The sequence below is a fragment of the Paenibacillus sp. 01T442 genome, from assembly GCF_056398345.1.
Genome location: NZ_JBFTPF010000025.1, coordinates 1 through 57,671, shown reverse-complemented (window position 1 = coordinate 57,671; position 57,671 = coordinate 1). Strand labels below are relative to the sequence as shown.

Below are 57,671 nucleotides of genomic sequence, written 5' to 3'. Positions count from 1 at the left end.
ATGTCGTGAAGTTGCCTAAAGCTGTCGACGGCAAGCGCTACGTACCGATGGTAACGAACTCCTGGTTGGTGTCTTCCAAGGCATCGCAGGACGTGAAGGATGCAGCATGGACGTTCCTGAAATACTACTTGAGCGATGAATCGCAAAATATCTTGGCGTCAAGCGGCTCGTCGATCCCAGTCAAGAAGTCGGCGTTTGAAGTTATTGAGAAGTCGACCACCAAGCCGCTTAACAAGAAGGCGTTCACCGAAGGCATCGCCGAGGGCGGCGTTACGCTGGATGAGAACCCGAGCTGGACCGAATGGCGCACAGCGGCACAGCCGATCATCACGGACATCGTGAAGGGTAATATTCCTGCTGAGGAAGGTCTCAAGCAAGTTCACGAGAAAGTGCAAGCTGTGTTGGATAAAAACAAATAAGAATTCGCGACGAGCACAGTGAAAACTGGTCTCAAAGCGAAGTTAAAGCTGTAGGGCAGCCGGCAATTGGAGACGGATCGCGCGCGAAGAGTTGGCGATTCGTCTTCGTCTGGTTGTTACTTTTGAAATTAAAGTGAGTGTTCAAAAAGTCGGGTTTTCAGCACCGAGAAGATTGAGAGAAGCTGAAGAAGGAGGAACGGAGTGTAGGGAAAACCTACATGAGTACCGCACTTCGAAGGTGAACGCAAGATTCGATGTCGAGTCCGCTTCCTGGATTACTTCGTGATCAAAAGACGACTTTTTGAACTTCCTCTTAAAAGGTGGTGTCCGGATGCATAAACATAACTATTGGGGCTATATTTTCACGCTTCCTTTTACGATTGGCCTTCTCGTCTTCACGGTGTTTCCCGTCGTCTTCTCGGGGTATATCTCGTTCGCCGAATGGGATTTGTTTAATCCGCCTAAGTGGGTCGGGCTTGCTAACTGGAAGGATGTATTCGGGGAGAAAGTATATTGGATCGCGCTCCGAAACGTGTTGTACTTCGCACTTATTTTTGTCCCGTTGCAGACGTTGCTGGCGCTTGTGATCGCCCACCTGCTGAACCAGGGGCTCCGAGGTCAAGCGCTGCTCAGGCTGTTTTATTTTCTCCCTGTCGTAACGCCTTGGATGGCTGCAGGGGTGATATGGGCATGGATCTTCAATACGCAATATGGGGTGCTGAACTGGACGCTCTCGCTTGTTCATATTCCGGCTGTCAAATGGATCTCTAGCATGGACTGGTGGGTCGTCATCGGAAGCATCGCGCTCGTCAACGTGTGGAAGGGCGTCGGTTCCTCGATGATTTTATTGTTGGCTGGTTTACAAACTGTTTCCAAGGATATGAAAGAAGCGGCACAAATCGACGGAGCGAGCAATTGGAATTATTTTATCCGAATTGTGTTTCCTCTCGTCTCGCCGATGATCTATATGGTGTTGATCTTGTCCACGATTTCGGCTTTCCAGGCATTCGACGTGTTCCTTAGTATGTTTGGATCGCTGCTCGCTAACGTACCGGAACGTGCTTTGGTTCCTAATATGCTGATTTTTGGGCAAGCGATGCAGCAGTTCAAGATGGGGACGGCTTCTGCGGGCGCATGGGCTTTGTTTGCGATTATTTTGACCATTACGTTATTCCAGCGCTACTTCGAGAAAAGGTGGGTGCACTATGACTGATAACCGCGCAATCGGCAAAATCGTATCCTATATCCTCCTGTTTCTTGGGGCGCTGGTGATGCTGTTTCCGTTCCTCTGGATGGTGTCCACTTCGCTGAAGACAGTAGGAGCACTTAGCGCAATGCCGCCCCAGCTCATTCCTAAACCGCTCACTTTCGAGGCGTATAAAGAAGTTTGGGACAAAGTCAATTTCGGTCGCTATACCGTGAACAGTGTGTTGCTTGTCATTGTCGATATGTTGGGTACCCTGCTCTCCTGTTCGTTCGTTGCGTTCGGTCTGGCGATGTACGAGTTCAAGCTGCGCAAGCCGTTGTATATCGCGATGTTGGCGACGCTAATGATTCCGACGCAAGTTACGCTTGTCCCAAGTTATTTTATTTGGAAATCATTCCATGCGCTTGATACGTATTATCCCTTGATTATTCCTAGCTTTCTCGGCGGGGCATTCGGTATTTTCCTGATGCATCAATATTTTAAATCGCTCCCTAAGGAGTTGTATGAAGCCGCTGTCGTCGATGGGTACAGTCCGCCAAGAATTTTTACAAAAATATATTTACCCTTGAGCAAGCCAGCGTTGTCCGCACTCGGCGTGTTTACGTTTATGGGTGTGTGGAATAACGCGATGGGACCGCTCATCTATTTGCAAAATAAAGCGCTGTACACGCTCCCGATCGGCCTGCTTTATTTGAGAAACGACTCGAATATTAGTCAGACGGTCATTATGGCGGGAGCTGTGATTGTGACGATTCCGGTTATTATCGTGTACTTAGCCGCGCAGAAACAATTCATTCAGGGCATCGCGTCGACGGGGTTGAAAGGATGAAAATCACCGATTTGGAGACGTGGCGCTTGCGGGATTTCGATGTGAAAGATCAGCTTCGGCAGTATGTGTACAGCCGATCGTTGGCCGCTTTCGCCGCAGGCGATCGCGACCGGGACGCCATTGTGACGCAGGAGCAATTGGAGACGCGCAGGAAGACGATGCGAGCGAAGCTGCTGGAGCAGCTTGGCGGGTTGCCGTCATCCGACGCAGCGCTCGAACCTTGTGTGACCGAGACGGTTGCTTTTGCAGAATACCGGGTAGAAAAAATCGTCTTTCAAGCTCGCCCGCAAACGTATGTGACGGCTAATCTTTACGTTCCTGATGACGTTCGCTCCCCGCGAGGCGCAGTTGTGTTTGCTTGTGGGCATGACATGTTAGCGAAGCATAGCATTGAATATCAGAACGCGTGCCAATATCTTGTCGGGGCCGGGCTGATCGTTATGGCGATCGATCCGATCGGCCAAGGGGAACGGCTAAGTTACTACGATCCCGAGACGAAGCAAACAACAGTCGGCTGGGGGACGGGTGAGCATGAGCATGCCGGTGAGCAATGCTGGCCGCTTGGAGACKGGATTGCGCGATATTTTCTTCACGACATGATGCGGGCGATCGATTATTTGGTTACCCGACCCGAGGTCGATTCTGGCAAAATCGGCATCACCGGTAATTCCGGCGGCGGCATGCAAACGTGCATGGCGATGCTGGTCGACGACCTGATCGCGGCGGCAGCGCCGGGCACGTTCCTGTCGAGCCKGGAAGCGATTATGCTGTCCGGTAAGCCCCAGGATGCGGAACAAATTTGGCCGGGCATGACCGCCATCGGCTTCGATCACGAGGATAGCTTGCTGGCGATGGCGCCGCGTCCGGTGCTGGTACTCGCTTCGACGGACGATTTTTTTCCGATCGAAGGGACGCGAAGGACTGTGGAGCGGGCTCGGCGGTTTTGGGCAATGTGTGGCCACGCTGACGGGCTTGAGTTGTTCGAGGACGAGGCGGTGCACAAGTACACCGAGCATCATGCGCAAGCAGCGGCGATGTTCTTCGCGAAGCATTTGAACGGCGAAGCTCGCTCTGTTCGTCATGTGCGGCCAGCCTTGGCGGAGCCTTCCCTGCTATGGTGTACGGCGAGCGGTCAGGTGAAGAGTGACTACGCGGATACGCGGACTATATGGGAGGAAAATCGTGATCGCGCCGCTGAACTGGCAGTGATGCGGAGCAGGCTGTCCGAACAGGAACGCGAGCTCCAGGCCAGAAGCTGGCTGAAACAGAAAGTATTCGATGGTAGGTATGCGGTGTCGCTGAACGACAACGTAATGGGCGGCAGGCGTACGGTGCCGCTAAACCCCCGCTATCTCGCGTTACCGCTGGCGGATGAGCAATTGCGTGTGCGCAGCGTCTTCTGGCGAAGCCAGGAGCTGTTGTTCAGTCATGCGCTCGTATTCCGCAATGTGCAGCAGGGCGATGCGAGCCTCCCAGTTACAATCGCCGTCTGGAACGGCGGAACTTCACGGCTGCAGCCGCATATGCCGTGGATTCGCGAGCAATGTGCTGGCGGACGCATCGTTATGGTGCTTGATGTGGCGGGAGCCGGGGCGCTGGCGCCGAACCCGGTTAACACGTTCCCGGTAGACGCACCGTTCGGCACGATTCACAAGCTGGCGATGGACTTGTTCTGGCTCGATGACAGCTTGGCGGCGCTGCGGACATTCGATGTTTTGAGGGCGCTCGATATGGCTGAGTGTCTAAGAGGATGCGTACACGCGGACGATGATATTCACGTGTATACGCATGGGACGTTCAGTGTGTACGCCCAATTGGCGGCGGGCTTGGATCGCCGTGTGGCGAAGCTCGAGGTAGTCGGGGGCTGCCACAGCGTGAGTGAATGGGTGCAGGAGCGCCATTATGACATACAGGACCGTGTCGCGACGATCATGCCGGGCATGCTGCGTTATTTGGACTTGCCGGATTTGCACGACTGGAGAGACAGTGAGTTGGATTAGATTTAGATTTAGAGAAAAGGGAGAAACCGCCATGAAAAAATACGTCATCATAGGGGCCGGCGGTCGAGCGCTCAGCATGTTCGCAAGACCGCTTGTCACGGAACTGAAACCTTTTGCCGATCTGGTTGGGGTATGCGACATTAATCCGGTTCGGGCGAGCGTTTTGAGCGAGCAAGCCGGGAACGTGCCGGTGTTTGACGATTTCGACGTGATGCTTGCGGCAACGAAGCCGGACGCGGTGATCGTTACGACGCCTGACAGCTTGCATCACGAATACATTATTCGGACGCTGGAGGCGGGCTGCAACGCGATCTCCGAGAAGCCGATGACGACGGACGCGGAGAAGTGCCGCGCGATCATTGAGGCGGAGCAACGGACGGGTCGCAAAGTCATCGTCACGTTCAACTGCCGGTTTATGCCGTATGTTGTCCGGATCAAGGAGTTGCTGAAGGAAGGCGCGATCGGCGACATCCTGCACGTAACCTTGAACTGGTCGCTTGATACGGATCATGGTGCGGATTATTTTCGGCGCTGGCATCGGCAGATGAGCAATAGCGGCGGTCTGCTTATCCACAAGTCGACGCATCATTTCGACATGGTCAATTGGTGGTTGGACGACGAGCCGGACACAGTTTATGCCAACGGGGCGCGGCTGTTCTACGGTCCGACCCGCGAACAGCGCGGCCATACGTGCTCGACTTGTGCGCATACGAGCACATGCGATTTTTACTACGATGTCACAGCCGATCCGTTTACGAAATCGTTCTATAAGGATGCAGAAGCGCATGACGGGTATTTCCGGGATCAGTGCGTGTTCGGAGAGGACATTGATATTTATGACACGATGTCGCTAAATGTCAAGTATAAGAAGGGGACGCAACTATCGTATTCGCTCAACGCCTATAGCCCTTATGAGGGTTGGAGGGCAACGTTCGTCGGCACGAAAGGCCGAATCGAGGCGGAGGATTATCATAGCGGCCTTGGCTTGCAAGAACCGAACAATGTGATCCGTATTTTCAATCGCGCGGGAGAATTGCTGACCATGCAAGCCGCTAAAGCAACCGGCGCTCATGGCGGCGGCGACCAGCGTTTGCGGCGGATGATTTTTGCTGGCGACTTGGCAGACCCACTTGGTCAAATGGCTGGCTCGCATGCGGGAGCGATGTCTATGTTGATCGGCGCGGCGGCCAACGTCTCGATTGCGAGCGGAGAGCAAGTCGCGATCGGGGATTTGCGGCAGAGTTCTCTTCGCCCGATATCGTCTCGGATCAGAAGCTGACTCCAAACATCCTGATTTACAGGGATGCCTTCCTGACATCGAAAATGGGCTACGCTTCCGCCATGTCCTGGGCGTTGTTCGCGTTGATCATCTCGGTTACGCTCGTGCAGAAATGGTTTGAGAAGAGGTGGGTTCATTATGAGTAAACGGATTTCATGGAAGAACGGAATCATTCATATTCTGTTGATCATTGGCGGGCTCGTGATGCTGATGCCGTTCTATTGGATGGTCGTCACCTCGCTCAAGTCAAGTGGAAACGTGATGAAGCTACCTCCGCAGTGGATTCCGAATCCGATCGATTGGAGCTTTTATTCGACGGTATGGATCAAGGTGGACTTTGCGCGCTATATGCTCAACAGCTTTTTCATCGTCACGCTTGATATTATCGGCACCCTGCTGTCTTGCGCGATGGTTGCTTTCGGTTTGGCGATGTTCAACTTCAGGCTGAAAAAACCGCTCTATCTCGCGATGCTTTCCACGCTCATGCTGCCGGCGCAGGTGACGATGATACCGGGCTATTTCATTTGGAAATCGCTTGGCGGGCTTGACACGTATATGCCGCTTATCGTTCCGAGCTTCCTGGCCGGCGCGTTCGGCATTTTCCTGTTACATCAGTTTTACAAAAACGTGCCGAGAGAACTGTTCGAAGCGATGACGATCGACGGCTGCGGACCTTGGTGGGTGCTGTGGCGTATCTATTTTCCATTGTCGCGTTCGGCCTTGTCGGCGCTCGGGGTATTTACGTTCATGGGCGTTTGGAGCAATACGATGGGGCCGCTCTTATACCTGCATGACAAAAAAGATGTTTACGCTGCCGCTCGGCCTGCTCTTCCTGAGTAACGACGTCGGMGTTGAGCCCCAGCTGCTAATGGCCGGCGCGGTGATCGTCACGATTCCGGTCATTATTATTTTCATCATCGCGCAAAAGCTGTTCGTAGAGGGGATCGCTTCTACCGGGCTGAAAGGGTAAACGTGCGATGCAAACAAGCTCCGCTTCGTGCTGTGATTGGAAGCGTAATAGGGAGTGCGGTTCTTCATGCAAGAACGCAGGCTTCATGTAATCCCGAATATAGGGATGCCTTGATTCGAATGGTCTTCCAAGAAGACTGAGGTTCCATTCAGGACAAAGACATGGAAGTTACTGGCTGTTTCCGGAATGGGATGGTTGGTTTCCCCGTGTCTAAATCATAAATGAAAGGAGATCATTCCGCATCCTGAGCGGAACAAACGACGAATCATCGGTGAATCGCCCCCTGAATCCACATTTGAAAAATCGCCTTTAACAAAATCACTTTCATTCATATTCATAGGAGGGATAAAACATGCCGAGCGATACGTTCGAATCTGATTCGGGTATGCAACAGGCGGGAATTGAAAATAGAATTAGCCGGAGGAAACTAATTGCTTCCATCGGTATTGTAGGTGCAGCGACTGTGGCTTCAACCATGTTCGGACAAAAAAGCGTGTTCGGAAATGGTAATGGTAATGGAAATACGGTGACGCAATCAGTTTACGGTTCGGGCGTTGGTTGGGCTGGTACCTGTTGCATCCCTATTAAATTGGCCGATTTGAGAGCCAGTTCAGAACCGCTGTCCGACGATTTGTATTACATAACGGATGCCGGACAAGAAGGACATTTTATTGGCGATGCGTCCGATACGGTTTCGACTGATAATACGGGAACTGTTGTCGTCTCGGCATCCGGCGTCCGATACAAGCGCATCATTACTACGGATTTTGTGAATGTGAAATGGTTCGGCGCCAAGGGAGACGGGCTGACGGATGATACCGTGTTGGTTCAGAACGCCGATAATACGGCCGCAGCATTGTCCAAACGTTTATATTTTCCATCAGGAACTTACATGACTTACGGATTATTGCTCCATACCTCGTGGTTCAGCTACGAAGGAGCAACCGTAAAAAATAATTCGCCGGGATCCAATAGATACAACTTTTTGAGAATAACCGGACAAAACGGCATCGAAATCGCGGGATTGACGTTCGATGGAGCGGTAAGCCCGGATCCGGTGGCTTGGAGCAGTTCCAACTACGATTCTTTTACCGGTGCCCTTGCTTTTGTTGTATACAGCAGCAGTAACATTCACCTGCAGCAGTGTGTATTCCAAAATAGCGTGATGTCGACGTTGAGGGTTGAAAGTTGTAATTCGGTTACGGTCGTCGATTGTACGATGAGAAAAGCCAGAGGAAATTTCGGTGACGCTGTTTACGTGGTCGGTAGCCGCAATGTCAAATTTGACCGCTGTTTGGCCGAAGACTATACGCGCATCGGGTTCGTCTCTGAAAGTAAGAGTACCAATCTGTCTTACTCGCAATGTTACGCTCGTTTCGGACATGATCAGTCCAAGCTTTACGGAGGAGGCGAATATAATACTGGATTTTGGGCCGAAAATTCGGAGAACGTAACGTATTCCCAATGCGTGGCCGAAAATAACACCCAAAGCGGCTTTACGGTAGCGCCGGGGGCCAACCGACTCCATGAATCGGCAGCGGCGGCTTTCGTGCTTGACTCTTGTATCGCTATCGATAATTTGTATGGGGTTATCGCAGACGATAGTCTGGCCAATTGTTTTTCAGTCACATGCTCCGGTTGTTACGTAACGGGCTCCAGATATGGAGTTGCGGTAAATGCGTGCCATCCGAACGATGTGGTGAGGCTGAATGAATGTTCGATCCAATTGCGCGTAAGCGCGCCCGGACAGCTGGCCGTGGGAATTATATGTAGCGGCAACGAATCTCAATCAACGATTCAAATCAGTAATTGCACGTTCGATCATAACGGAATGGATATGAATGCATTCGCATCAAGTGCGTCATCCTCCGGAGATATCGTTGTGTACAATCAAGCCAAGTTTCATATGCATATCGACCGATGCACCTGCGTCGCCACTTCCGAACCGCTTTATTTGAAAGCGCTTAATGGTACTCCATTATTGAAAGCAGCGAATAGTTTCTTGGCGATTCCGATGCTCTTTAATTTTCTGGGGGCCTATTTTGACAATTGTAAGTTTTTGGGAAATAATCATGTATTTGGAGGTTTCTCTGCGACAGCTGAGATCCAATTTCACAAATGTTCCGTCTTCGGAGGAATGCATCTCACGACAACCGGACGGATCCTTTTTGATGATGTAAGGTTTGCTTTATCAGGCACACAAATGATATTCATTGCGAGAACAGCTGAAAATAAAAATATACTTCTTGAATTTGTTAATTGCCGCTTTGAAAAGGATATCGATACTTCCGATTATATTGTCCGTATTCAAGAAGAAGGAACAATAAAGCCGACTACGTTGTTCAAGGGTTGCGTTTTTTATAATGTAAATGATGTCATAACCTCGACTAATACGTTTGTTTGGATTGTCCGGGCAGGAACAAATTATTATTACTCGGAGTGCTTTTCAGACGATACCGTGCAAAAACCTTTGAAAGTGAACACGTCGCTTACAATACCTTCCGGGAATGTGATGCTGGATCTCCATTAAATCATTCGATTTGGTTTGGTCCGTTTCGCTTGAAACAGTACTTTGAGGAGGAGGTGTATATGGAAGAAAGGGAAATTCGTTTTAATTGGCTTAATTTATAGGTTTTGCGGAATAAGGGAAATCGATTACTTAGAAACGGGAGGTTCAAGATGCAACGAATTCGGTTTATCGGAACGAAGTTTATTCTATTGCTTATTTTGAGTCTGATGCTTCCTTCATTTGAATCCGTATTGAATCTGGGGTCTGTAGCGCATGGCGCGGAAAATTCGGATTCTGGCAATTTGACTGACATTAAAGGACATTGGGCGGAAAAGCAACTGTTGGATTGGTCTGCCCGGGGATATATTCAAGGGTATGCGGATGGTGCGTTCCAGCCGGACAACATCGTAACCCGTTTGGAGTTTATGGCATTTGTCAACCGATCATTCGGATTTACCGAGAAGGTACCCATCCATTTTCGGGATCTGGCAGCTTCTAATTGGGCCTATGATGAAGTAGCCAAGGCGGTTGCCGCCGGATATATCGAAGGATATGAAGACGGAACGATCGGTGCGGATCGTCCGATTAGCCGTCAGGAGACGGCTATCATGATTGCCAGGCTGATCCGGTTGGACGGTACGGTCTATCGCGCCGCTACCGGTCGATTTAGCGATACAAGCGCCATTGCCGAATGGAGCAGGGAGGCCGTAGGGGCGGCGGCCAATGCCGGCTTATTGGAAGGATATGAAGACGGCAAATTTAAACCGGAAGCGCCGATTACCCGTGCAGAGGCTGTCGTTATCCTAGACCGCACAGTTGCAGTAAGATATACGGCGACCTACGATCAAGAGGGAACATACGGACCGTCCGAAGGAGTCGAAACCGTCAGACGGGACGTTGTGGTAAATGCTGCCGGCATTTCCTTGCGGAATATGCGAATAACCGGCAACCTGATTCTGGCTGAAGGAATCGGCGCAGGTGAAGTATTCCTGGAAAATGTGACGATTGAAGGAACGACGACAGCGAAAAGCAAGGGAGTCCAGTTGAATGTCGGCGAGGGATCGACGATTGTGTCTCTTTTGTTGGAGGCAGTGGCCAAAGTTACAGGAAAAGGCCAGATCCAAAAAGCTGTCATAAGCGAACAGGCGAAAGCTTCAACATTCGAGAAGAAACCGGATAAGGTGGAGGGAGCAGGTTCGACATCGCCGTCGCCAACGCCAACGACCAATGGCGGTGATAATGGCAACGATACCCCATCTGCACCGACACCATCGACTGCGCCTACTGCGAAACCTTTGGCCATCGTCTCGCAAGGGCAAGCCCATGCTGTCATTGTCAAGCCGGTGCAGAGCGATAGGGAAATAAACGAAGCGACAGCGGCAATTGCTGACTATATCGGTCGTGCGACTGGCGTAACACTATCGGTATATACGGTCGATCAACTGGAAGGGATGATGTTGGATCCCTCTACGGTTACGATACGGATTGGAGCCGGCTCCTACACCGAAGATCGGGAACTTGCAGATGAAGTGGGAGCTTTGCATCCTGACGGATTTATAATCGTTCCTGATAACAACCAGTTGATCATCGCAAGTCCGACGCTGATTGGAACACGTAATGGCGCATACGCCTTTTTGGAGAAATATGTAGGTGTTACGTGGCTATTTCCGGGGGAAGAGTGGGTTGATGTTCCGCATCTGGACGAACTGCTTCTGCCAAACGAACGTTGGAAAGATGAGCCAACAGCGTTCTCGTTAAAGCGCACGATGAATATGGGCAGCGAGTCGGTTTATGGCACGCTTCGTACAGATTGGCAACGCCAGAACCGGACGATTTCGGCATCTGACATCGCACTTGGCCATAACCTTTTCAATGTTTTCCCGGTTCAGAAATATGGAGATACGACAAAGTATCCGAATTTTTATCCGAATAATAAGCCGCCTGCTCCTGGTGCAGACGTGGGATGGCAGCCGTGTTACAGCAATCCGGCTACTGTTACAGAAGCGGTATACAATATAAAAGAGTTCTTCCGAAATAATCCGAAAGCAAATTCTTTCTCTCTTGCTGTTAACGATATAGGGGGCTATTGCGAAGGAAGTCCTGCTCATCCTTTATATCCGAACAAGGTCAATTCAGTCGGCAGGCAGGACATGTCGGACATTTATTACAAATGGGTGAATGAGGTTGCCGAAGGTGTACTGGCGGACTATCCGGACAAATGGTTTGGTGTTTATGCGTATGAGGAAGTTGCGGATGTTCCTTCGTTCAAGTTGAACCCGCGTGTCATTCCTGTGATAACGAAGGATCGGTTAGCCTGGGTTGACCCGGAAGTGGAAGCGCGAGGCAAAGCGCATATGGAAGCTTGGAGTGAAAAGGCGACACAATTGGGCTGGTATGATTACATGCTGAGTTATGTATATCCGCTTCCGCGTGTTTATCCGCATCTGCTAGAAGAGTTGTACACGTATGCACAGGAGAAAAATGTGCTCGTACACCACTGGGATATGCATCCTGTGCTCGGGGACGGCCCTCAGCCCTGGCTCATCGCCAAGCTCGGCTGGAGTATGGAGCAGAGTGCGGATACATTACTCGATCATTGGTATCAAGCAGCGGTAGGTCTGGAAGCGGCTCCGTACTTGAGAAAGTATTTTGATCTGTGGGAACAATTCTGGAGAACGAAGGCAACACAGTCATCCTGGTTCCAAGCTTCCAAGGATGACACCTACTTATCGATGAGAAATGACTCGTATTTAGCGCTTGCAAGAGACGAGCTCATTCAAAGTCGCTCCTTGCTTGAATCGGTACTCACTAAGGCTCAGACGGCGCAACAAAAAACAAGAGCGGGGCAGTTATTGCGCCAATTGGAATATTACGAAGCTTCTGGGCTCTCTTATCCGCGTCAGATCCAAAAGCCGACTAGCGATAACGACGTGTTGGCACTGTTGAACGATATGGAACAAACATTAGAAGATCGATTAAAGTTGGTGAAGCGCCGGCCGGAACTCATTGCCGAATATAACCAAAGCCCGACGCTAAGATACCCTGCCGATCMGATTTCATACGGGGAAACTTGGTCCGGTTGGAATGCAGATGAACTATGGCATGTCAAACATTACCTAGAGGATCACGGTCCTTTGGATGAGAATAACGCGATTATGCAACGCATTCACGCTTTCCAGAAAGACGCTTCCAAGCCGAAGCTTCGCGAATTCGCGAATTTGCTAGATCGCACCAATATCGGGCAGTCTTTAGCTGTCGATGCTTCATTCGAGGAGTCTGGTATTCCTACTTGGAATAAATGGCGGCCGGATAATAAGGCGAATATCGAAGTTACGGATGAACAGTCGTTTAGCGGAACACACAGTTTGCGTTTCACAAACGCCAAGCAAGCTGGTGTGTGGAAGTTTGTGGATGTTAATCCGGGATTATTGGCTTCTTCCGTCAAATTTTTCACGCCGGCAGGGATAACCAGCAAAGGGATCGTTCAAATCGTCATTGAGCTCCATACCGGGAAGGATAAATTGGTGTATTTCTCCAAATCGATAATATTAGCCGATCATGCCGGGCAATGGACGGAGATCAACTTCTTGGAAGAAATGCCAGCGCAAATTAACGGTCGCGATATTCAAAATATTCTAATCAACACGCAAGTTAGTAATGCAGAAGATGCCACCGTCTATTTGGATGACCTTGGGGTTTATCAAGCTCGAAACGGCGGCGCAGCAAATTTGATTGACGTTGTAAATGGCTATATCCTTGCAGAGAAGTTGACCGGCGCCCAAGCTCAGCCGATGCTTGGATTACTCGAATCGGCCGATCAAAAATATCAGCGGAATGAGATTGAACCCTATGTAGATCTTCTTGCTGATTTCATCGCAGAAGCGGAGCGGCTTCGGTCTACTGACGTATTAGGCGAAGCCGACAGTCAGGCTATCGTTGACGGAGCGTATGCGCTGATCAGAAAACAGATTAATCTTCAGCTCTCAAGTGAAGAGATCAAGGTTACGCGTGCAGGGACGTATAAGGTTCCAGTAACGATCAAAAATAATGGTTCCGTCCCTCTGAATGTTGAGCTTTCCGGCACGGGGGCGAATGGGATTCAACTCCAGTTTGCCAGCCCGGTTACGATTCCTGCCAACCAGTCGTTGATGGTAGAAGGAACATTAACCGTCCCTGTGGGATTGGGAGAAGGCGACTACTTCGTGGAAATTCGTTTGGGAATGGGCGGCAAGGATGCGCTGCATACAAGACTCAAGGTAGCGTATTACGCAAACTTGTTGAATAATCCCAGCTTTGAAAAGGTGAGTACGACGAATCCCTTACTTCCAAGCGATTGGTCCTCGACAAAAATGGAGCGATCGAATGAGCAGGCGCATAGCGGAAGCTATGCTGTCAAAGCGACGCCTGATCCGGGGAATCCGGGACTAGCGATAGAAGGCCGTTCACACAATGTTGCGATTACTCCCGGAGCTAAATATCGTTTGAGCGGGTGGGTGTACAGCGAAAATAGCAAAGCAAGATTTGGCTTACGCCAAACGAATCAGACGAGTGCATCCTTGAGTTATAGCTATACGCCGATCAGCACCTCTGGTCCGGGATGGCAGTACCTTGAATTAGAACTTGTCCCCCGAGCAGATGCAACGATTCTCCAGGTTTATTTGAGATTAGAGCCAAACGTTGGAGCGCCTGCATGGTTCGACGACGTGAAGCTTGAAATCATTCCAACGCCGTAGTGAAAAACGCGTATATCCTTTTGCTGAGGATATGCGCGTTTTGCCTAGGTTCATCATACGTACAATGCAATGCTTCCATGCTGATGGCCGCTTGTTCCCGGAGCCAAATATAAGCTGACGGGCTGGGTGAAGACAGAAGCGACTGCAGGCTCGGTTGCACTTGGCGTGCGCCAAATCGACGCCGGCGGTGCGTCTATGACCTACACGTGGACGGAAGCGGCGAAAACCGGCGATTGGACGAAGGTCGAGGTCGTCTTTACGGCCCAGGCAAATACGAAGCGCGGAGCGGTATTCTTTAAACTCGATCAGGCCGCGAACGGTTGTGGTGCAAGAATATAAAATGGATAGAAAATACCTATAAATTGTAATTTAACTATGCCACTATACCAAATATTTTATTGAGCCATTCTACGGAAGATAGGACAGACGAATTATTTTCCGCCTGCCCTTTACTAATCATATGCATAGCCTCGATTCCCCTCAACGTCTGCTCTGCAGTGTGAAACGTTTTGAAACCAAGCATTGGTTTTGTGATTTTCTTTATGAATCGATGATCTTGCTCCACAATGTTGTTTAAATACTTTGTCTGTCTAACCAAAGTTCCTTTAGGCATGGCTTTTTCATTTATTAATTCTTGTATGGCTGGTGGATATGTCGGGTTTTTATCCAAAGTGATCACACGTGGTAATTGATTATGTGGTGAGGTGAATGCTTTTGTGAAGAAACGCTTAGCTGCTGGCATATCTCGATTTTCGGATAACATAAAATCAATCGTTTTCCTCATAGAATCAACCGCTCTATATAAATACTTCCATTGACTTTGATGTACGTTTCGTCCGTTCTGTACGAATCATTTGTGGGTTTTAAATAGGGGCGGATTCGTTTGTCTATTTCGGGCCCAAACTCATGGACCCATCTCATGATCGTCGTATGGGAAATCTCTAATCCCCGCTCACTCATTATTTCTACGATGTCTCGATAACTTAAACTATATTTTAAATACCATCGCACGGTTAGTAAAATGATTGCTGACTCATATTGCTTCCATTTAAATAAATCCAATTTGGTTTCCATAAGTTGCTCCATCCCATGTCTTCATTATCAGTTACGTTATCATGTATTAGAGCTTTGCACCACTACCCGTCGGGTTCTGTGGGGGTTCGGCCACAAGTTGGGAGACTCTTCTACCCAGAGACTTTCTTTTCTGCTCGATTCTTATTACTCCTTTTTTTAAAATTAACGGGCTTTGGTTATCTGAGAGGAGTTAAAAATTAGGTCGTGAGCCACTCGTACAACAGGGATTGGCATGGCATCGAAAAGTGATTTACAAGATAATTCCGTTATGTTATGTTTTAAATGAAACATTGGTTTCGTTTGATGAAACAAAGCGAGGGATGTTATGAAATTACTTACTTTTTTCAAGGGAATGGAGCTGCATTTTGGGGTCCATACCAGAAAAGGCGTGCTTGATGTGACGAGCGCGATCTCGACGGCTTCCCAGGATAACCTTGTCCCGCTGACGATGATGGATGCGATTGCAGGCGGGGCGGAAGCGCTGAACAATCTCGATCAGTTTGTTGAGCGGATTCTTGCTGATGCAGACAGTTCCTCGTTGCTGCTGGATGAAGCCAATTTGACGATGGGACCGTGTGTGACGCATCCGGGCAAAATCATCTGCGTAGGTCTCAATTACCGGAAGCATGCGGAAGAATCGCAAATGGCGGTTCCCCAGTACCCGATCCTGTTCAACAAGTTCAACAACACCCTTACCGGTCATGGGGCCGATGTCGCCTTGCCCAAAGTATCTGCGAAAGTGGATTACGAAGCGGAGCTCGCGATTGTCATCGGTAAAACGGCGAAATATGTACCGAAGGAAGCTGCGCTCGAGCATGTTTTTGGCTACTGTTGCGTCAACGACTTGTCTGCGCGCGACCTGCAAATGCGTACAAACCAGTGGCTGCTGGGGAAATCCTGCGACGGATTCAGCCCTCTCGGGCCGTACCTTGTTACTACCGATGAAGTTGGAAACCCGAACGACCTGTCGATCCGAAGCACTGTCAACGGTGAGCTGCGGCAAAACTCCAACACGTCCGACATGATCTTTTATTGTGACGAGATCGTTAGTTACATCTCACAGCATATGACACTTCTGCCTGGTGATATCATCCTCACCGGCACTCCGGAAGGCGTCGTACTAGGCTATCCGGAAGAGAAACAAGTGTGGCTGAAAGACGGCGATATGGTAACCATTGAAATCGAGAAACTGGGATCGCTGACGAACAGGATGATTGCGGAAGCTTGAAGATGAGCGGGGGAGGAGATGGAAGGTGGATAATCGCCTGGAATTGATTGCAGCCGGAAGAGCGAAGCTCGGGGAAGGGCCTTGTTGGGATGCCGACAACCGAGTGCTGTATTGGGTCGATGTCACAGGTAAAAAGCTTTTTACGTATCAGCCGGTTACGGGTGTTCATCAGGAAGCCGAATTTGACCGCTTGATCGGGGCAGCCGTCCCGAGAAGCAGCGGCGGGCTGATGCTGGTCATGCAGGACGGCTTCCATTTCTTCGATCCGAAAAGCGGTGCCCTGACGAAACTGTGCGACCCTGAAGGCCACTTGCCGGACAATCGCTTCAATGACGGCAAGTGCGATGCCCTCGGACGGCTGTGGGCTGGAACGATGAGTATGAAGGGCGACAAGGCAGCGGGAACTTTATATTGCCTGGACACGGATTTGAGCGTTCGAGCGGTCGTTGAACAAGTCGGAATTTCCAACGGGCTAGACTGGAGCCCTGATAATACCATCATGTATTATATCGATTCGGTAACGAAACGGGTTTCGGCCTTCGATTTTGATTTGTCCGCAGGAACGGTAGGCAATCGGCGGACGATTGTGACGATACCAGAGGACGATGGACTCCCTGACGGTATGACCGTTGATAGGGAGGGGATGATTTGGGTCGCGCAGTGGGGAGGCAGCAAAGTTTCCAGGTGGAATCCTTATACAGGCGAGCTGATGGAGATCGTCCCTGTACCGGCATCACTCGTCACCTCGTGCGCATTTGGCGGCGAAAAACTGGATGAATTGTTTATCACGACGGCAAGAGAAGGGCTGGATGATCAGACTTTGCGTGGGCAACCGCATGCAGGAGGTCTGTTCAGGCTTAGAACACGAGTCGCAGGATTGCCTGCCAACCGTTTCGGAGGGTAATCGCTGCTGATCGATCGAGGACTTATTGACATTTCTATTGTGAGTGGAGGGGCTATATGTCATCGTTTCTAAAGGATCTCGAGACCCCGGCCGTTGTGATCGACTTGGACCGGTTGGAGGACAACCTCCGTCGAACGGCGGAAATTGCGGCGCAAGCCGGCGTGAAGTTGAGACCCCATATCAAGACCCATAAAAGCGTCTGGATTGCCAAACGGCAACTGGAACTCGGCGCCTGCGGCATTACCGTTGCCAAGCTTGGCGAGGCAGAAGTGATGGCAGATGCGGGGATTCGCGATATTTTGGTCGCGTATCCGATTATCGGCAAGAGCAAGCTCGCGAGGCTGGCCTCGCTCATGGAGAAGGCGAAGGTGATCGTCAGCGTGGATAGTATCGAGGCGGCTGCAGGATTGGCCGAGCTCGGGAAATCGCTGGGCGTGCGGATTCCGCTTTATCTCGATGTCAATTCCGGACTGAACCGCTGCGGAAGGGAGCCCGGCGCCGAGTCCGCTGAACTTGGGCTGCGCATCGGTGAACTGCCCGGGCTTGACCTTATCGGGCTGATGACTCATGCCGGACATGTGTACGGCATGCCGGCGGCGGAAGGCTGCCGGGAGGTCGCGCACGCGGAAGCACATGCGCTGCTGCTGACGCAGGAGCAGCTTCGGCTGCAAGGGATGGACGTGAAGGAGATCAGCGTTGGCTCCACCCCGACCAGCAAATTTGCCGCAGAGCTTCCAGGCATAACGGAAATTCGCCCGGGCGCTTATGTGTTCGGCGACGGATCGCAGCTTTATCCCGGCACGATTATGGAAGCGGAATGCGCAATGCGCATCTATGCGACCGTTGTCAGCACACCGCGTCCCGGAACGGTCATCATCGACGCAGGCTCCAAGACGCTGACGACAGATGTCAGCGTGCATCGTCCCGGGTACGGCTATATGCCGGAGTATCCGTCCGCCGTCATTGAACGGCTGAGCGAGGAACACGGCATCGTTCGGACAGAGGCCGATTGCCCGCTGCGGATCGGTGATGTTGTCTCGATCATCCCGAATCATTGTTGTACGGTCACTAATTTGCACGACCAATTGCTCGGTGTGCGAGGCGAAGGCGTTGAACGCCCTATATCCGTTGATGCACGCGGCAAAATCAAATAAGCGAAGGAGTAAACCTCTATGTCTCAATGGATTCATACCGATCAAGCCCCTAACTTTCCACTCCCATTCTCACAAGCCTTGCGTGCTGGCGATTTCGTCTATGTTTCGGGTCAAGTAGGTGTCGATCCGGAAACGCGCCAAGTGGTTGGCTCTACAATCGAAACGCAGACTCTGCAGTCTCTGCGCAACATCGAGATCATCTTGGCTGCGGCGGGCTTGACCCTCGATCATGTCGTCAAAGTGAACGCGTATCTTTCGCGACTGGAGGATTTCCCGGGCTATAACAAGGTGTATGAAAGCGTGATGAAGCGCCCGTTTCCGGCGCGCACCTCGGTGCAAAGCGGCATTGGCGACTATCTGGTGGAAATCGATGTCGTTGCGTACGTTCATACCGTGCGCGGTGAAACGAAAGGGTGAATTGCGTGGAGCTTGAAACGTTATCCCGACGTATCGGCCAGTGGGTTCAAACGAATCGCGAAGAAGCGGTTGAACTTGCGCAATGCTTGGTCAGGATTGAAAGCGTGAATCATCCACCTCATGGAAACGAACGGGCCTTCCAGCACATGGTGGCCGAATGGCTGAGGTCGGAAGGTGCAGAAGTGGAAGTTTACGACATCCGTTCGGTGCCGGGGCTCGAGGCTCATCCTGGCTATATGCAGGGCCGGGATTATGCCGACAGACCTAACGTCGTCGGACGATTCCGGGGCGAGGGGGGAGGCAGGTCGCTGATGTTTTCAAGCCACGCAGATACGGTGCACGAAGGTAGAAAACCATGGCGGTTTCCTCCATTCAGCGGCGTGATTGAGAACGACAAGTTGTATGGACGCGGCGCATACGATATGAAAGGCGGCTTGGCCGCCTCGCTCATGGCGATCCGTTGCTTGCGCGATTTGGGCGTTAAGCTAAAGGGCGACGTCATCGCCGAAAGCGTCGTCGATGAAGAGTATGGCGGCTCCAATGGGGCGCTGGCTGCCCGGTTACATGGACCGGATGCGGATATGGCGATCATCCCGGAGCCAAGCAATTTGAAGCTGTACCCGGCCCACCTGGGGGGTGGTGCCTGGAAAGCAGCGTTCACAGGCAAGAACGGCATCGTCTTCAACGGCGAACAGATTGTCAACGCACTGGATGCTGCAGTTGACTTTGTTCGATTATTGCGGGAGTTCGGAGATCATTTGCGAAACCGCTATCCGGCGCCCGAGTTGTGGCGCAGCAGCAAGGAGGCGGAGGTCGCCACGCTTAAGATCGTGACCGGGGATCCGAATCGCGAAGTGACGGAAATGTCCGACACCGGCGAGGTGCGATTCTGGATCGAAGGCTATCCGGGGATGACCGGGGACGGGATCATCGGGGAGCTTTGGTCGTTTTACGAGTCCCGGCTTGACGCGTTCCCGATTCTTCGCTCATGCCGGCCCGTTATTACGCCGATGATTCGTTACCTCGAGGCGAGCGCTTTGCCGGATGACGAGCGAAGCCGGACTTTTCTTGAAGTCGCCGCATCTGCGGGGGAACGCTCGCTCGGGAAGCCTTGCGGCGAACCGATGGGAGCGCCTTTCACTTGCGACGCCTTTATGTTCAATCTGTATAGCAGCACGCCTGCGCTTGTTCTCGGTCCGACAGGCGGCAACGCGCATGCGCCTGACGAGTATTTGGACATTGACAGCTACTTGAGCCTTATTGCATGGTATGCGGAGCTGACGGCGGAATGGTGCGGAATTTGCGCAATGGCTGATAGGGAGGTTAAGGCATGATTACACAGGAATCGGTGCAGATCGCCGTCGCGGGCATTTTGCATGAAACCAATACGTTTGCGCCTGGGCTTACGGAATTGGCGAACTTCAAGGGAGAATGGGTCGCAGGGCGCGAGGCATTCTACGAACGCTACAGCGGTACCCGCACCTCCATGGGCGGTGTCATCGATGCGGCTGACCTTCATGGCATCGAGCTGAAGCCGGGGGTATATGCGGCGGCTACGCCCAGCGGGATGGTGAGCAGCGAAGCGGCGGATGAGCTGATCGATGCGGTTGTGGCATCGATTGACCCGGAAGCTTCCGGCCTCGTGCTCATTATGCACGGTGCGATGGCGTCCGAGCAGTATGGCGATCTGGAAGGCGAATGTCTGCGGAGAATCCGCGAAAAGCGCGGCGCCGCATTTCCAATCGCCATAACGATTGATCTTCACGGCAATGTTAGTCCCGCGATGGTGCGTCTTGCTGACGTAATCGTTGGCTACGATACGTATCCCCACATCGATATGCACGAGCGCGCAGAAGAGGCGTTCGGTCTTCTGGTGCGGATCATTCGCCGGGAGATTTCACCTGTGCGTTCTTATTCGCATACGGGCATGCTGGTCGTTCCCCAGGCGATGATGACTGAAGAGGGAAGCATGAAGTTGCTCATGGATCGGGCGTTTGACATGGAAACGAATCCCCATGTACTGAACGTGACGGTTGTCGGCGGATTTCCTTATTGCGATGTAGCGGATGCGGGTATGTCGTTCATCGTCACGACGGATGGCGATCAGGAGCTCGCTGAGCGTTGCGCCTCCGAGCTCGCGCAGATGGCGATCGGAATGAAAGACCTGTTCGAGATCGACCAAATGCCGCCGGCCAGCGCGGTTTCTGCGGCGCTGGCCGAGCCGCTGGGCCCGGTCATTCTCGCCGAGGGGTCCGATAATGTCGGCGGCGGCGCCCCTGCCGATGCGACGCATGTGCTGGCTTGCTTGACGAACGTTCAGCAGAAGGCACTAGTCGTCATCAGGGACGAGGCGGCCGTGCGCCGTGCGTTTGAGATCGGCATTGGCGCCACCTTCGAAGGCAAGGTCGGAGGAAAAAGCGATCGGCTGCATGGCGAACCCGTTATGGTGAACGGCAAGGTGCGGCTCTTGTTCGACGGGAAATATCGGCATATCGGTCCGTATATGACCGGCGGACGGGCGGACATGGGGAACACGGCAGTCGTCGAGTGTGGACAGTTGACGCTGGTGCTGACGGAGAAGCGGGCAGCGCCATGGGACTTGGGTCATGTCCGGAGCGTCGGCTTATGGCCGGAAGACTTCAAAATTATTGTCGTCAAATCGGCCATCGCTTGGCAAGCCGCGTTCGGCCGGTTCGCCAAACGCGTCATTCACGTCGATTCGCCTGGATGCTGCAGTGCGAATTTACGGCATTTCGAGTATCGTCAGGTGCGGAGACCGGCCTATCCGCTTGACGCAGAGCCGAATCTGATTCTTGATTGATCGAAGGAGGGACAAGAGATGTCCAGAAATTATGAAACATCACAACGGCTGTTGGCCGAATCCAAACGCTATTTGTCTGGAGGTGTGGCCTCCTCGCTGCGCAGCGCGATGAAGCCGACGCCCCTGTTTGCGGAGTCCGGCAGCGGGCCGCGCGTCCGAGATGTGGACGGCAATGCCTATATCGATTATCTGCTCGCTTATGGTCCGCTGATTCTCGGCCATGCTCATCCATCCTTGATGGAGGGTGTGGGCGAAGCGCTGCGTAACAGCGTCACGTATGGCTTGCAGCATAAGGGTGAGATCGAGCTCGCAAAGCTGCTGACGGAACTGCTTCCCTGCGCTGAACGGGTAGCGCTCAGCGGCTCAGGGACAGAGGCCGTCATGCTGGCGCTCCGTCTTGCGCGAGCTTACACGGGCAAACGGAAAGTTGTCCGCTTTCACGGCCATTACCACGGTTGGTCGGATGCGATTTTCACCTCGTTTCCAAGCGCAGATATGCGGCAATCCGCGGCAGCCGGCGCTGCCGACAGCCATATTGTTCCCGGTACTGGAGGGCAAAGCGAGCTCAGTCTGCAGGACATCATCTTGCTGCCTTGGAACGACGCTGAAGTGCTGGAAGCGGTGTTGCGGCAGGAAAAAGATGATATTGCGGCGGTCATCACGGAACCCGTGATGTGCAACTCTGGCTGCATCCATCCGAAGCCTGGCTATATGCAGCGGATGCGTGAATTGACCGACGAGCTTGGTATCGTCATGATTATGGATGAAGTGATTACCGGTTTCAGGCTCGGTCTCGGAGGGGCTCATGGCAAGTTTGGACTGATGCCGGATCTGGTCACGATCGGCAAGGCGATGGGGGGAGGCATCGCGATCAGCGGCGTGGCCGGAAAGGCAGACATTATGGCGCTGATCGAAGACGGAACCGTCAGCCATTTGGGCACGTTGAACGGCAACTGCGCGGCAACGGCGGCGGCGTTGGCAACGCTTGGCGAACTGGGCAAAAACGGCGGTTCGGTATACCAGCTGATGGAGCAAACGGCCGACAAGCTGGTGCAGGGCATCCGATCGCTTCTGGTCAAGCGAGGCATTCCCGGCTTGATCAACCAGGCAGGCCCCGTGTTCCACTTGATGTTTACGGATGAAACCAAGGTGGAAGATTTCGTCTCGTTCAACAAGCGGGATGCCTCTCGCTATGTCAGGTTCGCCGAGCGGTTGCTCGAGGAAGGCGTGCTTGTCCGTGCAAGCGGCTTATGGTATGTTTCGGCGTCACATGGCGAAGCGGAAGTTGAGTCGACGCTCGAGTCGGTCGATCGGGCGTTGGCAGGCTTGTAATTCGTGGATGTATGACAGGTCGGGTGCAAGAAGGAACAGAAGAGAGGTTAACGAGATGAGACTAAGCGGCAAAATTGCTTTGATAACGGGAGGCTCCGCGGGGATTGGCAAAGCGATTGCTGCCCGCTTCGGAGCTGAGGGAGCTTGCATTGCCATAACGGGGCGGGACAAGGAAACGCTGGAGCAGGCAGTTGCCGAAATCAAAGAGCAAGGCGGGGACGCCATTGCGATTTGCGGCGATGTGCAAAGGGCGGCCGATGTGGCGAACATGGTTCGGACGGTTCAGGATCAGTGGGGGACGATTGACGTGCTGGTCAACAATGCGGGAATCTGTCGCACCTCCCCTTTCCTGGACATCAGCGAAGAGGACTGGGAGCAGCACATGGCGATCAATCTGAAAGGCACGTTTCTCGTCGGTCAGGCTGTCGCGCGGGAGATGGTGAAACGCGGGCAAGGCGGCTCGATTATCAACATGTCGAGCGTAAACGGTCTTGCGGCGGAAGCGGATCAGGCGCACTACAACGCGACCAAAGGGGGCATCAACTTGCTCACCATGTCGATGGCGCTCGAACTGGCGCCGCTCGGCATACGCGTCAATGCCTTGTGCCCGGGAATGATCGAGACGCGGCTGACCAAGCCGCTGATCGATAACCCAGTTGCGCTCGGGCCGTACTTGCACACGATCCCGATGGGGCGCGTCGGACAGCCGGATGAAATCGCCGATGCGGCGCTGTTTCTCGCCTCCGGCGATTCGCGCTATATGACGGGCCATTGTCTGGTAGTTGATGGAGGGCAGTTCATTAAGTTATCCTAATAATGGACGATCAGACTCGCCCTAGGCGGTAGACGGAGGAACGAGCAATGAACAAGGAAGAGGAAGAGAAACAGGGACGCTATACGATCCAATCGATCGACAAAGCGCTGGATCTGCTCGAACTGCTGGCCGATCGCGGGTCCCTCAGCTTGATCGAATTGAATGAACTGCTGGAACAGCCCAAATCGTCGACATACCGGATTGTGCTTACGCTTGAGAACCGGGGATTCATCAGCCGCAGCGACGAGGATGGCAAGTATTGCCTCGGGTACAAGCAACTGATGCTGACGCGAAACTTGCTGGAGCGGAATACGCTCCGCTCGGCGGCTTTGCAGGAAATGAAGCGGTTGTCCGAACGGTACGGCGACACGGTCAATTTGGGAGTTTTGGTGGGGGGCAGCGTTCTCTATGTGGAAATTATCGAAAGTACACATGCGCTGCGCATGACGGATGCCATCGGATCACGGTCGCCGTTTCACGCCACGGCAATCGGCAAGGCGATTGCGGCATATTTGCCGCAGGGCGCCGTTCATGAGCTGGTAGCTTCATACGGACTGCCTGCCATGATGCCGAATACGATCGTATCGGAAGATAAGCTGTTCGCGGAGCTGGAACACATCCGCAAGATGGGCTACGCGCTTGACGATCAGGAAATGGTCGAAGGTGCCCGCTGTCTGGCGGCTCCTGTGTTCGATCTGCATGGCCATCCGCTTGGGGCGATCAGCCTATCCGGCGCTGCGCATCGCTTCGCAGCGGACAAGGTGCCTGAAATCGTCGTGCATCTGCGGGAAGCGGCTGCAGTCGCTTCCCGCAAGCTTGGATTTCTACAAGGGCCTTGACGGAAGTTCGGATAAATTTCATCGAAAATAGGCTTATTTCGTGTTCGCGATGTGGTAAAGCTATTTAAGGATGCCGGTGTAGCACGACCCGGATGGGAACGAGCGACGGGGCGGAATAAGAGTAATTAACGCGTAGAGCCGCTGTATACGGTCTACGCGTTTTTACGTCGTTCTTATAGATCAAATTCCTTTTCGAAATTGTAATGGTGTGTATCCATTTTTTTGTTTAAAAACTTTACTGAAATGCCCTACATCGTAAAATCCTATTAAACCGGCAACCTCCGTAATGCTAATGTTTGAATCCAATAGCAGTTGTTTGGCACGGTGCAAGCGAACATCGGTAACCATTTGCATAGGAGTCATCCCGAACAGCTTCTTAAATTCACGTAAAAAATGAAAGGAACTCATATTGGACTGACTGCTAATTTCCTCTAAATTTATTTTATTCGCATACTGTTTTTCTATGTAATCCACTGCTGGCTTCAACTTCGCGTATTGTTCAATATAGCGGACAGGACTTACATCTAAACTAATTTCAATAGCATACATGCGTAAAATGGATACGATAAATGAATAGATTTCCGAAATAATTAACAATTCATAGCCAATAAGCTTTGATGTATGTTCTTCATTTACCGTTTTGAACCCTTCATTTAATTTAGGCCAAAGTTTATGGGTAGGTTTATATTGGTTGCGGATTTTTCGATGTCCCAATAATAATGAAATCCATAGTTCTGTTTCCTGGTTTGCAATTGCGCGATATAGCAAAACTCGATCGAAGAGCATACCCTGGATCATAGGATCGACCTCTTCGTCTTTATTCATCACAGAATGAACTTGGCGACTGTTAAAAAAGAAAATATCGCCTTCTTCACCGATGTAAGTTAGTTCGTCGACTTTAACTTGAACGGAGCCTGAAACAACTTGAATGATTTCCAGTTGCTCGTGCCAATGCGGCAGGACGAGATAATTGTTATTCATTTGCTTTACTCGCGTTATTTTGAATGGGAATCGTTGGTTATAATCTATAGTCTGCTGTTGTGTTTCCATTTGATGGCCCCTCCTCTTTGCAAGCGCTTCCTCGGATACTATTGATTATACGCTATTTTTTATAAAGCCGATGATGAACAGCAATAATATACAAAAAGATAGCAAGATGCTTCGTAGATTTCCTCTACCCTCGATGGTAACTTTATAGGTAAGTTCGAGCAGAGGATTCGCATTAGCCAAGTGGATGGAGAACTTACTATGTTCGAAAGAAATCGATTTCTTTTTACGAGGAGGAGAATTATGTTGAAGCAAAAGTGGATGTTGTGGACGTTGGTTTTTGCCTTAGTTTTCACTTCAATGGCCGGGTTGACCAACACTACCACTGCGCAAGCGCCGGACAGTCTGACACGGAGTCAAATCAATCAGGTACAAACGTTGCTAGATTCCTTGATCGGATCAGGGGGTGTTCAGCACCCGCTGTCCAAGCAGCTCGATAACGCATTGCAACAAGCCAAGCATCAGTTAGAGAAAGGCTCGATTGCGCAGGCACGCAAGAAGATGGAAGATTTCCTGAAGCATCTTACCAACGAGGGTATGCAGAAAAATATAACCGAAGCCGCAAAAATCCAGTTGGAGAAAGCGGTTACAGCGGTGCTGGAAGGAGAAGTACCTGCTTCAAATCCGCCGCTATACATCGTCCATGACGGTCAAGCGAATGCGGTTATTGTAAAACCTGAACAGAGCGGCGCAGAAATTAATGAAGCAGCGAACGCGATGTCGGATTACATGGAGCGCTCTACAGGAGTTAAACTCCCGATCAATACCGTTGGTCAGCTTGGGAGTCTAAATTTGGAGCCATCGACAATCCTGCTGCGTATCGGGGAAGGCTCTTATCCCGAGGATCAAGCACTGGCTTCAGAAGTGGCAGCCCTGCATGCGGATGGCTTCATCATCGCTCCATCCGAGACGCAATTAATCATTACGAGCCCGACATCGGTCGGAACACGTAACGGCGTATATGCCTTTTTGGAGAAGTACGTAGGCGTTACATGGCTATTCCCAAGTGATGAGTGGACAGATGTACCACATTTGAATGAACTTGTGATACCGGTGGAACGCTGGAAGGACGAGCCAACTGCCTTCTCGTTGCGGCGATCCATGAATATGAGCGATGGCAATTATGGCGATGTTCGTTATAAGTGGCAACGTGAAAATCGTACACTATCTGCGTCAGAAATCAAACTTGGTCATAATATGTTTACCCTTTTCCCGGTTGCCAAATATGGAGATACGACAGCTTATCCGAACTTCTATCCGAATAATCGACCACCTGCTCCCGGCGCGTACACAGGTTGGCAGCCGTGCTTTAGCAACCCTGCAACAGTCCAGGTAGCGATCGAAAATATTAAGGAGTATTTCCGTAACAATCCCAATGAAATTTCCTTTTCTCTTGTTGTGAATGATTCTAATGGATTTTGTGAGATGAATCCTGCCCATCCCGGTTATCCTGCAAACCCTACAAAAAACTCAGTTGGTCTGCCGCATATGTCCGAGATTTATTATAAATGGGTGAATGATGTCGTTAGTGGCGTGGTAGCGGACCCTCTGTATGCCAATAAATGGTTTTCGGTATACGCCTATGAAGCCGTAATCGATCCACCTGCATTTCCTCTACATCCACAAGTTATTCCAGTTGTGACGAAAGATCGTCTAGCTTGGGTAGATGAGGAAGTGGAACAGAAGGGGAAGGCCCAGTTCGATGCTTGGAAAGAGAAGGCGACAACGCTAGGCTGGTATGATTATATGGAAAGCTTTGCCTACCATGCTCCACGCGTTTATCCGCATCTGGTGAAAGACTTATATGATTACGCTGTCGATCATGATGTGAAATTGCATCATTGGGACATGCATCCTGTATTAGGGGATGGGCCTCAGCCATGGATTATTGCCAAGCTAGGCTGGAACGAGAATCAAGACGTAGACGTATTGCTCGATCACTGGTATCAAGCAGCGGTTGGTTCGAAGGCAGCTGCGGATTTAAAGGCATACTTCGAGATGTGGGAGACATTTTGGCGAACAGATGCAAGAGCCTCCTCCTGGTTTCAATCCTCTAAGAATGATGTCTATCTGACGATGAGGAATAGTTCTTATTTATTACTCGCTCAAGATGAATTTTTACAGGGTCGGACTCTACTTGAATCTGTGTTAACCAAGGCGGAGACACCTGAGCAAAAGCTAAGGGCTGAACAGCTGTTACTTCAGTACGAATATTATGAGGCATCTGCTTATTCCTATCAAAGTCAGCGTCAAATCAATAAACCTGACAACGAAGTCGAGGCTTTAGCGATATTGAATGGGTTAGATAACACATTGGAAAGTCGCTTGTCTGCTTCCAAACGCAGAGCGGAGTTTATTCAAGAATTCAGCAAAAATCCAACGCTCAAATATCCAGTTAATCCTGTAACCTATAACGAAGTATGGACGGGGTGGAACGCAAATGAATTCTGGTACACGAAGGATTTTTTGAACTCATGTGTAACATGTAATGTATATAGCGAAATCATGCAAAAACTTCATGCCTTTCAACAAGATATTGCTCGTCCGAATCTTCGTGAATTTGCAAATTTGTTGAATCGTATCGATCTTAAAAATTCCTTAGCCGACAATGCCTCTTTCGAAGATGGTACAGCCACATGGAATTTGTGGAAACCTGATGGTACAGCAAATATCGCAGTCACGAATCAAAACGCAAACAGCGGGTTTAAGAGTTTAGTCTTCACAAATGCCAAACAAGCGGGTGTTTGGAAAAACATTGATGTCAAACCAGGATTGTTGGCAAGCTCTGTTAAATTTTTCACGCCTGCGGGTACAACGAGTCAAGGTACTGTGCAAATTGTGATTGAGCTCCATACAGAAAAAGGAAAGAGCACGTATTTCTCCAAAGCGATGACGTTAGCGGATTATGCAGGGGAATGGACAGAGGTTACCTTCTTCGATGAACTACCTGCCCAGATTGATGGATACGACATCAAGAATATTTTAATTAATACGCAAATTAAAAATGCAACAGATGCAACCGTTTATTTGGACGATATTGGCGTCTATCAAGTGGAGTATGGTGCGGGCGACTTGAAAAATGTGGTTTATAACTACATTAGCGGAGGAAAATTAACATCTACCCAAGCTGGAGCCATGCTGCAGGCGCTGGAAGAAGCCGAGAATGATTTTAATGAAAATAAAATCGAGTCCTATCTAAGCTCGTTGGCTCAATTTATTGCCGAAGCGAAAAGGCTTCTCCTTGATGGCGTGATGACGAAAGTTGATTTTGACAAGTTGGAGACGGAGGCGTATGCCTTAATTAATCGCTACCTTTCATTCGGTTCATTCGACAAGATAATCCGAGCAACGCATCCCGGCACTTTAAAAGTTCCTGTTACCATCACAAACAATAAACCGTATGCCTTATCTGTCGATTTAACAAGTGCTGCAACAAATGGATTGGCGCTTGTCTTTGAGAATCCTGTAACCGTGCCTGCTAATCAATCGGTTAGTGTAGAAGGAACATTGACGATTCCCAATCCATTAGCGGAAGATCATTATGTTATCGATGTAAAGTTGCAAATAGCCGGACAGGATGTATTAAGCACCCACATTGAGATCCTTTACAGTAAAAACTTACTGCTCAATCCCGGGTTCGAGCAAGTGACGAATTCGATCGCTACGGGTTGGCAAGGGACATGGACGACTGGGGAAGCCGCCGTTGCTTCAGGCAACTCTCATTCAGGCAACCGTGCATTAAAGTTAACAAAAGATAGCGGAAATACGCTGGTTAAACAACAAGTTAGTGTGATTGGCGGAGAAACCTACGATCTCTCAGCATGGTTAAAGAGTGAAGTTATCTCACCAGGCAAAACGCAAATAAAAGTGGAGCTTTATAAAGATGTTCTGGGAGTAGCTGGTTACGTTAGCGAATTCAATAGTCAGCCGTATTATAATGTTGCAGAGTGGCAAGAAGCGAAGATGCAGTTTAAAGTACCTGAGAATGCAAATATAGCCGTTATTTATTTACGTGTATTTGGCCCAGGTACGGCATATTTTGATGATGTGGTATTGGAGAAAGTAGAGAGGCCCCAAATCGTTAACTTGTTGACGAATCCCGGGTTCGAGCAAGTGACGAATTTGATCGCTACGGGTTGGCAAGGGACATGGACGACTGGGGAAACATCCGTTACTTCAGAAAAATCCCATTCAGGCAACAACGCATTAAAGTTAATAAAAGCAGCAGCTAGCGGAGGTACTCTGGTTAAACAGCAGCTTCCTGTGAACGGCGGGGAAACCTATGATCTTTCAGCATGGTTACAGAGTGAAGTTACTTCAGCAGGCAAAACGCAAATGAAAGTGGAGCTTTACAAGGATGTTCTTGGGGCAGCTGGTTACGTCAGCGAATTCAATAGTCAGCCGTATTATAATGTTGCAGAGTGGCAAGAGGCGAAGATGCAGTTTAAGGTACCTGAGAACGCCAATATAGCCGTTATTTACTTACGTGTATTTGGCCCGGGTACGGCATATTTTGATGATGTGATGTTGGCAAAAGTAAGCCAATGACTCCGGAATTCGAAGCATCGTCGTGGTTAGATGGCAGGAAACCAGAGATCATTCATTGAACTGTAATAGCTTATTAACGCGTAGCCGCTGTATACGGTCTACGCGTTGTTTGTGTTGTTCGAATAAATTATTTTGAACCCTAGCTTTAGGAGATCGCCACGAGCGTCGTAGTGCCTTTATGCGGTTTTAATCGTCAAGACTGACACTTAAGTTAGGGCTGGTGGTTTTTTGGGGATTCCCCCCTCCAATCAAAGCAGCCATCTTATTGTAATACCTCGGATTGTGGCTTGTGAATTCCCGGTGATGATATCGAAAGATGTTCTTGTTATTCGACACACATGAGGTCACAATAAGTGTTTACACGCATTTGCAAGTTTATTTTTTTCTTTTGTGATTATGTATACCATGAAGTTGCTGAATGACTCGGCGGAGTTCCTAACAAAGCAGAAAATTAAGAAGGATGACTTCTAGATGTAGAAAGAGTGGGGCACAACTAACTCGAAAGCAAAGTATTCTATGCAAAGAATACTTGTCATTTTGGACAAGATATGATTATTTTATATTTACATAATTTACATAGAGGTGAGTCAATGTGGGTGAGAAATTCGATTCAATTCTTGCTACAGCACGAAAAGAAATTGGCATGTCCCAGGAAGAGCTTGCCAGGAAGGCTAATGTAAGTCGAGAAACAATCCGCAGCATTGAAAAAGGAACGTCTATTCCAAATGTTTTATTAGCACTAGCTATAGCAGCCATAGTCGGTTTGGCAGTAGACAAATTATTTCGTAATAAAGGAGAGTGAGTTTGATGAATGTTAACACTATTTAAAACAGTTGCTTTAGTCGTAGGTATCATCACAGCAACGAATACAATTGCGCAAAACATTAAACAACTAAAAAGTAGCCTATAAGGAGCGTCGAATGTCTAATGAATAGACTTCAGCTTAGTTCAAGTACCCCTGACTTGGATTTTTCTCAAAAAAAAGCAAACATTCAAGCGGATTATTAAGGTAGCCAAAGGTGTAGGGACATAATGGGGACGAAATTTATCATAGTACATCCTAATTGAGCCAAATAGAACGGAATGCGAACAGTTAAAAACCTTATTTATCAAGGAAGATCAGATTTGATCGGAATATAACTTATACGAGTGTCCATCTTGAGGGGGTGGCGCTCACAAGGCGTGAGGGTTCAAATCCCTCCGACCGCATCCCAGTTTTACATGTAGGAAACCCTTACTTCGGTAAGGGTTTTTTCTGTTTTATGGTTGCTTTTTAATATCTCGATCCCTACTTGCCTTCACTGCTTATGGGCTAGTGGGGATTTTTATTGCCCTCGCTAAGAGGGTTATTTGTCGATTGTGAGATAGCAATTATTCATTATCTCCTGTGAGCCCCTTTGCAAAAAGGTTGAAAAATGTTCAACCTTATTTAGATTGAAAATTATGAATACAATAGATACATATTAATGAAAACCCTTACATCACGAGGAGGAGGATTATACGCATGAGAATGATTTACTTAGATATTGATTCGCTTCGTCCGGATCATATGAGCTGTTATGGCTATAAGAGGCAGACGACTCCGAATATCGATAAAATTGCATCGAAAGGAGTTAGATTTAACAGCTGCTATACAGCTTCATCGCCCTGTGTTCCATCAAGAGCGAGTTTTATGTCAGGTCGATTTGGTATTAACCATGGGGCATTGACACATTGGGGACCTGGCGGAGAGTTCCAATATCCAGATGGAGATGGACACAGCGAAGAGGTTCCTTTCTTTACAAGGTACCTGCGCAACGCTGGGTATAAAACAGTTACCTTCTCTACGTTTGGCGATCGGCATCATGCATGGTGGTATTTCGCAGGTTGGAACGAGGTGCATACGCACTCATTGAAGGAAGGCAACGAGAACGCTGATGAAGTAAATGGTGCCGTAATCCCATGGTTGAAACAACACGGCAAAGAAGAGAATTACTTCCTCCATATCCAATACTGGGACCCCCACACGTTCTACACGTACCCCATCGAGTACATGGAACGTTGGAAGGATGAACCGCTTAAAGAATTTCCGGATGAAGCGACGATCGCGAGTCAACAGCAAGATAGTTTCCCGCGTTCGGCTCAGTTCCTTCACTGGGGCAATAAATTTCCGGCAACAATGCCTGCACAGATTACGAACCGCGCTGATTTGAAGCATGCCATTGATGGTTATGACGGTGGCATCAGCTACATGGATAAGTATGTGGGTGAACTCTTGGATACGCTGAGAGAGCTCGGCATCGAAGATGATGTGTGCTTTATTATCAGTGCTGACCATGCAGAATCCATGGGTGAGCAAGGCATCTATCTTGAGCACGCAAGTGCTACAGAGGCTGTTCATCATATCCCTCTCATCATTAAAGTTCCTGGCGTTACTCAGCCTGGACAAGTTATTGATGGTTTCGTTTACAATGTTGACGTTATTGCCACTATAACGGATATGGTTGGATTGCAAATACCCGTGGGTTGGGATGGCAAGTCGTTTCTATCCACATTGAAAGGTGAGCACTGGCAAGGGCGTGATTATTTGGTTATGGATCACGCGCTATATGTATGTCAGCGAGCTGTGCGTGATGAGAAATGGTACTTCATCCGCACGTATCATCCAGGTCTCTACCTGCATTTTGATGAAGTGACCTTGTATGACATGGTTAATGATCCGAACCAATTGCGGAACGTGGCTGCTGATTATCCGGAGATCGTAAGAGAAATGGATCACAGGCTCTCTTCTTGGCAGCATGAACAGTMGCGGAAGCCGGGTTATAAAGTAGATCCGATGCAAAAGGTACTGGAAACCGGTCCATGGAAATACCTAAAACCAGAGGACTGGGTGCGAAGATTAGAGAAGGCTGGATGGCAAAGTGAAGCTTCTATAATCAGAAACCAATATAAGAGTGAGGCCCTGCAACCTGCCTATGACGGGTAGCTGTTGAATCAACTTAGAAGGAGTATACTACTATGAATAAGATTCCAAAATGGCTGCTAACGATTATCTCCATCGTTGCCGGGCTTGTCGTATGGTACCTGCTCTCTGCAATACCAAGTGTTGGAGCGATCATAACGACCCCTATTAAAGTGTTGAAAACATTTCAAGCAGAAATTGCAAGCGGTCGTATGTTAACGAATGTTTGGGCGAGCCTGCTGCGTGTACTCGGCGGTTTCTCGCTGGGATTGATCGTTGCGATTCCGGTCGCATTTGTCATGGCTTGGTATGCGATTGCTCGTGCCATCGTGGACCCTTGGATCCAATTTTTTCGTACAATTCCGCCAATTGCCCTAATCCCTCTCGTTATCGTGTCGCAAGGTGTAGGGGAATCTGCGAAAATCAGTGTCATTTTTGTTTCTACTTTCTTGGTTATGGTGATCTCCATCTTCCAGGGAGTTCGCAATGTGGACCCCACGCTCATACGAGCTGCTAAAGTGCTAGGTGCCACAGATAAACATATTTTCCTAGAAGTGATTGTTCCTGCTTCATTTCCTTATATTCTTGTTGGTGTAAGACTCGGGCTTGCTGCGGCATGGACGACCTTAGTCGCGGCAGAGCTGACAGGAGCTAACAAAGGGCTCGGCAATATGATTATGGAAGCGAGTTTGTATTTCCGTATGGATGTTGTTATTTTAGGAATCATCGTCATAGGCATTATTGGACTTTCAATGGATAAATTCGTTCTCTTCTTGGAAAGGAGGCTGACAGGATGGCAGGAACTGCGGCAGGGATGATTGGAGGGGGTGTGCAACGCGGCTCAGCGTCTAGCAAGATTGAGATTCGCGGACTCTCTAAGGTATACAATGGACGCAATGGCGAGACAATTGCACTTCAGAATACAGACCTCTCTATTATGGAAAATGAGTTCGTTTGTGTTGTAGGCCCGAGCGGTTGCGGCAAAACGACGCTGCTAAACATTATTGGCGGCTTAGAAGAAGCGACATCAGGCTCAGTCAAAGTCGATGGTGTAGAAGTCAAAGGTCCAGGTAAGGAGCGCGGCGTGGTATTTCAGCAGTACGCGTTGTTCCCTTGGAAAACTGTACTGAAGAATATCGAGTTTGGTTTGAAACTGCGTGGATTAAACAAGCAGGAACGTCTTGAGCGGGCAGAGCATTATTTGGAACTGGTTGGATTGAAAGATTTTGCCCATGCGTATCCTAAGGAGCTGTCAGGCGGGATGAAGCAGCGTGTAGCTATCGCTAGAGCTTATGCTGTCGAGCCTGAGGTACTGCTCATGGATGAGCCATTTGGTGCATTGGATGCTCAAACCAGAGCGCAGCTGCAGGAAGAACTGCTTAAGACTTGGCAGAAGGAAAAGAAAACTTGTTTTTTCATTACACACGATGTGGAAGAAGCCGTCATTTTGGCACAGCGAGTCATTATAATGAGCGCTAGACCTGGGCGTATTAAAGAAATTATTGATGTAGATATCCCTTACCCGCGAGATCAGTCAACGAAACTGGATGAACGCTTCGTTCGGATCAAGAACGAAATTTGGTCTAAAGTTTACCAAGAGTATTTAGAGGTATCTAAATAAGGGACTTATTCGTAGAAAGCTGAAAATACAGAAGACATAGGGAGGGTATTATCATGGTTAGTACAATTAAATCGTTGCCAAAGCTTTCTGTTACTGCAGCATTATTCAGTGTCGTTCTTCTTCTAAGCGCTTGCGGTTCAAGCGGTGGCTCCTCAGCTGCACAGACATCTAGCCCGCAAGGTTCGTCGCCAGTCACTACACCGGTTCAGGCGAAGACGGAGGCGAAAGTACAGACCATTAATTTTGGATATATTCCGGATATGGGCGGAGCGGCTCCAGTGGCAATTGGAGAAGAGAAAGGTTTCTTCAAAGAGGAAGGCATCAAATTGAATGCGATTAAATTTCTAAGCGGGCCTCCCGAGTTTCAAGCTATGGCCTCCGGCGATGTAGACATTGCCTATATCGGACCTGGCGCTGCGTTCTTGTCTGCTCAAGGCCAAGGAAATATTATCGGACTTATCTCACTAGGGAAGAGCGATATGGTTTTTGCAACGAAGAAATCAGGGGTTCAAGATTGGAAAGGTCTTAAAGGAAAAACAGTTGGTGTGCCGAAAGGGACCTCAGGTGAAATGGTTCTTAACTTAGGGCTCGAAAGAGCAGGGTTGAAACCAAGTGATGTGAATATCGTCAATATGGATGTCGCAGGTGCGGTTACAGCTTATGTGGCAGGTAAAGTTGATGCCGTAGCCATCTGGTCTCCTTATACGGTAGAAATTGAAAAGCAGATCGGCAAAGAAAATATGATCAAGCTAGGCGATAACAGCAGCTTCTTCCCCGACTACAGTTTCCCGGCCAGCTGGGTTGTGAGTCCGAAATTTCTGAAAGAAAAGCCAGAGCTTGTAGAGAAATTTATGAAAGCAATGAACAAAACAACAGATTACAAAATCAGTCACATTGATGAAGCGGTCAAACTGACTGCGGCATATACTCAAGTGCCAGAAGATAGTCTTAAGCAAGAATTAGACTCCCGTGAGTGGATCGACAGCAAGAAGCAAGCTGAGGTGTTTAAGGATGGCTCGGCCAAGAAGTGGTTCGACAACTTGCAAAAACTGTTTGTTGACAATGGTAAGTTAACAAGTGTTGTTCCATCGGAAAACTTCTTGACGACGGGTCCAGCAATCAAAGCCGTTCAGCCATAAAAGAGAATAAGCATAAAGCAAGAGGAGGGCTTCATAGCCCTCCTCTTGCTTTATGTAAGAATGGCGTTATGTTTAACTCGCGAAGCATAGCCGTCACTTCTTTCGTCCGCTTTTTGTTGAACTTTTTTAAAATCATATTAATTTGCGATTTGATCGTCGAAAGCTCAACTTGACGCTCCTTAGCAATTTCAGTGATTTTCATCTCTTTGAGCAATAGTTCCAGAATCGACAGTTCAGAAGGGGTCATCTGAGAGATAATCAGGGTGGCCATCAGCAGAGTTTCCTGATTTCGCCTTATGCGAGAAAATTCATTTTTGATTTTATAGGCGAACTCAGGACGTACTTGTACATTTCCAGCATACGACGATCGAATACTCTGAATAATGGCGTTGCTTGAGCTTGTTTTGAGCACATAATCGACTGCCCCTGTTTCGAAAGCACTGAAAACTGTTTCGTCGTCCTCATGAACGGTAAGGAAAATGATGCGTACCTGTGGGTATTGATCCAGAACCTTCTGAGCTGTAATGATCCCATCATGCTTCATGTCCATCTCGATATCCATCAAAATAATGTCAGGTGCGCCAACTTGATTCAACAATTGCAGCACTTCCTTGCCACTTGCGGCTTGGCCAATGACGGTTAAATCCTCTTCTTCAGCAATCAAGCTGCAGAAGTGTTCTCTCAAAACATCCAGATCCTCAGCAACGATGATTCGAATATTTGCTGCCATGTTCATCAACCTTTCTCTTATTTTGTTTTCAATACATATAAAGGAATAATCAGTTGAAATATACTGCCTGAACCTGGTTTACTCTCAAGGTGAATCCGTCCATAATGGCCTAGCACAATGTGTTTTACATAGGACAAGCCAACGCCCCAATTTTTATTTGTATTTTTATTCGTGTAGAAAGGATCGAAGATATGCTCCTGCAAATGCTCGGGAATACCTGAGCCGTTATCGGCAATTTTCAAAATAACCCAATTATCCTCCACATAAACAATCATTCGAATGAGCCCTGACTGGTCGGCTTCAATGGCTTCAATGGCATTCATCAGCAGGTTGTAGATGACTTCAGACATATGCTCAAAATCGGCTAATATCATCGGATCTTCCCCCAGCGATTCACATTCAATTTCGATATTGGAAGGAATTTTGGGCATTCTATCGAGGGTATACTGAATGAGCGCTTGAATGGAATGAGGCTTCAATTGTAGATGGCTTGTTTTAAAAGATTTATATAATTGATCAAGTCGGCCTAACGTTTGATTGACGATTTCATCGGCTTTCGTCAGATTCTTTGCTAAGGATTTCCGGTCATCATGCCCAGCCTGTACACTTTGATTGGCTTGCTTAATGAGTAAGTCGATCATGATTAATTGGTTTTTTAAAGCATGAGTAAAAACTTGAGCCCCCATGTTGGCAATATTAAGCTTTCGCTCCAACAATAGATCTTCTTTGCCCATTTTCATTTCGATCTCCGTATATTGCCAGATTGAAATAATGCTGAATAACGATAACACACCGGTTAATCCTATACTCACATACCACTCTAAAAGCGTGAGAGGAGGGTTAAAGTTGGAAAAATCGGAATATAGTACGTAAAATGTACGGACATCGAAAACCTGTAAAGGACCCATAAAGCCAAGGTAAAAATAGAACAAAACAAGCGAAAATACACCCAATATAACGAACTTGCTTTGTCGTTTCACCCAAGGGATTGTGACGCGCCTATATTTCCATATGAGTACGTAAATAGCTGCTGAGACAAACAAAACGAGCCAACCACGCGTAACCCAGCCAATGATATAGGTGTGTTTACGATCCATGGAAGTAAGCACCCATTTGTAGATGATCGGATCATAGAAAATGAGATTGGCCAGTGACGGTAGGAGAGTAAAGACATAAATGCTCCACATGCGTTTGGTGGGTTTATAAGCCATGAATGAAATGGACAGGCCGATTAAGCTGAAAACAAACAACGAGCGCCCCGCCGTAAGCATTCGGCTGATCCCTTCGATTTTTATCGGTGCGTTAAGCAGGAGATTTCGAATCGAATCGTTAAAAAACAAAACAATATTAATGCGGTAGTAGAACCCGCCGTATTTGGCGATAAATAGAATCAACCCAAACATACTCAAAAACCAGCCTACGAGTACGAAACCCATCCAATAGGCGGAAGGATTACGTGCTTTGGCTATAAATAGTGTAATCGCAGCAACCATAAGTAAAATAAGCAGAATTGTCATAGCATCACCTGATCGTATTTTTCTAGGTCACAATGCTTGTCMCTGTAGTGTTTAGGAGCTGTTCCGTAAAACAAAGTGAAGGCTCGTGTAAATGCGAACAAATCGCCATATCCGAGGGAGAGCGCGATTTCCGTAATGGAGTAAGTGGATTCGAGCAGCTGTCGCCGAGCTTCTCTCATACGGAGCCGTTGTAAATAATTAGAGGGATTTGTATTCATATGTTTGCTGAATGCTTTCGAGAAGTGTGAACGAGATATACCCAGCCAATCGGATACTTGCTCTACCGTAATTCCTTCAGCAAAATGGACGTCCATGTATGATTTTCCGCGTTCGAGCCAAGTAGGCAGTGAATGACTTGAACTTGAATCGTTAGAGGATGATGTAACAACCAAAAGATGAAGGAATTCCATCAATCTACCGGCTAGCAGCAAAGGTTGGTCCAATTGTTGGGCGATGAGCTCACGGATGGTATCTAGGATAGCAATAAGCTCCCGTGTGACCCCGTTATGAATATAAGGATGCACAGCGGATAGCTGGGTAAGTTGTAGCTGAGCGGCTGCTAGCGGTCCATGGAATGCGATCCATGCCATTTGGAGTTCAGTCCCGCTAGGGTTAATTTCGTACTCGTAGGTTTCATCTGGATGCATGCAGAACAAATCGCCTCTCTTCAGAACAACCTTATCTCCACGAAAGCTAAGTTGTAGCTCGCCGCTCAAAATAATATGAAGACTGTAATAAGTAAAATGGCGCGGTCCCACTCTGTAGGTTGATTTGGCGCGATTGCGCCCGGAAGTCAACACCCAAATACCGAGCTGCCTCTCTAACGCAGATGGGATGTGAGGTATCATTTCATAGAACTCTGCCCCGTTTTCTTGCCATGCCAATCCGAGTTCCCCMTTTTCGCGTTATCACACAAATAGATAAATGCAATCATTACATTATAGCATGTTCATAAGATTATTTGTGATTTAAAATTAACTATAGCACACAATTAGAGGAGGATATCATGAAACGTCCCAATATCTTATTGATCACCAGTGATCAACAGCATTGGCATACACTAGGTGCGTTTAACTCGGAAATACACACACCTAATTTAGACCGGTTAATCTTCGAGGGGACAACTTTCAATCGAGCTTACTGCCCGAATCCTACCTGTACACCTACAAGAGCTTCCATTATTACCGGCATGTATCCAAGCCAGCATGGCGCATGGACGTTAGGAACCAAATTATTAGAGGATCGCCATACGGTAGGAGAAGACTTCTTAGCTGCCGGTTATCGTACTGCCTTAGTAGGCAAGGCACACTTTCAGCCGCTTAGAAGCACCGAGGAGTTTCCTTCCTTAGAAGCTGTCCCACTTCTACAGGATTTGGACTATTGGAAGCAATTTAACGAAACCTTCTATGGCTTCGATCATGTGGAGTTGGCACGTAATCACACGAATGAATTTCTAGTGGGACAGCATTATGCGATTTGGATGGAAGAGCAGGGCTGCAGTAACTGGCGCGATTATTTCCTTGCTCCGACTGGTACACTGGACCCTTCTATCAAACATAAATGGCCGATTCCAGAAAAGTATCATTATAATACATGGATAGCAGAAAGAAGCAACAAGCTGATGGAGGAATTTACAGAGAAGGAAGAGCCGTTTTTTCTGTGGGCTAGCTTCTTTGACCCTCATCCGGATTATTTGGTGCCTGAGCCGTGGGATACGATGTATGATCCCAATAAACTTACTCTTCCTAAGGTCGTGCCAGGCGAACATGACAATAATCCGCCGCATTTTCGTATGACGCAGGAGGCACAGCCAGACTTCACAGCCTGGAAGGAAACCGGTCATGCGATCCACGGCTATCATTCTCACCAAGTGTACGGTGAAGCTGAGCAGCGTCAGAACATGGCTACCTACTACGGGATGATCAGCATGATGGATGCTTACATTGGGCGCATTCTTGACAAGGTTGATGAACTAGGTATAGCTGAGGATACCTTGATTGTATTTACAACCGATCATGGACACTTTTTTGGTCAGCATGGCCTTCATTTCAAAGGTGGATTTCACTATGAGGATGTAATTAAGTTGCCGTTTATTGTTCGATATCCGGGTAAAGTGCCTGCTGGACGCCAATCAGAGGCATTTCAGTCTTTGGTCGACCTGGCGCCGACCTTTTTAAGCATAGCTGGCCTGCCGGTTGCGAGAACGATGACAGGCGTAGATCAAAGCCAGGTATGGTTTGGGAAACAAAGTGCGGCACGCGACCATATCTTGTGTGAATTCCGTCATGAGCCTACCACCATTCATCAAAAAACATATGTCAATGAAAGATACAAAATTACAGTGTATTATAATCAAACCTACGGGGAGATATTCGATCTGAAGGAGGATCCTCAAGAACTGCATAACCGATGGGACGACCCCGAGTATGTACACGTAAAGAGCGATCTACTTCTAAAATTTACATGGGCGGAGCTGGGAAAAGAAGCGCTTCCGATGCCTCGCATATGGCATGCCTAAATTGTTATGATTAGGAAGTATAGACCAGTTCCTATTTTGGGGAAGTGGTCTATTTTTATGTTCGAAGCTGGGGCTGTTGCTTGTTACAAAGATTCATAAAATAGCAGGATTGTGCAGGAAGTTAGCTATTGTCTGCATTAAATCTCTTCTATTTTCACGTTATAATGAGGAACGAAATGAATTGTAAGCGCAATCAATGAATGGATAATCCATACGATCAGTGGAGGTGAAACGGGAAGTTCGCAGATGTCCCGAGGTAAAGTGAATGTAGATCTATATTGACTACCTGGAGGTTGTAGAAATGTTTAAACATGCAAAGCAACTGATTAAAGCAACTTGCTTCATTACATTAAGCTCACTCCTCATTTCTTCTTTCGGTATCCAGGCACCTTCCGCACAGGCAGCGGTTGCAAGGCAAATGGAGAAATTAGACCGCGGTCTAGTGGCAGTTAAGGTCAGCACAGGCGTCCTCGTCAGTTGGCGACTTCTCGGTACGGAGGCAGCTAGCACGTCGTTCAACGTCTATCGAAATGGCGTTAAGCTCAATGCTTCACCGATCACGACAAGCACGAATTATCAAGATAATTCGGGTACAACGAGCTCCAGTTACACGGTCAAAGCTGTTGTTGGCGGCGTGGAGCAGACCGCATCAGCTGCAGCTACGCCATGGGCGAACAACTATTTGGATGTGCCGATACAGAAACCTGCGGGCGGCACGACACCAGACGGTGTCAGCTACACCTATAACGCTAATGATGCAAGTGTTGGCGATGTGGACGGAGACGGCCAATATGAAATCATTTTGAAATGGGATCCTACGAATTCCAAAGATAATTCACAGGATGGCTATACGGGTGAAGTTTTTGTCGATGCTTATAAACTGAATGGTACGCGGTTATGGCGGATCAGTATGGGTAAAAATATTCGGGCTGGCGCTCACTATACGCAATTCATGGTCTACGATTTAGATGGAGATGGCAAAGCGGAAATCGCCATGAAAACAGCCGATGGAACGAAAGACGGCACTGGCGTAGTCATTGGCAGCTCAACGGTGGATTATCGAAACAGTGTGGGTAGAGTTCTGAGTGGGCCAGAATTTTTAACGATCTTTGAAGGAGCGACAGGAAAGGCATTGACTTCGACGAGCTATGAGCCAGCACGCGGCACAGTCGGCGATTGGGGCGATACGTACGGCAACCGGGTAGATCGCTTCTTAGCGACGGTCGCCTATCTGGATGGGCAGAAGCCCAGCATCGTCATGGCACGTGGCTATTACACAAGAACGGTTCTAGTAGCGTACAATTGGCGTGGTGGAACACTATCCAAATTATGGACATTTGACAGCAACACCTCAGGCAACTCGGCCTATGCAGGGCAAGGGAATCACAACTTAACAGCCGCCGACGTTGATGGTGACGGCAAGGATGAAATCGTCTATGGCGCGATGACGATTGATGATAACGGAGCTAAGAAATACAACACAGCGTTAGGGCATGGCGATGCCCTTCATGTCGGCGATTTGGATCCGAACAGTGCGGGACTTGAAGTATTCAAAGTGATGGAAAGTACTAGCGCTACCTATGGCGCAGCCGTGTGGAATGCAGGAACTGGCGCCATCAAGTGGGGAGTGAATACAGGCGCTGATACGGGAAGAGGCATGTCTGCTGATATTGACCCACGGTATGCCGGCGAAGAAGTATGGGCCAGCAACGGTGTCGGGCTATACCAAATTAATGGTACCAAAATCAGCTCCACGACCCCTTCATCCATTAATTTTGGTATCTGGTGGGATGGCGATGTTTCCCGTGAGCTTCTTGATCATAATTGGGATGGCACGAATGGGGTTGGACGCATTGATAAATGGAACTACACAGCTCTCAATACAACGACTTTATTAACCGCAACAGGAACCAATTCGAATAACTACACGAAAGGCAATCCAAGCTTGCAAGCCGATCTATTCGGCGATTGGCGTGAAGAGGTCATTTGGCGGAAATCGGACAGCTCAGCTTTACGCATCTATGCAACTCCTTATGAAACAACGACACGCCTGTGGACTTTAATGCATGATCCGCTTTATCGTCTGGATATCGCTTGGCAAAATGTCGCGTACAACCAACCGCCTCACACGAGTTACTATCTCGGAACAGGCATGGCCACACCGACGCAGCCGAACATCTATACCACACCATAAAGTGAGAATGAGAGAAGCGTACGGGTTACTCCGGCGCTTCTTTTATTCCATTCTTAACTGTTGAATGCGCTTTCTACATAGGGCAGGGGATGTCCCATAGAAAGCGGAAAACTGACGAGAGAAATAAAAGGGATGATTGAATCCGACTTCCTCCGCAATTTCGGCCATTGTTAATGAAGTCGTTTCTATAAGTTTTCTAGCTTGGCGAAGTCGAATTTTATTTAACATGTCCATGACGGATTCACCGGTCTGGCTTTTAAAGAGATGGGCGAACCTAGAAGGGGATAAGTTAACCAACGCAGCCAGTTCAGCAATCGTATAAGGTTGATTATAATGTTGGGTAATGAGCGCTAAAGTTCGCGCTATGCGTGAATCAAGAGGATATTCGGGTTGCATGGCACTTTTGGACAGGAGAAGGAGGATTTTTTCTAGTGCGTTGATAGCGAATCTTTCGGAGTAGAAATCCGTTTCATCGTTGTATTGAACTAATTCGTTAAAAGCGATAGTTATCTGAAGCGACTCTTTTTCAGAATGAAAGCGAGCTGATCGTATGCCTTTAATCGCCTCTGGCAGCTGTAAAAGCGGTAACCATTCTTCCTTCGGGACAAAATGACACCAATAAAACTCCCATAGCGTGTTCTCTGGCGTTCCGTAAAAATGGGGGGTACCGGGTGTGATTAAAGTAACCTCATCCTGCTGGCATTCGTAAGTCTCTTTACCGTTGTTAAATAAACCTGTCCCTTTCAACGTCAAGGTCAGATAATAATCTTTCGTACCATTGGACCGTTTAACTTTGTAACCAAAGGACTGACGATAATGGCCGGAAATCAGCTTTCCAGGGATTGTAGCTAAATTCTCAGTGGCAGAAAAAGACATGAACTCAGTCATAATAGGATCGCCCCCATTACCCATTTAATTACTAGTATATAGGATTTTATGGAAAAATAAATTGTTATACGGTACAGCGAGATAAAGCTGCAAAAATTGATCTTACATTTGCTAGCCCTTACAATAGAATTATTCGTTTGGTAAATATTCTGGAGGTGTAGGAATGGGAGATCAAGCAGGAATTCAACCGTTTATTTTGGATATGGATGTCAATGGGAATCCATTCACTGTACACGCGGCATTACTTTGGGACGAGCAGGAAGTCATTCTCGTCGATACGGGAATCCCTGGCCAGCTAGGGCTTATACGAGACAAACTTGCGGAGGCATCCTTTCCTTTTGAAAAGCTGACGAAAATCATCATTACTCACCAGGACATGGATCACATTGGCAGCCTGCCAGAGCTGGTGGGCGCTGCAGAAGGACGGATCGAAGTGCTGGCGCACGAACTAGGTAAACCTTATATTCAAGGGGAAGTGCCCTTGGTTAAACGCAAGATTTTGGCTACTCCAACTAAAGTAGATGTAGCGCTTCAGGATGGGGACGTACTCCCTTATGGCGGAGGCATTCAAGTTATTTTTACGCCTGGACATACGCCAGATCATATCAGTCTGTACCACCTAGGCAGCAAAACATTAATTTCCGGGGACGCGCTTACGTCACAAGATGGTGTGCTAATGCCCCCGAATCCTCAGTTCACGCCGGATATGCCGTTAGCGCTCGAATCGGTAGCAAAGTTACTGGACTATGACATTGAAACTGTCATCACTTATCATGGTGGTGTTTGTACGGAAAATATTAAAGAGCGGCTCGCTGAAATTGCGCAAGGTCAGGCATAAGGAGAGTCCTATGGATCCCACAGTCAAACAAGCTTTAGACATAACTCTTCATAACTGGCAGACCATGACCTCCTATCAAAGCGATGAGAAAGAAGCTGTGGCCGATCAATTCCAATCTTCGTTTTATGTATTTGTAGATACCGTCCGCGATTGGGTACTCCGTCAAGATCCCATGCCTCTAACCCTGGATAGTATGCTTGAAATCGAGATGATCCAAGATATTTTCGACCTATTGCCTGCTCCCTTGCATTTGAATTTGGAAACGGAACTGGAATTAATTCTGGATCGTGTAGAACGAGTGGATGAAGATAAATACGATTGATGTAAGACTCAACCCCATGTCATATATGGAGTTGGGTCTTTTCTGGTTTTCATTTATTTCCTCTGAACATGGTAAAATGTAATTCATAGTATTCAAATCCACCTTGATGTTAAAGTGGCGATAATCCACTTGACATCTCCTTTTAATATGTCATAATGATAATATCAAATCGACATTAAAGTTGTGAAAGCAGGTGTCACATTGGACACGAACGAAAAAGAGTCGAACTACTCCTCCCAGAAGTATCGGACACCAGACGGTGCACCGAGTGATATTGTCATCTTCACGATTACATCTACCGAGAAGCATACAACTAAAAAGGCGCTGCCCATTCGGGACTTACAGGTCCTGCTGATTCAAAGAAAACAATGGCCGTTTGAGGGCCAGTGGGCGTTACCTGGTGGGTTTTGCCAAGAGTCAGAGAGTATGTACACTTGCGCGAAACGAGAATTGCAGGAAGAAACCGGCATCGTGGATGTTCATATGGAATATTTAAACGTCTATAGTGAACCGGGACGTGATCCGAGAGGATGGATCATTTCTCATGCCTTCTTCGCTTTAGTCCATGAGAAAATGTTGTCTGAAAGACGTGCCGACACAGACGCTTCAGATGTGCAACTGTTTACGATTGAGGAAGCGCTAAAGTTAGAGTTGGCTTTTGATCATAGGCAGATATTGACGGACGCCTTGCATCAGATTCAGAAAAAGATGCTAACGACAACCATTGCCAAGGAATTTCTTCCCGAAGAATTCACGATTGGTGAACTGTATCAAGTGATTCAAACGGTCGTGCCGCATTTTGAGGAAAGCAACTTCATTCGTAAAATTACGTCTACGCAAAGCCGCAAAGGCATTATTGAAGAAGCGGTGGATCGTAACGGAGAACCGAAGCTTTCCAATCGCTACTCGCAGAGAGCCGCACAGCTCTATCGCTTTACGGATCTGACGCCGCAGCTGTCGATTTACAGCTAGGCGGTTCTTTTTTACCTTTTGATAATGTCATATTGATAGTATTATTCATTTGGAGTTAATCTTAAGGAGGCGTTACGTATGAGAAAAGCATGGTCATTCTTGGCACTATTCGTCTGTATGGTCGCCATTGCGATCTACACCTCATCAACAGCAATCGAAATCGTCGCGACGACGACAGGCTTGTTGTGCGTATGGTTAACAGCGAAGGAGAATGTATGGTCTTGGCCAGTTGGACTGGTCAATGTGGGTTGTTTCTTCGTGATGTTTTGGGAAGCGAAACTATATGCGGATACGATGCTGCAGGTGTTCTTTTTCATACTAAGCGTGTATGGTTGGATCATGTGGCTGACAAAAAGAGAAGGTACCAAGGTACGTCCGACTAGAAAAATAACATCACGACTCACGTTCATATTAAGTGTGTTACTGGTGGTGATGACCCTGCTTTGGGGTTATGTCCTGCAAACATACACGGATGCCTCGATTCCTTATGCGGATGCGTTCATTGCTACTTTAAGCCTCATAGCCCAGTATCTACTTTCGTCAAAAGTGCTAGAGAATTGGCTCATCTGGATTGCTGTCGACGTGATGTCGGTAGCCATGTATGCTTACAAAGATTTGTATGCTGTTGCCTTCCTATACCTTATTTTCTTGTTTATCGCTATTGCTGGCTATGTTGGATGGAGACGGGCGTTACACATGGTAGATCGGAGGGAACTCACATGTCACAACACAGAACAGGCTTAACACTTGGGAAGTTTGCACCTCTGCACGCGGGACATCAATTCATGATCGAAACGGCGATCAAGGAGATGGATGAAGTGATTGTTGTCATCTACGATTGTCCCGAAACGACGCATATACCTTTGCGTGTGCGATCCAATTGGATTCGTACCCTTTATCCGCAGGTGCATGTGATCGAAGCATGGGACGGTTCTAATGAAATAGGCGATACGCCTGAGATTAAAAGGATGCATGAGACCTATATCCTGCAGAAGCTTGCGGGGCGGAAGATCACACATTTTTACTCCAGTGAGTTTTATGGTGATCACATGAGCGCGGCTTTGGGAGCGGTGAATCGCCAGGTGGATCCAGATCGGAACACGTTTCCAGTTTCGGGCACGCAAGTGAGGGGGAACCCTTTTGACAATAGAAAGTTTCTGAGTCCGGTTGTATATAAAGATATGATTGCAAAAGTCGTATTTCTTGGGGCTCCCTCAACAGGGAAATCCACACTTACCGCTCACATGGCGAAACAGATGCATACAGGTTGGATGGCGGAGTACGGACGGGAATATTGGGAGAAGCATCAGATGGACCGCAGATTATCGTTAGAGCAGCTAGAGGAGATCGCGGAGGGGCATTTGGAAAGAGAGGAGCTTCTTGTGAAAGAAGCGCGAGATGTTCTCTTCGTAGACACCAACGCGATTACAACGTATATGTTTTCTCATTACTATCATGGTACGGCTACGCCACGTTTGACTCAACTGGCAGTGGACGCGGCGTCGCGGTATGAGCTTGTTTTTGTTTGCGATACCGATATTCCTTATGAAGATACTTGGGATCGATCGGGAGAGGTGCAGCGGTTTGTGTTCCAGAAGCAGATTATTGCTGATCTCAAAATGAGACAAATCCCATATTTCCTATTACAAGGAACTCTCGAGGAGAGAGCCGAGAAAGTAAGTCATATTTTGAAGATATATCATATATATCATAGCTTGATTGAATGTATAATGACGCATACAGGTAGTGGGGGAAGGGAGTAATGAATATGAACAGAACAGACTTATTGGATAAAATCAAAGGCGGGATCTATGGCGTTGCGATCGGACATCGATAAATTGAGAGGTTTTAACTTAGGCGTCGATGATTATTTGGTGAAGCCTATTACCAGTTAGCCGCCACGCGTATTGCTTAACAGGAAAAGCCGAGATCACATCAATAAGTGTGCACCTCGGCTTTTTTGTGATATTTGCATAATTTAGCAGTCTGAGTCGAAGGTTATCGAATCAAGTTACATTAAGTTTTTAGGTTGAAAATAGCTTGTAAAATGCAGCCAATACCTTGAATTAATCTCCTATTCTTCTTAAGTTTACCGCTTTCAATGAAAGCGATATTTCTCTATGATGAAGATATCAACTACGAGATAGTATCCTACTTTTGGAATAAGAGAGGGTGATCGGTGAAAGGAATGTAACCGTTTACTAAATGAAATGATGCAAGTCGGTTCGGTTTCCAATCTAAGGTAAGGTGTGGGGTAATAATTAATGAGAAAAATATCAAAATGAATGATTCTAGATTCTTATAAATGATGAGAAATGAATAATTATGCGGTGGAAAGAAGTTGTACATTTGCAGAATCAATGATACATTTTGTATATACAAGCGAGTGATAATGATACATATCGGATTGGTGGAGAATACATAACAGGAAAGGACGGTGCTTCGGAACTTCCATTTAAGGTAATCAGCATCAAAGTAAAGAGTCATGACTAATTCATTCGTTGGAGGTTTTTTAAATGCTGAGAAGAGGTTTATCTATCATTCTAGCTTTGTCTTTAAATGTAAGCCTTTTCATGACTACGCCTGGTGTTTCCCACGCGTATATCGCTAAAGATTATTCTTATATTACTGCGTCGGCCAATTCAAAAATGGTAAGAGCTTCTGGTCTTAATGGGATTACAGCTGACAGTACAGCCAATAACATCACAGCAGCTGATGCTGAATCATTTGTGATAGTTGACGGTAAAGATAGTAATGGAAATCTTGATGGCTCAATCAATATTAAGTCTAAGGCGAACAATATGTTCCTTACCACAGAAGATTACAAAGTCGGTACTGAGGTTATTCAAACCGATGCATTGAAGCCAACAAAAGCAGCACCAGGAGTGACAACCACTAGCTGGGAAAAATTCTATATTGAAAAATTAAAGGATGGCAATGGGGTTGAGACTGGATTTGTAGCGATAAAGGCGAACAAAAGTATTGGCGGTAAAAAATTGTATATATCGGTTAATACCTCGAATGCTAATGGTCCCTATTTGACCGCATCCAGCGCTACAATAGGTATCAACGAAACATTCAAGATCCGCACCTCTCTAGGTGCGCCAGATGCACCCGCAACACCATCCGTCGATTCAACAACAACGAATTCCGCTACTCTGAGCTGGGCAATCGTAGCTCGTGCGGACAGCTATAACGTATATCGTTCGAAAACCAGTAACGGTACATTCGTCAAGATCAATACGACAGCCATTGCCTCAACCAGCTTTGTAGATACGGCATTGCCCGCAAACTCTGGATTTTACTACAAAATTACAGCGGTCGGCATAGACGGAGAATCAGCAATGTCAGCTGCAGTATTTGCAGCAACTCTACCTGATCAATTCGGTATAAGTACGACTACGACAAAAACAGTAAGCATGGCTTGGACAACCGTGCCCGGCGCAACAAGCTATAACGTCTACCGTTCCACGAGCAGCGACGGAACATTCAATAAGATTAATACCGCAGCGATAATGACATACAACTACTTAGATACGGGCTTGACACCTAATACTAGATATTTCTACAAAGTTTCTTCCGTGAGCGGAGGCGTAGAATCAGCATTGTCTACAGCAATTGCCGCTTTAACGCTGCCTGACTTTGGTAAGAATGTCTATGTATTTGATCCGGCCATGCCAGCAGCAGACATTCAGACGATTGCTACTAACGTGTTTACTAAACAAGAAACGAATCAATTTGGTTCCGAAAGATACGCGCTTCTCTTTAAACCAGGCGCATACAGCACGGCAGTTAGAGTTGGCTTCTACACGCATGTTGCCGGTCTGGGGAAAATGCCCGACGATGTCACTATCAATGGTGGGGTAACGGTTGATGCCAACTGGATGACGAACCACAATGCTACTCAAAACTTCTGGCGATCCATTGAGAACCTCGCCGTAACGCCCCAAGGTGGAGATATGAAATATGCGGTATCGCAGGCCGCATCCATGAGACGTCTGCACGTTAAAGGAAATCTGTCGCTTCATGATGTAGGAGGATGGGCAAGCGGTGGCTTCCTATCCGATTCCAAGATCGATGGAAGAGTGGTTCCTGGATCACAACAGCAGTGGTTTTCCAGAAATAACAGTTGGGGTGAATGGGCAGGTTCACTCTGGAATATGACGCTTGTTGGGAACACGAATAATCCGGTAGAGAACTACCCAACAAACGCATATACAATCGTCGATCAAACGCCGATTATTCGGGAAAAACCTTTCCTCACCATTGACGCGTCCGATAAATACAGCGTTTTCGTTCCGAATGTTTCCCGTGCTGCGCAAGGAACCAGTTGGGCGAACGGACCTGCGGATGGAACTTCCATTCCGATCGATCAGTTCTATATCGCAGACGTGGATACTTTCAACGTAGATAATGTCAATGCCGCACTTAGCCAAGGTAAGCACCTGCTGCTTACTCCAGGTGTATATCATTTAAGCAAACCGATCGTAGTATCGAATCCAAACACGGTTGTGTTAGGCCTGGGACTTGCTACTTTGCACTCAGACAACGGATCTGTGGCGCTGCAAGTTGCTGATGTTGATGGAGTTAAAATTGCTGGACTTCTGTTTGAAGCTGGGTCTACCAGCTCGCCTGTATTATTGGAGGTTGGACCAAAGGGCAGTTCAGCTGATCACTCGGCTAATCCAACTTCTCTTCACGACCTCTACTTTAGAGTAGGCGGTGATGCTCTTGCCTTAGCCGAAGTATGTATCGAAATCAACAGCAACTACGTCATTGGCGACCATTTCTGGGTATGGCGCGCAGATCACGGCACGGGTGCTGCATGGAATTCAAATCTAACGACCAATGGGATGATCGTAAATGGAAATGACGTAACGATATTCGGCCTTTTTGTAGAGCATTTCCATGAGTATCAGACGCTTTGGAATGGTGAACGCGGGAAGATGTATTTTTATCAATGTGAAATTCCTTATGACGTCCCGGATCAAGAAAGCTGGATGAGCAACTATGGGACTGTTAAGGGTTATGCAGGCTACAAAGTCGCGGACTCGGTGAATCAACATGAAGCTTACGGATTGGGAGTATATTCCTTCTTTAGGGATGCACCTGTGAAGCTTGAAAGTGCAATAGAAGTCCCGGATAAGCCAGGCGTTAAGGTCCACCATGCGACGACTGTTTTCTTAAGCGGTATGGCTGGAAGTGAGATCACTCATATTGTGAACAACATGGGTGGTGCGGTAACCGTTGGAGGACAAAATCTGAGATTGACAGATTATGTTCCAAGAACAATTCTAAGCGTTAAAGATATAGCAATAGACATTATTGCTAAGATTGCACCMGTGTTACCTGCATTAGTCGCACAAGTGTACAACGATAACAGTACGAGAATGGTACCTGTTACCTGGGATAGCATCGACCCTTCCCAATACGCTGCTGCAGGAAGCTTTACTGTAAATGGAACGATTGCTGGCAGTGCGTTCAAGGCAAAAGCTGTTATTACCGTAGCGGTTGGACCGAGCGTACCCGTAACGGGTATTGTAGTAACCGGAGCTAACAACGCAACGGCGATCACAACAAAAGGCGGCACTCTACAAATGTCTGCTGCGGTAATGCCTTCGAATGCAGAGAATAAGAATATCACTTGGTCGGTCGTGGGCACGGACGGTAAGGCAACGAACAAGGCTACGATTGATTCTTTAGGATTGTTAACGGCCTTTGATGACGGAACGGTGAAAGTCATCGCGACAGCCAAAGACGGTACAGGAGTGAAAGGCGAAGCAACAATCACTATTAGCAATCAATTCATGAAAGTTTCTGCGATCATCGTATCCTCTTCAGGCGACGTATCAACGATTGCATCAAAAAGCGGCACTTTACAACTAACTGCGTCAGTAGCGCCTGCGAATGCGGACGTTACAACAGTTACTTGGTCCGTCGTGAATACGGATGGTACAACAACGGATAAAGCTAAGATTAGTGCCGAAGGCTTGTTAACCGCTCTTAAAGACGGAGCAGTGAAGGTTATCGCTTCAGCTAACGACAATTCCGGCGTAAAAGGCGAGAAAACCATCACCATAATAGGCCAGACAGTTTTATTAGCCAGTGGATGGTCATGGGTGAGGGAAAGCCAAGCAGATTGGGCGACCGTATCCAATAATGCTAACGGCATGAGATTAACGACAATCGAAGGAAGCTGGGGCGGATCTAAACCGAGTAATATCCTTCTTAAAGGTCCCGTCGCAGGCGACATAACAATCTCCACGAAGTTGAATTTTGATGCGAAAAACGGTTTTGAGTGGGCCGGTTTGATCATCTACCAGGATGATAGCAATGCGATTACATTGGGAAGGCAAGCAAACGGTAGCCCTGCCGCCAATCAGCTGAGGTTCTCTCAGATCAAATCTGGCGGGCAAACGGATAAAAACTACGATGACCCCGTCTATCCAAAGGATATTTATTTGAAAATTGAAAAAGTAGGTACGGTTTACAAGGGGTATTACAGCAGCGACGGAGATACTTGGACGCAGGTGGCCGATTCGTTCGACATTGCTTTAACAAATCCCAAAGTCGGCATTTTTACAAGGAAGCTTAATACGGCTATCCCTGTCAGAACGGCAGAATTTACGAATTTCACTTTGAACGGCAGCATTATCCCCTATTGGAATCCTGTTAGTTCTATTGCTGTTACGGGAACAGGCGGAGCAACGGCTATCACTGCTTTGAATGGCACATTGCAAATGTCTGCAACAGTATTGCCTGCTAATGCGGATAACAAATCAGTCACCTGGTCCGTTATGAACGTGGATGGAACTGCTACCGATAAGGCGACCATCAGCACTGCAGGAGTGTTAACCGCAGTTAAGAATGGACAGGTAAAAGTCATTGCTACAGCCATTGACGGATCTGGACGAACCGGAGACGCTACGATCAACATCACTGGCCAACTAGGAGAAGTTTCTTCCATCACTGTATCTGGAGCGGGCGGAGCATCAGCGATAACAACGAAAGCCGGCACACTGCAAATGTCTGCAGATGTATGGCCTGCGAATGCCGTTGATAAAACTTTCACTTGGTCCGTCGTCAACGCGGACGGAACGGCAACGGATAAAGCGACGATCAGTGCTGGAGGATTGTTAACCGCAGTTAAGGATGGTGTGGTGAAAGTCATCGCAACAGCCCATGACAGCTCAGGTGTTAAAGGAGAAGCGAATATCACCATCAGCGGACAAATTGAAAAAGAAGTTTCTTCCATCACTGTATCCGGAGCGGGCGGAGTATCAGCGATAACAACGAAAAGCGGCACATTGCAAATGTCTGCAGATGTATGGCCTGCGAATGCCGTTGATAAAACTTTCACTTGGTCCGTCGTCAACGCAGACGGAACGGGAACGGATAAAGCGACGATTAGTAGCGGAGGATTGTTAACCGCTATTAAGGATGGTGTGGTGAAAGTCATTGCGACAGCCAATGACAGCTCAGGTGTAAAAGGAGAAGCGAGTATCACCATCAGCGGGCAAATTGAAAATGTAACTGCAGCTACATTAATCGGTCCGAAGGCTGTCTATCAACAACAGCAATTCGATTTGACTGTTGGCGTGAGCAGCTTGCTCTCAAGCTTCACTACGCTCGATGTCATTCTGAATTATGATCCGAACTTGTTGGAGTTCGACACAGTAACGAATAGCAACGGTTCTCTCTCCTTGACTGACGGTGCCCTGAGCTCACTAAGAAATCATTTCAAGGTGTTGGCGACCGCGATCAAGGCCGATAAAGGCCAGATTCGAATCATTATGGCCAGCGAGGGAAATGACACCGCGATTAGTACGATTGGAAATCTGTTAACCATACACGCCAAAACCAAAGCGGGGGTTGCAGYAGGGGAAACAACGGTGTCGTTATCCGAYTTTAACGTTTCCCTCGCRGGTTCGGGTACGCCAGTTACCGGAGTATCTCTMAGCATTCAAATTAAAGATGTGGATAAAGCGGAATTGAACGCTGCGATTATTGCTGCTCAGAGCAAGCATGATKCAGCGACGGAAGGAAATAATATCGGCCAGTATCCGAACGGATCGAAAGCGATGTTACAGACAGCTATTAACAACGCCAAAGCAGTGCGTGATAACGCAGCATCAACCCAATCGGAAGTTGCGGATGCAWTGAGTGCTCTAAATGCGGCGTTGACAACGTTCAATAATTCRGTAYACACCGATYCTGGTACTGTAGACAAATCAGCAYTGAGCAAAGCGATTACAGCTGCGCAAAGCAAGYATGATGCAGTGACCGAAGGCACCAAAATCGGTCAATATCCGGCGGCTGCGAGAGCGGCATTGCAGGCGGCTATAACGAGCGCTAACGCAGTATTAAACAGTTCGGCGGCAACGCAGACGCAAGTGAACACGGCGACAACAGATGTGAATACGGCACTGCAAACATTCCTGACGAAGATTGTTACGCTAGTTCCAGGTCAAACGAGTGTCACCATCAATGATCTGTCCGTCATCTCTAAGTATTATGGAGCGAAGTCAACAGATGCCAACTGGAGTGAAATCGAAGCAGCCGATATCTTTAATAGCGGCAAAATCGATATTCAAGTCCTTGCGGCAGTAGCAAGAATGCTTCTCGACAACTGGCTTTTAGATAATTAAATTCAAGATTGGGGAGGATGGCGAAACTGCCGTCCTCCTTGATCCATATGGAAAGGGTGAAAATGGGAATGATTAGAAGGACAAGTAAATTGTTGACACTTGGATTGGCATTATTAGTATGCATTCCCTGGTTGCAGCCGCAAAGGTTACTTGCCGCAGGTGCTCCTTCATATGCCTTGATTACGAGCAGCAAAGCTGACTTTGATAAAGAGATTCAGGTTACTGTCAAGGGGACAAACCTCACCGATGTGTTTGCATATGAATTTAATATCGCGTTCGATTCCGAGCGACTGAGGTTTAAAGAGGCGAAAAGCGCCGGTTCAGGATTTACAGTCAGTCCAATCGTAAAGGGAGACAATCTTACATTTGCGCACTCGAAAATAGGTCAAGTACTCGGAGATAACGGAAACTTAACTTTCTTCACGTTGAGCTTTCAAACGATTGGCCAGGGGGATGCCGCAATCGAGATCAAAGATGTGAGTCTTGTTAATTCTAAATTGGAAAAGACATCGCATAACGTAGGGGAGCGAGTGTCCATAACGATTGGCAAGCCGTTGCTGAATGACATTGCCGGGCACTGGGCTGAGGCATCGATTCAGCGAGCTGTTGAGCTTGAAATTATTACAGGCTACAGCGATAGTACGTTCCGTCCTCAACGTCATGTTACTCGTAACGAGTTTGTTAGTATACTACTACGCGCGCTGCAATTGCCGGCAGAAGACGCAAGCGAGCTCTCGTTTGTCGATCTCGACGAAATCCCGACATGGGCGAGACCTTCTGTATCGGCGGCTGTTAAAGCTAAAATCATTAACGGGTTTGAGGACAACACATTTCGTGGAGATCAACCGATTACCCGATCAGAATTAACAACTATTCTCGTTCGTGCTTTTGGCTTGGAAACAGATTCCGAGACGAATCCGACTTTTGCTGATGTCGAAATGATTCCCGCGTATGCGCAGAAATCTGTTGCGGCGGCAGCCAAAGCAGGACTGATCTACGGGAAAGAAAATAATCTATTCGCTCCGAATGATAACGCTACCCGAGCAGAAGCGGTTGTTTTAATTCTTAGATTTTTAGATAAGAATTTGTCTGGGAGTGTGAAACCTTGACATTCAAAAAAGTAATTATAACTTTTCTAGTTATTGTACTGTTTGCGTCGGTAGCGTCGTTATCACCGATTTATGCCGCTGAAGGCAGCGTAGGAGAAGGGGTAACGCCTCTCGACACCACAAGTGACTCTCGATGGACGTTAGTGTGGAATGATGAGTTTAACAATTCTACGTTAGATGCATCTAAATGGAACTACACCACAGGCGGCGGCGGTTATGGCAATCACGAGCTGCAGAATTATACGAATCGCCCCGAGAATGTCCGTGTTGAGAATGGGGATTTAATTATTGAAGCGCGCAAGGAAAGTTATCAAGGAAGCCAATATACTTCCGGCAAGCTGGAGACGAAATCGAAAGGCGATTGGAAATATGGTCGATACGAAATTCGGGCCAAATTACCGGAAGGCAAAGGAATGTGGCCTGCGATTTGGATGATGCCAACCAACCAAAATGTTTACGGTGGATGGCCGGTTGGTGGCGAAATCGACATTATGGAGTTTCTCGGACATGATCCGGGCACGGTATACGGTACAATCCATTATGGCAATCCGTGGACACATACGGGAGGAAATTATATTCTGCCCAATAATCAGAAATTCTCGGATGACTTCCATACGTTCAGCTTGGAGTGGTCTCCAGGGGAATTCAAATGGTATGTCGACGGCATTCTTTATTTAACTAAAAATGATTGGTTCAGCAAAGACAACAGTAAACCGTCGGATTACCMTTTCCCCGCTCCTTTCGACCAGTTGTTCTATCTTCAATTGAATTTGGCGGTCGGAGGCGATTGGCCGGGAAATCCTGATGCGACGACGGATTGGACGAAACCGAAACAAATGCTTGTAGACTATGTCAGAGTATACAGTTATAACGGGCAATACCCGGAACCAGCTCCGCGTCCGGGGAAAAACTTGAGCGGCGGTTGGTCATGGGTAAGAGAAATCAGCAGCAATTGGTACGCAGAAAGCAGTCCGGACGCAATAAGATTAACGACAATCGAAGGAAGCTGGGGCGGAACTAAACCGAGTAATATTCTTCTGAGAAGTCCCGGTACTAGCGACTTCACCATTTCCACCAAGGTAAAGTTTGATGCATCAAATGGGTATGAATGGGCCGGATTGATCGTCTATCAGGATGATGGCAATGCGATTACATTTGGGCGTCAAGCTAATGGCGCTAACCCTGGTGCTTCCAAACAGCTTAGATTTTCTCAAATAAAAAATGGCGCTCAAATAGATAAAAACTACGATGACCTAGTGGCTCCTGCGGATATCTTCTTGAAAATTGAAAAATCCGGAACAATGTACAAGGGCTATTATAGCAGCGACGGTACAAAGTGGACTCAGGTTGCCGATCTGTTCGACATGGCGATAACGAATCCCAAAGTAGGCATTTTTACAAGAAAATTTAATACGGCTATTCCTGTCAAAACTGCGGAATTTACGAATTTTACTTTGAACGGCAGCACGATACCATTTACATCTCCGAATTTAGTTGCCAACATAAACGTATCCGGAGCGGGCGGAGCATCATCGATTACGACGAAAAGCGGCACATTGCAAATGTCTGCAGATGTATGGCCTGCGAATGCCGTTGATAAAACTTTCACTTGGTCCGTCGTCAACGCGGACGGAACGGCAACGGATAAAGCGACGATCAGTGCTGGGGGATTGTTAACCGTAGTTAAGGATGGTGTGGTGAAAGTCATCGCAACAGCCCATGACAACTCAGGTGTCAAAGGAGAAGCGAATATCACCATCAGCGGACAAATTGCAAATGTAACTGCAGCTACATTAATCGGTCCCGAGGCTGTCTATCAGCAACAGCAATTCGATTTGACTGTTGGCGTGAGCAGCTTGGTCTCCAGCTTCACTACGCTCGATGTCATTCTGAATTATGATCCGAACTTGCTGGAGTTCGACACAGTAACCAATAGCAACGGTTCTCTCTCCTTGACTGACGGTGCCCTGAGCTCACTTAGAAATCATTTCAACGTGTTGGGGACCGCGATCAAGGCCGATAAAGGCCAGATTCTAATCATTATGGCCAGCGAGGGAAATGACACCGCGATAAGTACGATCGGAAATCTGTTAACCATACACGCCAAAAC

Annotated in this window: 38 protein-coding genes and 2 pseudogenes (1 of these 40 running past the window's edge); 34 read left to right on the top strand and 6 right to left on the bottom strand. The window is 48.0% G+C overall.

Annotated features, from left to right (window positions below):
- The 9 genes and pseudogenes from AC1DLM_RS19340 to AC1DLM_RS19300 all read left to right on the top strand — a co-directional run.
- Positions 1–419, top strand: the final stretch of a protein-coding gene (locus AC1DLM_RS19340; RefSeq protein WP_441988374.1) for an ABC transporter substrate-binding protein. Its footprint begins 907 nt before the window's first position; only the last 419 of its 1,326 coding nucleotides appear in the window; its start codon lies beyond the left edge, outside the window; the stop codon is at positions 417–419.
- A gap of 331 nt (positions 420–750) precedes the next feature.
- The gene (locus AC1DLM_RS19335) at positions 751–1,632 is read left to right on the top strand and encodes a carbohydrate ABC transporter permease (RefSeq protein ID WP_441988375.1); all 882 of its coding nucleotides are present in this window, start codon (positions 751–753) and stop codon (positions 1,630–1,632) included.
- Entirely contained in the window at positions 1,625–2,455 is an 831-nt protein-coding gene (locus AC1DLM_RS19330) for a carbohydrate ABC transporter permease (RefSeq protein ID WP_441988376.1), read from the top strand. The genes AC1DLM_RS19335 and AC1DLM_RS19330 overlap by 8 nt, the downstream gene beginning before the upstream one ends.
- Entirely contained in the window at positions 2,452–4,455 is a 2,004-nt protein-coding gene (locus tag AC1DLM_RS19325) for an alpha/beta hydrolase family protein (RefSeq protein WP_477570888.1), read from the top strand. Before AC1DLM_RS19330 ends, AC1DLM_RS19325 begins: the two co-directional genes overlap by 4 nt.
- Before the next feature lie 31 nt (positions 4,456–4,486).
- Complete coding sequence (locus AC1DLM_RS19320) at positions 4,487–5,734, top strand: Gfo/Idh/MocA family protein (RefSeq protein ID WP_441988378.1); 1,248 nt, start codon at positions 4,487–4,489, stop codon at positions 5,732–5,734.
- Positions 5,735–5,872: 138 nt separating this feature from the next.
- Entirely contained in the window at positions 5,873–6,574 is a 702-nt protein-coding gene (locus tag AC1DLM_RS19315) for a carbohydrate ABC transporter permease (RefSeq protein WP_477570887.1), read from the top strand.
- Positions 6,575–7,056: 482 nt separating this feature from the next.
- Positions 7,057–9,234, top strand: coding sequence for a glycosyl hydrolase family 28-related protein (locus AC1DLM_RS19310; protein WP_441988381.1), 2,178 nt, complete (start codon positions 7,057–7,059; stop codon positions 9,232–9,234).
- 149 nt (positions 9,235–9,383) lie between these two features.
- Positions 9,384–13,946 (top strand): DUF4838 domain-containing protein, encoded by a 4,563-nt coding sequence (locus AC1DLM_RS19305; RefSeq protein ID WP_477570886.1) that lies wholly within the window; start codon positions 9,384–9,386, stop codon positions 13,944–13,946.
- A gap of 102 nt (positions 13,947–14,048) precedes the next feature.
- Positions 14,049–14,285: pseudogene (locus AC1DLM_RS19300) on the top strand (carbohydrate binding domain-containing protein); the annotation flags it as partial.
- A gap of 34 nt (positions 14,286–14,319) precedes the next feature.
- Here the strand turns inward: AC1DLM_RS19300 and AC1DLM_RS19295 are convergent.
- Positions 14,320–15,020, bottom strand: a pseudogene (locus AC1DLM_RS19295) (IS6 family transposase).
- A 325-nt stretch (positions 15,021–15,345) separates the two neighbouring features.
- Between AC1DLM_RS19295 and AC1DLM_RS19290 the strand changes: the two are divergent.
- From AC1DLM_RS19290 to AC1DLM_RS19250, 9 genes are read left to right on the top strand one after another with little or no spacing between them, the layout of a single operon-like run.
- Positions 15,346–16,248: a fumarylacetoacetate hydrolase family protein gene (locus tag AC1DLM_RS19290; RefSeq protein ID WP_477570885.1), complete on the top strand. Its 903-nt coding sequence runs from the start codon at positions 15,346–15,348 to the stop codon at positions 16,246–16,248.
- Between the two features lie 25 nt (positions 16,249–16,273).
- Positions 16,274–17,152 (top strand): SMP-30/gluconolactonase/LRE family protein, encoded by an 879-nt coding sequence (locus tag AC1DLM_RS19285; protein ID WP_441988384.1) that lies wholly within the window; start codon positions 16,274–16,276, stop codon positions 17,150–17,152.
- 56 nt (positions 17,153–17,208) lie between these two features.
- Positions 17,209–18,306, top strand: coding sequence for an alanine racemase (locus tag AC1DLM_RS19280; RefSeq protein ID WP_477570884.1), 1,098 nt, complete (start codon positions 17,209–17,211; stop codon positions 18,304–18,306).
- 18 nt (positions 18,307–18,324) lie between these two features.
- Positions 18,325–18,723, top strand: a complete 399-nt coding sequence (locus AC1DLM_RS19275) for a RidA family protein (protein WP_441988386.1) — start codon at positions 18,325–18,327, stop codon at positions 18,721–18,723.
- A gap of 5 nt (positions 18,724–18,728) precedes the next feature.
- Positions 18,729–20,057, top strand: coding sequence for a M20 family metallopeptidase (locus tag AC1DLM_RS19270; RefSeq protein WP_441988387.1), 1,329 nt, complete (start codon positions 18,729–18,731; stop codon positions 20,055–20,057).
- The gene (locus AC1DLM_RS19265) at positions 20,054–21,544 is read left to right on the top strand and encodes a M81 family metallopeptidase (RefSeq protein WP_477570883.1); all 1,491 of its coding nucleotides are present in this window, start codon (positions 20,054–20,056) and stop codon (positions 21,542–21,544) included. Before AC1DLM_RS19270 ends, AC1DLM_RS19265 begins: the two co-directional genes overlap by 4 nt.
- 18 nt (positions 21,545–21,562) lie before the next feature.
- Entirely contained in the window at positions 21,563–22,876 is a 1,314-nt protein-coding gene (locus AC1DLM_RS19260) for an aspartate aminotransferase family protein (protein WP_441988389.1), read from the top strand.
- Positions 22,877–22,931: 55 nt separating this feature from the next.
- Positions 22,932–23,690 (top strand): SDR family NAD(P)-dependent oxidoreductase, encoded by a 759-nt coding sequence (locus AC1DLM_RS19255; protein WP_441988390.1) that lies wholly within the window; start codon positions 22,932–22,934, stop codon positions 23,688–23,690.
- A gap of 47 nt (positions 23,691–23,737) precedes the next feature.
- Positions 23,738–24,529, top strand: a complete 792-nt coding sequence (locus tag AC1DLM_RS19250) for an IclR family transcriptional regulator (RefSeq protein ID WP_441988391.1) — start codon at positions 23,738–23,740, stop codon at positions 24,527–24,529.
- 180 nt (positions 24,530–24,709) lie between these two features.
- Here AC1DLM_RS19250 and AC1DLM_RS19245 read toward each other — a convergent pair whose 3' ends face one another.
- Complete coding sequence (locus AC1DLM_RS19245; protein ID WP_441988392.1) at positions 24,710–25,579, bottom strand: AraC family transcriptional regulator; 870 nt, start codon at positions 25,577–25,579, stop codon at positions 24,710–24,712.
- A 240-nt stretch (positions 25,580–25,819) separates the two neighbouring features.
- Here AC1DLM_RS19245 and AC1DLM_RS19240 point away from each other — a divergent pair, with 240 nt between their 5' ends.
- The 6 genes from AC1DLM_RS19240 to AC1DLM_RS19215 all read left to right on the top strand — a co-directional run bounded on the left by AC1DLM_RS19240 (position 25,820) and on the right by AC1DLM_RS19215 (position 35,825).
- Complete coding sequence (locus AC1DLM_RS19240) at positions 25,820–30,124, top strand: DUF4838 domain-containing protein (RefSeq protein WP_477570882.1); 4,305 nt, start codon at positions 25,820–25,822, stop codon at positions 30,122–30,124.
- A 592-nt stretch (positions 30,125–30,716) separates the two neighbouring features.
- Entirely contained in the window at positions 30,717–30,926 is a 210-nt protein-coding gene (locus AC1DLM_RS19235) for a helix-turn-helix transcriptional regulator (RefSeq protein WP_441988394.1), read from the top strand.
- Positions 30,927–31,628: 702 nt separating this feature from the next.
- On the top strand, positions 31,629–33,089 hold the full coding sequence (locus AC1DLM_RS19230) for a sulfatase family protein (RefSeq protein WP_477570881.1): 1,461 nt from the start codon (positions 31,629–31,631) through the stop codon (positions 33,087–33,089).
- A 32-nt stretch (positions 33,090–33,121) separates the two neighbouring features.
- A complete protein-coding gene (locus AC1DLM_RS19225; RefSeq protein ID WP_477570880.1) occupies positions 33,122–33,883 on the top strand; it encodes an ABC transporter permease in 762 nt (253 codons plus the stop codon).
- Positions 33,859–34,686: an ABC transporter ATP-binding protein gene (locus AC1DLM_RS19220; protein ID WP_441988397.1), complete on the top strand. Its 828-nt coding sequence runs from the start codon at positions 33,859–33,861 to the stop codon at positions 34,684–34,686. The genes AC1DLM_RS19225 and AC1DLM_RS19220 overlap by 25 nt, the downstream gene beginning before the upstream one ends.
- A gap of 53 nt (positions 34,687–34,739) precedes the next feature.
- Complete coding sequence (locus AC1DLM_RS19215) at positions 34,740–35,825, top strand: ABC transporter substrate-binding protein (protein ID WP_477570879.1); 1,086 nt, start codon at positions 34,740–34,742, stop codon at positions 35,823–35,825.
- Between the two features lie 31 nt (positions 35,826–35,856).
- Here the strand turns inward: AC1DLM_RS19215 and AC1DLM_RS19210 are convergent, their stop codons facing one another.
- Genes AC1DLM_RS19210 through AC1DLM_RS19200 form a run of 3 tightly spaced genes read right to left on the bottom strand, consistent with a single transcriptional unit; the run spans position 35,857 to position 38,956 of the window.
- Positions 35,857–36,561: a response regulator gene (locus tag AC1DLM_RS19210; RefSeq protein ID WP_477570878.1), complete on the bottom strand. Its 705-nt coding sequence runs from the start codon at positions 36,559–36,561 to the stop codon at positions 35,857–35,859.
- 11 nt (positions 36,562–36,572) lie between these two features.
- Complete coding sequence (locus tag AC1DLM_RS19205; protein WP_477570877.1) at positions 36,573–38,072, bottom strand: sensor histidine kinase; 1,500 nt, start codon at positions 38,070–38,072, stop codon at positions 36,573–36,575.
- Positions 38,069–38,956 carry a helix-turn-helix transcriptional regulator gene (locus AC1DLM_RS19200; RefSeq protein ID WP_477570876.1) on the bottom strand — a complete coding sequence of 296 codons (888 nt, stop codon included), beginning with the start codon at positions 38,954–38,956 and terminating at the stop codon, positions 38,069–38,071. The genes AC1DLM_RS19205 and AC1DLM_RS19200 overlap by 4 nt, the downstream gene beginning before the upstream one ends.
- 122 nt (positions 38,957–39,078) lie before the next feature.
- Between AC1DLM_RS19200 and AC1DLM_RS19195 the strand changes: the two genes are divergently transcribed.
- The gene (locus AC1DLM_RS19195) at positions 39,079–40,590 is read left to right on the top strand and encodes a sulfatase family protein (protein ID WP_477570875.1); all 1,512 of its coding nucleotides are present in this window, start codon (positions 39,079–39,081) and stop codon (positions 40,588–40,590) included.
- 301 nt (positions 40,591–40,891) lie between these two features.
- On the top strand, positions 40,892–42,784 hold the full coding sequence (locus AC1DLM_RS19190; RefSeq protein ID WP_477570874.1) for a rhamnogalacturonan lyase: 1,893 nt from the start codon (positions 40,892–40,894) through the stop codon (positions 42,782–42,784).
- A gap of 42 nt (positions 42,785–42,826) precedes the next feature.
- Here the strand turns inward: AC1DLM_RS19190 and AC1DLM_RS19185 are convergent, their stop codons facing one another.
- The gene (locus AC1DLM_RS19185) at positions 42,827–43,672 is read right to left on the bottom strand and encodes a helix-turn-helix domain-containing protein (RefSeq protein ID WP_477570873.1); all 846 of its coding nucleotides are present in this window, start codon (positions 43,670–43,672) and stop codon (positions 42,827–42,829) included.
- 163 nt (positions 43,673–43,835) lie between these two features.
- Here AC1DLM_RS19185 and AC1DLM_RS19180 point away from each other — a divergent pair, with 163 nt between their 5' ends.
- From AC1DLM_RS19180 to AC1DLM_RS19145, 8 genes are all read left to right on the top strand, one after another.
- Positions 43,836–44,510: an MBL fold metallo-hydrolase gene (locus tag AC1DLM_RS19180; protein WP_477570872.1), complete on the top strand. Its 675-nt coding sequence runs from the start codon at positions 43,836–43,838 to the stop codon at positions 44,508–44,510.
- A gap of 10 nt (positions 44,511–44,520) precedes the next feature.
- Positions 44,521–44,832, top strand: a complete 312-nt coding sequence (locus tag AC1DLM_RS19175; RefSeq protein WP_477570871.1) for a hypothetical protein — start codon at positions 44,521–44,523, stop codon at positions 44,830–44,832.
- 201 nt (positions 44,833–45,033) lie between these two features.
- Positions 45,034–45,804 carry an NUDIX domain-containing protein gene (locus AC1DLM_RS19170; RefSeq protein WP_441988407.1) on the top strand — a complete coding sequence of 257 codons (771 nt, stop codon included), beginning with the start codon at positions 45,034–45,036 and terminating at the stop codon, positions 45,802–45,804.
- Between the two features lie 78 nt (positions 45,805–45,882).
- Positions 45,883–46,548 carry a nicotinamide riboside transporter PnuC gene (gene pnuC, locus AC1DLM_RS19165; protein WP_441988408.1) on the top strand — a complete coding sequence of 222 codons (666 nt, stop codon included), beginning with the start codon at positions 45,883–45,885 and terminating at the stop codon, positions 46,546–46,548.
- Positions 46,524–47,567, top strand: a complete 1,044-nt coding sequence (locus AC1DLM_RS19160) for an AAA family ATPase (RefSeq protein ID WP_441988409.1) — start codon at positions 46,524–46,526, stop codon at positions 47,565–47,567. The genes pnuC and AC1DLM_RS19160 overlap by 25 nt, the downstream gene beginning before the upstream one ends.
- Before the next feature lie 753 nt (positions 47,568–48,320).
- Complete coding sequence (locus AC1DLM_RS19155) at positions 48,321–54,452, top strand: Ig-like domain-containing protein (RefSeq protein WP_477570870.1); 6,132 nt, start codon at positions 48,321–48,323, stop codon at positions 54,450–54,452.
- A 68-nt stretch (positions 54,453–54,520) separates the two neighbouring features.
- Positions 54,521–55,561, top strand: coding sequence for an S-layer homology domain-containing protein (locus tag AC1DLM_RS19150; RefSeq protein ID WP_441988411.1), 1,041 nt, complete (start codon positions 54,521–54,523; stop codon positions 55,559–55,561).
- A partial coding sequence (locus AC1DLM_RS19145; protein WP_477570869.1) for a family 16 glycosylhydrolase occupies positions 55,558–57,671 on the top strand: 2,114 nt, incomplete at its 3' end. The genes AC1DLM_RS19150 and AC1DLM_RS19145, both read left to right, overlap by 4 nt.

Bases quoted from the DNA above. Each gene is read 5' to 3' on its own strand.
- AC1DLM_RS19280 (WP_477570884.1), top strand. From the start codon at position 17,209: ATGTCATCGTTTCTAAAGGATCTCGAGACCCCGGCCGTTGTGATCGAC.
- AC1DLM_RS19330 (WP_441988376.1), top strand. From the start codon at position 1,625: ATGACTGATAACCGCGCAATCGGCAAAATCGTATCCTATATCCTCCTG.
- AC1DLM_RS19210 (WP_477570878.1), bottom strand. From the start codon at position 36,561: ATGAACATGGCAGCAAATATTCGAATCATCGTTGCTGAGGATCTGGAT.
- AC1DLM_RS19320 (WP_441988378.1), top strand. From the start codon at position 4,487: ATGAAAAAATACGTCATCATAGGGGCCGGCGGTCGAGCGCTCAGCATG.
- AC1DLM_RS19275 (WP_441988386.1), top strand. From the start codon at position 18,325: ATGTCTCAATGGATTCATACCGATCAAGCCCCTAACTTTCCACTCCCA.
- AC1DLM_RS19215 (WP_477570879.1), top strand. From the start codon at position 34,740: ATGGTTAGTACAATTAAATCGTTGCCAAAGCTTTCTGTTACTGCAGCA.
- AC1DLM_RS19195 (WP_477570875.1), top strand. From the start codon at position 39,079: ATGAAACGTCCCAATATCTTATTGATCACCAGTGATCAACAGCATTGG.
- AC1DLM_RS19255 (WP_441988390.1), top strand. From the start codon at position 22,932: ATGAGACTAAGCGGCAAAATTGCTTTGATAACGGGAGGCTCCGCGGGG.
- AC1DLM_RS19160 (WP_441988409.1), top strand. From the start codon at position 46,524: ATGTCACAACACAGAACAGGCTTAACACTTGGGAAGTTTGCACCTCTG.
- AC1DLM_RS19290 (WP_477570885.1), top strand. From the start codon at position 15,346: ATGAAATTACTTACTTTTTTCAAGGGAATGGAGCTGCATTTTGGGGTC.
- AC1DLM_RS19315 (WP_477570887.1), top strand. From the start codon at position 5,873: ATGAGTAAACGGATTTCATGGAAGAACGGAATCATTCATATTCTGTTG.
- AC1DLM_RS19150 (WP_441988411.1), top strand. From the start codon at position 54,521: ATGATTAGAAGGACAAGTAAATTGTTGACACTTGGATTGGCATTATTA.
- AC1DLM_RS19260 (WP_441988389.1), top strand. From the start codon at position 21,563: ATGTCCAGAAATTATGAAACATCACAACGGCTGTTGGCCGAATCCAAA.
- AC1DLM_RS19250 (WP_441988391.1), top strand. From the start codon at position 23,738: ATGAACAAGGAAGAGGAAGAGAAACAGGGACGCTATACGATCCAATCG.
- AC1DLM_RS19225 (WP_477570880.1), top strand. From the start codon at position 33,122: ATGAATAAGATTCCAAAATGGCTGCTAACGATTATCTCCATCGTTGCC.
- AC1DLM_RS19185 (WP_477570873.1), bottom strand. From the start codon at position 43,672: ATGACTGAGTTCATGTCTTTTTCTGCCACTGAGAATTTAGCTACAATC.
- pnuC (WP_441988408.1), top strand. From the start codon at position 45,883: ATGAGAAAAGCATGGTCATTCTTGGCACTATTCGTCTGTATGGTCGCC.
- AC1DLM_RS19245 (WP_441988392.1), bottom strand. From the start codon at position 25,579: ATGGAAACACAACAGCAGACTATAGATTATAACCAACGATTCCCATTC.
- AC1DLM_RS19180 (WP_477570872.1), top strand. From the start codon at position 43,836: ATGGGAGATCAAGCAGGAATTCAACCGTTTATTTTGGATATGGATGTC.
- AC1DLM_RS19205 (WP_477570877.1), bottom strand. From the start codon at position 38,072: ATGACAATTCTGCTTATTTTACTTATGGTTGCTGCGATTACACTATTT.
- AC1DLM_RS19240 (WP_477570882.1), top strand. From the start codon at position 25,820: ATGTTGAAGCAAAAGTGGATGTTGTGGACGTTGGTTTTTGCCTTAGTT.
- AC1DLM_RS19265 (WP_477570883.1), top strand. From the start codon at position 20,054: ATGATTACACAGGAATCGGTGCAGATCGCCGTCGCGGGCATTTTGCAT.
- AC1DLM_RS19190 (WP_477570874.1), top strand. From the start codon at position 40,892: ATGTTTAAACATGCAAAGCAACTGATTAAAGCAACTTGCTTCATTACA.
- AC1DLM_RS19220 (WP_441988397.1), top strand. From the start codon at position 33,859: ATGGCAGGAACTGCGGCAGGGATGATTGGAGGGGGTGTGCAACGCGGC.
- AC1DLM_RS19310 (WP_441988381.1), top strand. From the start codon at position 7,057: ATGCCGAGCGATACGTTCGAATCTGATTCGGGTATGCAACAGGCGGGA.
- AC1DLM_RS19335 (WP_441988375.1), top strand. From the start codon at position 751: ATGCATAAACATAACTATTGGGGCTATATTTTCACGCTTCCTTTTACG.
- AC1DLM_RS19175 (WP_477570871.1), top strand. From the start codon at position 44,521: ATGGATCCCACAGTCAAACAAGCTTTAGACATAACTCTTCATAACTGG.